A 57212-nucleotide genomic window follows, 5' to 3' on the forward strand; every position below is an offset into this window, starting at 1 on the left:
TCGATCCGCGACTTCGCTCGCGCCAGCATGAATTATGCGCTCGATCGCGGATGGCCGCTGTATCTGTCGACCAAGAACACGATCCTCAAGGCCTATGACGGCCGCTTCAAGGACCTGTTCCAGGAAGTGTTCGACAATGAATTTGCCGATCAGTTCAAGGCGCAGGGCATCGTTTACGAACACCGCCTGATCGACGACATGGTCGCCTCCGCCCTCAAGTGGAGCGGCAAGTTCGTGTGGGCGTGCAAGAATTATGACGGCGACGTGCAGTCCGACACCGTCGCTCAGGGCTTCGGCTCGCTGGGCCTCATGACCTCCGTCCTCCTCTCGCCCGATGGCAAGACCGTCGAAGCGGAAGCCGCGCACGGCACCGTCACCCGGCATTATCGCCAGCACCAGCAGGGCAAGCAGACGTCGACCAACCCGATCGCATCGATCTTCGCCTGGACGCAGGGCCTGGCCTATCGCGGTAAGTTCGACGACACCCCGGAAGTCACGAAGTTCGCCGAAACGCTGGAACGGGTCTGCATCGAAACCGTGGAAAGCGGCGCGATGACCAAGGATCTTGCCTTGCTGATCGGTCCGGATCAGGCATGGATGACAACCGAGCAGTTCTTCGAGGCGATCCGCGCGAACCTCGAAACCGCCATGGGCAATTGGAACTGATCCAGCCTTTTAGGCATTCAGTACGGAAACGGAATAAGGCGGTGCCGTCCAACGGCGCCGCCTTTTCCATGGCGGGAGATCGGCGATGACGACAGCAACACGCAAACGGCTGGAGGTTCGCACCGCGGTGCCCGCCGACGTTCGCGGCATCCAAAGGCTGATCGCCCGCGTCTATCCCGGCATGGCCAACTATTCGCTCGCAACCCTGCGCGGCCAGATCAACAATTTCCCGAACGGCTGCTTCGTCGCCCTCTACGACAACAAGATCGTCGGCTATTGCGCGACCATGCGCGTCAGCCGGTCGATGGCCTTTTCCTTCCATGATTGGGAAGAAATCACCGCGAACGGCTTTGGCACCCGGCACAGTGCCGCCGGTGAATGGCTCTACGGCTATGAAATGGCTGTCGATCCAAAGCTGCGCGGGCTGCGCATCGGCCAGCGGCTCTATGACGAACGCAAGGAACTGGCCGAAGAGCTGGACCTGCACGGCATCGTCATCGCGGGCCGCATGCCCGGATATGCCCGAGCGAAACGCCGGGTCGATGGCCCCGCCGATTACCTCGACAAGGTGGTCCAGGGCAGGCTGCGTGATCAGGTCATCAGCTTCCAGCTCAAGAACCAGTTCGAACCGCTCGGCGTTCTCGAAAACTATCTGCCCGAAGACAAGCAATCCGACGGCCACGCCGCGCATCTGGTGTGGCGCAACCCCTATGTCGATCCCGACGAAGCGCCCGAAATGCGAGTACCGCGCGGCGTCGAGAGCGTTCGCCTCGCCACCTGCCAGCTTCAGGCGCGAGCCGTCGCCGACTTCGATGAATTTATCCGCAACATCGAATATTTCGTTGATGTTGCAGCGGATTATCGTTCCGACTTCATCGTCTTCCCGGAACTGTTTACCCTCCCCCTGCTCTCCTTCGAAACCAAGAAACTGTCTCCACTGGAAGCGATAGACAAGCTCACCGGCTACACCCCGCGCCTGACCAAGGAGCTGACGCGGATGGCGCTGGAATATAATATCAACATCATAGGCGGCTCTCACCCGACGCGCGCCGACGATGGCGACATCCAGAACATCGCCTATGTCGCCCTGCGCGACGGATCGGTGCACACGCAGGAAAAGATCCACCCGACCCCCAACGAAGCTTTCTGGTGGAACATCAAGGGCGGCGATTCGCTGGACGTGATCCAGACCGACTGCGGCCCGATCGGCGTCCTCATCTGCTATGACAGCGAATTTCCCGAACTCGCCCGCCGCTTGGTGGATCAGGGCGCGCGCATCATCTTCGTCCCCTTCTGCACCGACTCGCGCCTTGGCTACATGCGCGTGCGCTACTGCGCGCAGGCGCGGGCCATCGAAAATCAATGCTATGTCGTCATGTCCGGCAATGTCGGCAATCTGCCCAACGTCGACAATATGGACATCCAATATGCGCAAAGCGCCATCCTGACGCCTTGCGACCTACCCTTCGCCCGCGACGGCATAGCGGCGGAATCCACCGAGAATGTCGAGACGCTGACCATGGCGGACGTCAACCTCGCCGACCTCAGCTGGGCGCGAGCCGAAGGCACGGTCCGCAACCTGCGCGACCGGCGGTTCGACCTTTATCATATCGATTGGGACAGCAGCCCGGATCATGCCCATGCGCCGAGCGGCGGTCCGGTGCCCGCTGGCGGCCACAATGCGCCTGGCGGTGGGTAATCGTTCGCATCCCTCCCCTCGCGCGGGGAGTGGGGGATGCTTTGTGGGTGGGTTGTGGACTGTCTGGTTCCGATGCTGAGCCAGCTGAGAAGAGTCCCTTATGATTTCCATTCCATGCCTTTTAACAACGCGGCAGTAATATCCTGCGCATCGAACATCATGGATTTTTGCTCAAGTCGCTCTGCGTTGACATCAGAGAACCAGCCGAAGTAGGCGCCGACTGGCGCGATTTCGAGGCCGGGGCGGACGCCATCTCGCCGCGTCAGCGTTATCACCGATGCCGAATGTCCCTGCCATACCGCATAGTTCAGCGCGTAGGGCTTTCCCTCGCGGTTTTCCGACTTGAAGCCATAGACGTAGATTGTATCAGGTGCTTCGCAATTGCTCTCCCCGGCAATGCCGTTGGTTCGCTCAGGGGATGCACTTTGCTTATGACGCTCCAAAGCATCGTGAAGAACGATGCCATCAAGGTGAAAGCCCTTGCGAAATGAACAGAATTTCGTGGTGGGCCGGATGGTCAGTTTGCCCCGTCGCTGAATATGAAGGCGGTCATCGACAAGAAGCGCGGCTTTTGCCAGCTTCTGGACATGCGAAGGCATGGGGCTTCTCTCGCAACCTGCGCAAGCCAAGCTGATTGCAAGAATGAACGTTTTGCGGGCCATACCTCGGGCTTACCATCGAAAGTGCCGCCATCAAGTTAATGTCCGTAGAGGGCGCACCCCCGCCGATATGCGAATGACCACAAACGGTCGTTAGTCGCCGTTCCCAATCTCGTCATGCCAGCGCAAGCTGGCATCTCGGTCGATGGCGTTCGACCTAGCCTCACAAGATCCCAGCTTGCCGCTGGGATGACGGAGAAAGGACAGCTGCACGTGATCGAAACCATGCCACCCTCGAACATGGAAACATCTTAGGCCATCGATCATTACATAAGCTGTGCCATCGACAGCCATTCGCGAATTTCACTATGATGCCGCCGAACATCGGCTGGACGTCCAGTTCATCAGCGGAAATCGTTACAGCTATTTCGATGTGCCGGAAAATCTGGCCGCAGAGATGACCAAAGCGACCTCGAAGGGCGGCTTTTTCAACCACCACATCCGCGACCGCTTTTCCTTCACTCGACGGTGACGGACTTCGCCAAATTCCTCGGCTGATCGACATCGGTCCCCTTCGCCACGGCGACATGATAGGCGAGTAGCTGCACCGGCACCGCATAGACCATCGGCGCGATCAGCGGGTGGACCTTGGGCATGGTGATCGTAGCGATGCAGCCCTCGCCCGCCGCCTTCACGCCGTCATAGTCGGAAATCAGCACCACCTTGCCGCCGCGCGCCTGCACTTCCTGCATGTTGCTGACGGTCTTTTCGAACAGCGGCCCGCTCGGAGCCAGAACGATTACCGGCACCTTGTCATCAATCAGCGCGATCGGCCCATGCTTCATCTCGCCGGCCGCATAGCCTTCGGCGTGGATATAGCTGATTTCCTTGAGCTTTAGCGCCCCTTCCAGCGCCAGCGGATAGTCCGGCCCCCGGCCCAGATACAGCACGTCGCGCGCGCCCGCGATCAGGTGCGCCATGCCCTCGATCGACTCGTCATAAGCCAGCGCGCCATTGAGCGCGGCGGGCGCTTCGGCAAGGTGACGGACCAGTTCCTTCTCCGCCTTCTCGTCAAGCCGCCCCTTGGCCCGCGCCAGGTTCGCCGCGAATGCCGCCAGCACCGCTAGCTGGCAGGTAAAGGCCTTGGTCGATGCGACACCGATTTCCGGACCCGCATGGGTCGGCAGCAGCAAGTCAGCCTCCCGCGCCATGGTGCTGGTGGGTACGTTGACGACCGCCGCGATCTTCTGCCCCTCGATACGGGCATGGCGGAGCGCGGCCAGCGTGTCGGCCGTTTCGCCCGATTGGCTGATGACGATCATCAACCCACCATCCTCCATTACGGGAGCGCGATAGCGGAACTCGCTCGCCACATCGATGTCGACGGGGACGCGGGCGAACTGCTCCACCCAATATTTGGCGACCATCCCGGCATAATAGCTGGTTCCGCACGCAACGATCGTAACGCGGCGGATCGCGCCCAGGTCAAAATCCGGAATGGGGAGCGATACCCGGTCCTCCATCCGCTGGAGATAGGATTTCAGCGTCTGTGCGACGACCACCGGCTGCTCGTAAATCTCCTTGAGCATATAGTGACGGTGATTGCCCTTGGAGATCAGCTCCCCGGTCACCCCTGAAATGGTGATCGGCCGCTCGACCGGGTTGTTGTCCTTGTCGAAAATCTCCGCACCCTCTGCGGTGATGACGACCCAGTCGCCCTCGTCCAGATAGGAAATGCGCTGCGTCAGCGGCGCCAGCGCCAGCGCGTCGGAACCCAGATAGGTCTCACCCTCGCCATAGCCCACGACCAGCGGCGACCCCAGCCGCGCGCCGATCAGCATGCCGGGATGGCTGCGGAACAGGATGGCCAGCGCAAAGGCACCATGGAGGCGCGGCAGCACCTCGCGCACTGCATCCTTCGGCGAAGCGCCCTGCTCCACCAACTCGCTCACCAGATGCGCGACCACCTCGGTATCCGTTTCGCTATCGAAACGACGCCCCCGGCTGGTCAGTTCCTCCCGCAGCGGCTTGAAATTTTCGATGATCCCATTGTGCACCAGCGCCACTTCATTGGTCGCATGCGGATGCGCGTTGCTCGTCGTCGGCGCCCCATGCGTCGCCCAGCGGGTATGCGCGATCCCGGTCGTCCCCGGCAGCGGATTACTCGCCAGTTCCTTCACGAGATTGGCGAGCTTCCCCTCCGCCCGCCGCCGCTCGATCGCGCCCTCATAAACGGTCGCGACCCCCGCGCTGTCATAGCCGCGATATTCGAGGCGCCTTAGCCCATCGACCAAACGCTCCGCCACATCGTCCTTACCGATGATCCCGATGATACCGCACATGAATCCTGAGCCTCAAAGCTATGCAAACAAACGACCAACCCGTTTCGCGCCCACCTATGCCATGATCGACGGAACTGCGACAGGGTAGACAGTCATTCTGGACGAATTGTAACCAACCAGACATCTGGCGGCGAAAGCAGTCTGATCGGCAGGCCACTGGTGCCGATCCCCGCCGACACGATCATGGATTTCGCATCGTCACGATAGACGCCGCAAGCATAGCGGGTGCCGAAGCGGGACGGCACATAGACAATCCCGGCAAAGGGCAGCGCCACCTGGCCACAATGCGTGTGCCCCACCATCGCCAGCAGCGGCCTGTCGGGCAGGGAGGGGAAAACATCTGGCCCGTGGGAAAGGACTATCTGAGCGCCGCCCATATCCTCCATCTCGTGCAACACGGCAGGGACATCCGGGCGGTCGGTGTAAATATCCCGCAACCCGCCAATCACCAGCGGCCCCCGGCGCACGGCCTGGTCGGTCAAAAGGGTGATCCCGATGCGCCGAAAAAGGGCGCGCCATTGGGTGCGGCTGATCTTCGCGTAACGGCGCGCGTCGTGATTGCCGAGTACCGCCAGCACGCCCATCGGCGCCCGAAGGGCTGAAAAAGGCGCGATACTCGCTTGCGGAGCATAAACCGCACCGCCCTTATGATCGCCGATATAGTCCCCGCCCAGCAGGATAAGATCAGGCTTCAGGCCGTTCACCTGACGTACGATCCGCGCCATCCTATCCGGACTGTTATCCGGTCCCGACAAATGAGAGTCGGTGATCAGGGCGACCGTCACTGGCCGCCGCGGCGCACCTTCCGGAAATGGTAGTACAATCTCCATCCGGCGCACTACCGGCGTGGCCCGCGCATTAGCGATAAGCCAGATGCAACAGCCTGCCGCGATCAGGCCCAGCATCAGCAGCGCCCAAAGGCACCCACCACGACCGGACGGGGACTTCACTTGGCCGCTTTGCGCGCCTGCATTCCAGCGCGGAACCGCGCCGCCCATCCGGGCTTACCCTCCTGCGCGGGCCGGACGAGGCAAAGAGCGTCCGCCTCCACCTCCTTAGTCACCACGCTCCCTGCGCCGACGATCGCGCCTGCCCCGATCTTGACCGGAGCGACCAGCGCACTGTTGGAGCCAATGAACGCCCCCGCGCCGATTTCCGTCTTATATTTGAAAAAGCCATCATAGTTGCAGGTGATCGTACCCGCGCCGACATTGGCGCCTGCCCCGATGGTGGCATCGCCAATATAGGACAGGTGATTGACCTTCGCGCCTTCGCCCAGTTCCGCCTTTTTGACTTCGACGAAATTGCCGACCTTAGCCTTTGCGCCAATTTGGGCTCCGGGACGCAGTCGCGCATAGGGGCCGATCTCGGCACCCTTGGAGATGGTTGCGCCCTCGATGTGCGAGAAAGCGCGGATGACCACATCATCGGCCACCGTCACGCCCGGCCCAAATACGACATTGGGCTCGACCAGGACATCGCGGCCAAGTTCGGTGTCATGCGCGAAGAATACGGTTTCCGGCGCCACCAGCGTCACGCCATCACGCATTGCCTCGCCACGCCTCCGGTCCTGCCAGGCAGCCTCGATCAACGCCTGCTCCGCACGGCTGTTCACGCCAGCCACTTCCCAAGCCTCGGTTTCGATGACGGCACTTTGGGCGCCGGGCAGCATGATGATGTCGGGCAGGTAATATTCGCCCGCCGCATTGTCGTTGCCGATCTTGTCGAGCAGGACGAAAAGATCGGTGGATCGCACAGCCATCAGGCCGGAGTTGCACAGCGTCACGGCTCGTTCCGCCGCGTCGGCATCCTTATATTCGACCATCTTATCGATGAGGCCCTGGCCACTGGTGATGATCCGCCCATAGGCGCCCGCGTCCTCGGGTCTGAAGCCCAGCACCACGGCGCGCAGGTCATCACCCAGGTTCAGCCGGTCCAGCATCGCCCGCATCGTTTCCGCCCGCACCAGCGGCACATCGCCATAGAGGATCAATATGTCACCCGCGAAACCGGCAAGCGCGTCATGGGCCTGAGCAACCGCGTGGCCTGTTCCCAACTGCTGCTCCTGCACGGCGATCACCGCGCCTGTTTCGGCGACAGCGGCTTCCACTTGCTCGCGGCCCGCGCCAACCACGACGACCTGCCGCTCGGGCTGAAGCTCAGCGACACTGGCCAGCAGGTGCAGCAACATTGGCCGACCCGCGACCGGATGGAGCACCTTGTGCTTGGCTGACTTCATACGCGTGCCCTGCCCGGCGGCAAGGATGATGACGGCGAGTGGGCGGGTGGCGGTCACGGCGGAACGCGTCCTCTTTTAGCAGGGAAGGTTATGAATCTGATCGCTCTCTGCCACGTTTGCCTTGCCTTTGCCACCGGAGAGGCCGCATGAGCCGCGCATGATCAGCATTCCCTTCGATATAGTGGGTTTCGACCTCGACGGCACCTTGCTCGACACGAGCGGCGACCTCGCCGCGGCAGTCAATTACGCGATCGCGACGGATGGCCGCCCGCCTTTTCCCGTCGATGCCATCCGCCCGTTCGTGGGCAAGGGCGCGAAAGTCATGCTGGAACGGGCGCTAACCGCATCGGGCGGCTATGATGACGCCCTGCTGGCTCGGATGCTGCCGACATTGCTCGATTATTATGAGCAGAATCTCGCCATCCATTCGGTCCCCTATCCCGGCCTCATGAACGCGATGGAGGCTTTGGACAAAGCGGGCGTCAAGCTTGCGATCTGCACGAACAAGGCTGAACGCTTCACTATTCCCCTGCTCCATCAGATCGGCCTTTCCGAACGTTTCGTCAGCGTCATTGGCGGCGACACCCTTGGCGTAGCGAAGCCGGACCCAGCGCCGATCCACGAGATGATCGCGCGCGCTGGCGGCGGTCGGACGATATTCCTCGGCGACACGATCAACGACATCGCGGGCGCACGTAACGCGGGAGTGCCAAGCATAGCGGTCAGCTTCGGCTTCCTCGACGGCCCCGTCGAACAACTGGAAGCAGACGCGGTCATAGATCATTTCGATGAACTGATGCCGCTTCTGGAAGGTTGGTCAGGCTGATCGTCGGCCGTTTGATCCATAGCGGATGAACATCTCGTCGATTTTGGAAGTATTTTTTAAACAAAGGCTTATACCGCCGCCCCACCGGCGGCTTCGTGCCTGCCGATCTTCCGGGTAACATCAGGTAAAGGCAGTCAGCATGGGAGAAAATTTCGCTTTCTTCCTGCCGATCATGATGGCCAGCTTTGGCATCGCGTTCCTGATCATCTGTAACTGGCATGTGCGGGCCGCTGCCTGGTGGAGCGCGGCCTTCTTCTGCGTCGCCGCGGGATTTGCGGCGCCCGTCGGTTTTGCCGCAATCCCGGATCCTGTCTGGAGCATCATCGCTGATCTGCTGTTCGCCACCGGGTTCCTGCTTTTCGGTCAAGCGCTGTTGCAACGCTGGCGGCCATCCTGGCTTCTGACGGCACGGCTGACGATCTGGGGCGGCTCGATCATGCTGTGCATCCTGGCCTATGCCATGGACAATCTGCCGCTCGAGCTGGTCGCCTCGGACTTTGGCTGCTTTCTCCTGATTGGACTTCCCCTTGTCGCGGCGAAGAATCATTTGCGTACAGGGGCCGATCGGACGTTGTTCGCCGCTGCATCTCTCGTCGCATTGGATAATTTCGTTCGGGGCACCACTGTCCCGCTTACGCTGTCGGAGAATGGCGACTTCCTCACCAGCGAATATGCCTTTCTGATGCAGGCGCTTGCCTGCATATTTGGTTTCTTTCTCGCGTTCGCCGCTCTTGCGACGCAGGTGATCGACATACTGGGTCGCTATCAGCGGGAAGCCATGGTCGATCCGTTATCCGGCCTCTTCAATCGCCGGGGATTCGATGATGCCATCCAGCGCAGGCAATCGGATGGGCTGCCCGCAGGAAGTCTCATTGTCTGTGACATCGACCATTTCAAGACCATCAACGACGAATATGGTCACGCATCCGGCGACCAGGTGATCAGGGCGCTTTCTCGTCTTCTCACCACAATGGCTCCGGATGGCGCAGTCGTGGCCCGCTTCGGTGGAGAGGAATTTGTCCTGTTCCTACCGGGGATCGATGCAGCGCATGCGGCGGAAATCGCGAACAAGCTGCGCGAAGGCTTCACCGCGACGATTGCAACGCAACTACGGCTCAGCCGTCCATTGACTGCTAGCTTTGGCCTATCGACCACTCAGCGCAGCGACACGTCAATCCACGACACCATCGCTCGCGCGGACGAGGCACTCTATGACGCGAAGGCGCGTGGTCGGAACCGCGTCTGCATCCGGCGCGTGCTATCCTCACCAACCATAGCGGCGGCATCCACGCCGCGCATCGCCAGCGCCTGAAAAGCAGAAGGGCCGCACAGCGGCGGCCCTTTCCAACTTCGCCAAAGGCGACGATCACATGTGGATCGGCTTGCCCATGACCGCCATTGCGGCTTCCTTGATCGCTTCGCTATGCGTCGGATGCGCGTGGCAGGTGTAGGCGATATCCTCGCTCGATGCCCCGAATTCCATCGCCTGTGCCGCTTGCGCGATCATCGTGCCAGCCACAGTCGCGATGATCCACACGCCCAGGACCCGGTCGGTTTCCGCATCGGCGATCACCTTCACAAAGCCATCAGGCTCATGATTGGTCTTCGCGCGGCTGTTCGCCATCATCGGGAACTTGCCGACCTTGACCGCACCGCGCTCCTTGGCGGCTTCCTCGGTGAGGCCGACGCCTGCAATCTCTGGCTTCGTGTAGACCACCGACGGGATCACTGCGTGGTTCACGATCCCGGTCAGCCCGGCAATATTCTCCGCAACGGCGATGCCCTCGTCTTCAGCCTTATGCGCGAGCATCGGGCCGGGGATCACATCGCCGATGGCCCAAACACCGGGGACCTTGGTCGCAAAGTCATGATCGGTTTCGATCTGCCCGCGCGCGTTGAGTTCAAGGCCGATCTTGTCAAGGCCCAATCCGTCAGTGTTCGGACGGCGGCCGATCGACACCAGCACGACATCGGCCTCGATCGCCTCCGAAGCCCCGCCTGCGGCAGACTCAACCGTCAGGCTGACGCCCTTCTTATGCGCCTTGGCGCCCGTGACCTTGGTGCCGAGCTTATATTCGAAGCCCTGCTTCTTGAAGATCTTGTTCGCTTCCTTGCGAACCTCGCCATCCATGCCCGGCAGGATTTGGTCGAGAAATTCGACGACCGTCACCTTCGAGCCCAGACGGCGCCAGACCGAACCCAGTTCCAGCCCGATGACGCCCCCGCCGATGACGACGAGGTGATCCGGAACCTTGTCCAGTTCCAGAGCGCCGGTTGAATCGACGATAAGGCCCTTGTCATTTTCCACTTCGACGCCAGGCAACGGCGTCACGGAGGAACCCGTCGCGATGATGATATTCTTCGCGGTCACGGCCTTGCCCGCAACATCGACCGTGTTCGCGCCAGTGAAGCTTGCACGCCCCTTCAACCAGTCGACCTTGTTCTTCTTGAACAGGAATTCGATGCCGCCCGTCAGGCCCTTCACGGCATCCTTGCGTTGACCTTGCATGGTATCCAGATCAAGGCTCATCTTGTCGATCTTGACGCCCAGCTTTGCGAGTGCGCCACCTGCGGCCTCCTCATAAAGCTCAGACGCGTGCAGCAGGGCCTTCGACGGAATGCAGCCGACATTCAAGCAGGTGCCGCCCAGCGTCTCACGGCTCTCGGCGCACGCAGTCTTGAGACCCAGTTGAGCCGCCCGGATGGCGGCGACATAGCCCCCCGGACCCGCGCCGATCACCAGGACGTCATAATCGAAGTCAGCCATCTCAATCTCCGTTCGCCCTTGTTCCGAGCCGCTTGTCTCGTCCCAACCTGTCAAAGGGCATTACTTTTTCTTTCGTCCCCCAGAAAGGACAGGGCTTCGACAGGCTCAGCCCGAACGGAATGAAAGGTTGATCTTACAGGTCGATCAGCAGACGGGTCGGATCCTCGATCGCGTTCTTGACCGCGACGAGGAAGGTCACCGCTTCACGACCATCAATCAGCCGATGGTCGTAGCTGAGCGCCAGATACATCATCGGACGGATGACGATCTGCCCATCGCGGACGACCGGACGGTCCTCGATGCGGTGCAGGCCCAGAACAGCCGACTGGGGCGGGTTGATGATGGGGCTCGACAGCAGCGAACCGAAGACGCCGCCATTGGAGATGGTGAAGGTGCCGCCCTTCATATCTTCCATGGTCAGCGTGCCTTCCTTGGCCTTCTTGCCAAAGCCGCCGATCGTCTTTTCGATGTCGGCGACGCTCAAGGATTCGGCGTTGCGGATCACCGGCACGACCAGGCCGTTCGGGGCCGACACGGCCACCGAGATATCGGCGAAGTCGTTATAGACGATCTCATCGCCTTCGATCTGCGCGTTGACGCCCGGAATGTCGCGCAGCGCCATGCAGACGGCCTTGGTGAAGAAGCCCATGAAGCCCAGACGGACACCATGCTTCTTCTCGAACAGGTCCTTATATTTCGCGCGCGCTTCGATGACATTTGTCATGTCGACGTCATTATAGGTGGTCAGCAGCGCCGCGTTATTCTGCGCTTCCTTCAGGCGTTTGGCGACCGTCTGGCGCAGGCGCGTCATCTTGACGCGCTCCTGACGACGGCTTGGACCTGCGGCAGGCGCCTCGGCAGCAGGCGCGGCAGCCGGTGCCGACGCCGTCGCCTTGGCCGTGCCCGCAGCCACGGCGGCCATCACATCATCCTTGGTCAGGCGGCCGTCCTTGCCGGTGCCCTTGATCTTGCTCGGGTCGAGTCCATGCTCCAGCACCAGGCGGCGAACGGCTGGAGACAGCGTCAAATTGCCGCCCTCATCCTCATCGGCAGGCGCCGAAGCCGCAGGAGCAGGCGCTGCCGTCTCAGCCTTGGCAGCCGGAGCAGAAGCCGGGGAAGCCGAAGGCGCCGCACCAGCAGCCGCGCCTTCGTTGATCATCGCCAGCAGCGCACCGACGTTCACCGTGTCGCCTTCCTTGGCGATGATGTCGCCCAAGGTTCCCGCGACCGGTGCGGGCACGTCCACCGCCACCTTGTCGGTTTCCAGGCTGACGATCGGCTCATCGGCCTTCACCGCCTCGCCGGGCTTCTTCAGCCACTGGCCAACGGTCGCTTCGGTAACGGATTCGCCCAGCGTGGGGACTTTGACTTCAGTTGCCATGAGCTGTGTCAGCCTTTCTTCTGGCGGCGGATTTCTTCACGAACGCTGTGACCCAGCGCATCGGCGACGAGGGCGCCCTGTTCGGCGACATGGCGCTTGGCCAGACCCGTGGCGGGCGAAGCGGCAGCCTTTCGTCCGGCATAGCGAGCGCGCATCGGCGCCTTCCCTGCCTGGGCCAGCGCTTCCTCGACATAGGGTTCAACGAAGAACCAGGCACCGTTATTGCGCGGTTCTTCCTGGCACCAGACCACCTCTTCCAGCTTCGTCATTCGCTTGATTCGCGTGGCCAATGCTTCCGTGGCGAAGGGGTAGATCTGCTCGATGCGCAGGATCTGCACGTCTTTATCACCTGCCGCGTCGCGCGCTTCCATAAGGTCATAGAAGACCTTGCCCGAGCACAGGACCAGCCGCTTCGTGTCAGCGTCTGCCGCTGCATGGGGATCGGACAGGATGCGCTTGAAATGCGTCTCCCCCACAAAGTCTTCGGCCTTGCTCACCGCCAGCTTGTGCCGCAGCAACGACTTCGGCGCCATGATGATAAGCGGCTTGCGGAAGGAACGCAGCATCTGACGACGCAGGACATGGAAATAATTGGCAGGCGTCGTGATGTTGGCGACCTGAATATTCCCTTCCGCGCACAGCTGCAGAAAGCGTTCCAGACGCGCCGAGCTATGCTCCGGCCCCTGCCCCTCATAGCCGTGAGGCAGTAGACAGACCAAACCGTTCGAACGCAGCCACTTCGTCTCCGACGAGGCGATATACTGATCGAACACGATTTGCGCGCCGTTGGCGAAGTCGCCGAATTGCGCTTCCCACAGCACCAGACTTTTGGGGTCAGCCAATGCGAAGCCATATTCAAAGCCAAGCACGCCATATTCGGACAGCGGCGAATCCAGCACCTCGAACCGGCCATGAGGCACGGTTGAAAGCGGGATATACTTCCTCTCGCTATCCTGATCGACCCAGACCGCATGACGCTGACTGAACGTGCCGCGTCCTGAATCCTGGCCCGACAAGCGGACGCCATAGCCTTCGGACAGGAGCGATCCGAAAGCGAGCGCCTCACCAGTAGCCCAGTCGAAATTCTGGCCCGACTTGAACATTTCCGCCTTGGCGTCGATCACGCGCTTGAGCGTCTTGTGGACATTCAAGCCTTCGGGAACGGTGCTCAGCGTTTTGCCCAGGCTGTCGAACAGCTTCTGGCTGATCGCGCTTTCGACATTCTGCCGCGATGTTTCGGCGTCGGCCGGCTTATGCAAGCCCGACCAGCGACCGGCAAACCAGTCGGCCTTATTGGCCTTGTAGCTCTTGGCCGCCTCAAACTCTTCTTCCAGATGATTGACGAAATCGCCCGTCACCTTGTTTACGAAATCATCGTCAACCACGCCTTCCGCCTTCAGCCGCGCCGAATAGACGTCGCTGACGGGGGGATGCTGGCGAATCTTCGCGTACATCTGCGGCTGCGTAAAGCTCGGTTCGTCCCCCTCATTGTGGCCGAAGCGGCGATAGCACCACATGTCGATCACGATGTCGCGATGGAAGGTCTGGCGATATTCGATCGCCAGCTTGCAGGCGAAAGTCACAGCTTCCGGATCATCGCCATTGACATGCAGGATCGGCGCCTGAACGCCCTTTGCCACGTCGCTGGGATAGGGCGAACCACGCGAGAATTGCGGGCTCGTCGTGAAGCCGATCTGATTGTTGACGATGAAATGGATACAGCCGCCAGTATTGTAACCGGACACGCCGGAGAAGCCGAGGCATTCCCAAACGATGCCCTGACCCGCAAAGGCCGCGTCGCCGTGGATCAACACCGGCAGGACCTGCTCATGCTTTTCCAGATCATCGCGGAAGGTCTGCTGCGCGCGGACTTTACCCAAAACCACCGGGTCGACTGTTTCGAGGTGCGAAGGGTTGGGCACCAGCGACATATGCACCTTGATGCCGTCAAATTCGCGGTCGGTGGAGGTGCCGAGATGATATTTCACGTCTCCCGATCCGCCGACATCCTCGGGGTTCGCAGTGCCGCCCGAAAATTCGTGGAAGATGACGCGGAAGCCCTTGGCCATCACATTGGCGAGCACGTTCAGACGGCCGCGATGGGCCATGCCGTATACGATCTCGCGCACGCCCAGCGCGCCGCCATGTTTGATGATGGCTTCGAGCGCGGGAATCATGGACTCGCCGCCATCCAGGCCGAAACGCTTGGTGCCGACATATTTGCGGCCCAGGAACTTTTCGTACTGCTCCCCCTGGATTACCTTGGACAGGATTGCCTTCTTGCCTTCGGGCGTGAAGTGAATCTCCTTGTCCTTGCCTTCCAGCCGGTCCTGAAGGAACACGCGTTCCTCGACATCGGCGATGTGCATATATTCCAGGCCGACATTGCCGCAATAATTGGCACGCAGGATCGCGACGATCTCGCCTACCGTGGCATATTGCAGGCCCAGAGTACCGCCGAGATAGATCTTTTTATCAACGTCGTTAAGGCCGTGATATTCGGGCGTCAGGTCGGCAGGCAGTTCACGTTGGACGAGGCCCAACGGATCGAGATTGGCCGCAAGATGGCCGCGCACGCGATAGGTGCGGATCAGCAACTGGGCACGGATCGCATCGTCAGCGGCGCTGACTGCGTCGGCGTCGGAGACTGACTTGCCCGCAGCCTTGGCGGCAGCCTTCACCGCCACCTGCATCTGTGTCGGATCGAGCGCGCCGGTCAGATCATCAGTGTCCGCCAGAGGCCAATTGGGGCGTGCCCAGCTCGGCCCGCGTTCCGTTTCAAAGTCCTGGTTCTCGTAACCCATGCCTTAAGTCCCATGCCGACCGCGTGCAGTCGCGAAGCGGGGTATCAAAGACGGCCGGGGTGCAGCCCGGCCACCTTGTCTGCCTTTGCTTAGCCCTTCAGGACTTCGACAAGCGTCGAGCCCAGTTCGGACGGGCTGGCGGCAACCTTGATCCCGGCCGCTTCCATCGCCGCGATCTTGCTTTCCGCGTCGCCCTTGCCGCCCGACACGATCGCACCGGCATGGCCCATGCGGCGGCCCGGAGGCGCCGTACGACCAGCGATGAAACCAGCCATCGGCTTCTTGCGGCCCTTCTTGGCTTCGTCGATCAGGAACTGAGCCGCCTGTTCTTCCGCGTCGCCGCCGATTTCGCCGATCATGATGATCGATTCGGTCGCGTCATCGGCCAGGAAGAGCTCCAACACGTCGATGAAGTTGGTGCCGTTGACCGGATCGCCGCCGATGCCGACAGCCGTGGTCTGGCCCAAGCCCGCATTGGTGGTCTGGAACACGGCTTCATAGGTCAGCGTGCCAGAACGCGATACGACGCCGACAGAACCCTTGGAGAAGATCGAACCGGGCATGATGCCGATCTTGCATTCATTGGGGGTCAGGACGCCGGGGCAGTTCGGACCGATCAGACGCGACTTCGAACCCGACAGGGCACGCTTCACGCGAACCATGTCCAGCACCGGAATACCTTCCGTGATGCAGACGATCAGCGGGATTTCCGCATCGATCGCTTCCAGGATCGAATCGGCTGCGAATGGCGGCGGCACGTAGATGACCGAAGCGTCGGCGCCGGTCTTCGTCTTGGCTTCGGCAACCGTATCGAACATGGGCAGGCCGATATGGGTCGTGCCACCCTTGCCCGGCGTAACGCCGCCGACCATTTGCGTGCCGTAGGCCAGCGCCTGTTCGGTGTGGAAGGTGCCGGTAGCGCCGGTCATACCCTGCGTAATGACCTTGGTGTTCTTGTTCACCAGAATGGACATGTCAGTCCCTTTGCATTCTGTGGAGGTGGCACTTCAAGTGAAGGCGTCATACCCCAGGCTGCTCACTCACCTGGGGTATGTCGGTGCAGCTTGTCAGATCAGGCGAGCGAAGGGTCGATGCCCTTGCAGGCTTCCAGCAGTTCCTTGACCGCGTCCACCGATACCTGAAGGTTCGCCTTGGCTTCCTCGTCCAATTCGATCTCGATGACCTGCTCGACGCCGTCCTTGCCGATGATTACGGGCACGCCGACGTAGAGGTTATCGACGCCATACTGGCCGGTCAGGTTCGCGGCGCAGGGCAGCAGGCGCTTCTGATCGAACAGATAGGCCTCAGCCATCGCGATGCCGCTGGTAGCGGGCGCGTAGAAAGCGGAACCAGTCTTGAGCAGGCCGACGATCTCACCGCCACCCGAACGGGTACGCTGAACGATGGCGTCGATGCGCTCCTTGGTCGAACGGCCCTGCTTGATGAGGTCGGGGATCGGAATACCGGCGACGGTCGAATATTCGACGACCGGAACCATGGTGTCGCCATGACCGCCGAGAACGAAGCTGGTCACTTCCTTCACCGATACCTGGAATTCTTCGGCCAGGAAGTGGCTGAAGCGCGCGGAGTCGAGAACGCCCGCCATGCCGACGACCTTGTTGTGCGGCAGGCCGGAGAATTCGCGCAGCGCCCAAACCATCGCGTCGAGCGGGTTTGTGATGCAGATGACAAAGGCGTTGGGGGCATTGTTCTTGATGCCCTCGCCCACGGACTTCATGACCTTTAGGTTGATGCCCAGAAGATCGTCGCGGCTCATGCCCGGCTTGCGGGCGACACCGGCGGTAACGATGATGACGTCGGCGTCCTTGATGTCGGCATAGTCGTTCGTGCCGATGATCTTCGAGTCGAAACCTTCGACCGGGCCGCACTGCGACAGGTCGAGCGCCTTGCCCTGAGGAACGCCTTCGACCACGTCGAAGAGGACGATGTCGCCCAGGCCCTTGAGAGCGGCGAGATGCGCGAGCGTACCACCGATATTGCCAGCGCCGATCAGCGCGATCTTCTTACGGGCCATATGCAATCATCCTCCAAGCACGGAAATTGGGATTGCCCGCCCGCTTAAGCCGATCTCATTAATGATTCAACCAACTAAACGGAGTTTGGGACATTTATCTTTGCAATTCATTCGCAGTTGCATTAATCGCCTTTTCGCCTCTGTTTGTTACGCGCTTCTACCCTGGCGCTGACTTGTCCCGCAGCGGCCACCTGCCGGGCGCTTCCTCTCAGAAGGAAGCGTCCGGGCCATTTTCAATAGGATGAATGAGTGCCCCACCGCGCCGAACGGCGCTATTTCGGGCCGTGCCCGAGGGCGAGATAGTCGTCCGACTGCATTTCCATCAGGCGGGACACCGTGCGTTCGAATTCAAACGCTCCGTCGCCGCGAGGATAGAGCTGCGCGGGCTCCGCATCGGCCGAGGCGAGCAGCTTGACCTTATATTCGTACAAGGCGTCGATCAGCGTGACGAAGCGGGCGGCTTCGTTGCGGTTCTCAGGCCCCAGCACCGGGATGCCGACGAGGATGACGGTATGAAAGCGCCGCGCGATCGCCAGATAGTCAGGCGCGCCGCGCGCCTCAGCGCACAGGCGCTTGAAGGAAAAGACTGCCACGCCCTTCAGGCTCTTCGGCACGTGCAAGGTCCGCCCACCCTGCACCTTTATGTCCTCCACAGGAACCTTTGCCCGATCTTCCACCGGATAGTCGGTGAGGCGGAAGAACGCCTCGGACAGCGCCTTGGTCGCCTCCGGCCCGTTGGGCGAATGCCAAAGCTGCGCGTCACCCAAACGGTCGAGCCGGTAGTCGGTCGGTCCATCCAGGGTCAGGACGTCCAGACGATCCTTGATGAGGTCGATGAACGGCAGGAAAAGCTGACGATTGAGGCCGTCCTTATAGAGTTCATCCGGCGCGCGGTTGGAGGTCGTGACGATCGTCACCCGCTTGTCCAGCAGCCCGGTGAACAGACGCGACATGATGGCAGCGTCCGCCATATTATTCACGACCGTTTCGTCAAAGCAGAGCAGCCGCGCCTCTTCGGCGAGCGAGTCCACGACCGGAGGGATAGGATCGCCCTTCTCCGCTTTGCGAACCTCGGCAAGCCGTGCATGGACGTCGAGCATGAATTCATGGAAATGGGCGCGCTTCTTGCGCTTGACCTGCACGGTGTCGAAGAACAGGTCCATCAACATCGACTTGCCCCGGCCGACACCCCCCCACATGTAGAGGCCGCGTGGCGGCTCAGGCGCCTTTCGCAGCAATTTCCACAAGGTCGACCCGCGAGGAGGAGCCGCTTCCAATTCCAGCTGAAGCGCGTTCAACCGTGCTGCGGCGGCCTGCTGATCCGGATCGGGACGCAATTCCCCGGCCGCGACGAGCGCGCGATAACGCTCGATAACGCTGGTCATTTGGGAACCGGGACCTTTCGCACCGTGGCGGTCGAGGACGCGACCAGCCCGTCATCCTGATGCAGGGTCAGCCGCATGAAGAACAAGCGCCCGGTTTCCTGCAAGACCTCGACATCGGCGCGCAGCGGCTGGCCCACTTTGCCGGAGCCGCAATATTGCATGGAAAGATCGACAGTGACGGCAGCAGCCTGCTCGGGACGTCCCATGGCCGCCAGCGCCGCAAAATAAGCATGGTCGGCAAAGGCCGCGAGAAAACCGCCATGCAGCGCGCCGTTGCGATTGGCGTGCGACGGACGGGTTTCCAGCATCACAGTGGCGCGGCGATCACCGGCACCTTGCGAATAGCTGGGGCCAACGGATGTGCCAAGGAAGGTCTCCGGAGCTGGATCCCTCCAACGCAACCAGTCAGCCCACGGACCTTCCAGCACCAGGCTTACAGGACCAGCATTATCGCCCACTGGATTAAAGCTGCCGTTCGACCATCATCTTCTTGGTCTCCGCGATCGCCTTGGCAGGGCTGAGGCCCTTGGGGCAGACATTCGCGCAGTTCATGATGGTGTGGCAGCGATAGAGGCGGAAGGGATCTTCCAGCTCATCAAGGCGCTCGCCGGTATATTCGTCACGGCTGTCAGCCAGCCAGCGATAGGCCTGGAGCAGGATCGCCGGGCCAAGGAACTTGTCGGAGTTCCACCAGTAGCTCGGGCAGCTGGTCGAGCAGCAGGCGCACAGGATGCACTCATACAGACCGTCGAGCTTTTCGCGGTCGGCGGGCGACTGGAGCCGCTCCTTGCCGCTCGGCGCGGGGCTGACGGTTTGCAGCCACGGCTTGATCGAATTGTACTGCGCATAGAAATGCGTGAAATCGGGGACGAGATCCTTGATCACGTCCATGTGGGGCAGCGGCGTGACGCGCACTTCCTTGCCCGCGCACTCCTCGATCGAGGTGGTGCAGGCGAGGCCGTTCTTGCCATTCATGTTCATCGAACAGGAACCGCAAATGCCTTCGCGGCAGGAACGGCGGAAGGTCAGCGTCGGATCATATTCATTCTTGATCTTCAGCAATGCGTCCAAAACCATCGGACCGCAATTGTCGAGGTCAATCTCAAACGTGTCATAGCGCGGATTCTGACCCGAGTCGGGATCGTAGCGATAGACCTTGAAGCTCTTGACGTTGCTCGCACCGTCAGGGGCCTTGTGGGTCACGCCCTTACCGGAAATCTTGCTGTTCTTGGGCAGGGTGAATTCGGCCATGGTTTAAGATGTCCTCCGTCCGCGCCGATAATTATATGGGGGCGCGCGCCAGAGGCCCTTAGCGCCTCGTTTCGCCATTTGCTACCCATCAAAGCAGCAAAAGCATGAAGCGAGTTTTAGTGGTTAGAGCAGAGAGTGGTACATCTGAATCCCTCGACCCGTTCGGGCTGAGCTTGTCGAAGCCTCGTCCTTCCTCTCTGAAAAAGTAGAGCCCTTCGACAGGCTCAGGGCGAACGGTGTTCGAGGTGGTGCAGATTTGCAGAGCCAAGCTTTACGCTTCGCCGCTCAATATCTGTTCGATAAGCACGACATCCTCAACCTTGTCCGCGTCGATGCAGGCTTCCGCTTTGCGCATGGGCACCAGCCGGGCGACGAGGCCAAAGCGACGGCCGATGCGCGCTATGCCGCCATGGAGTGTCGAGAGGCGCAGCACAGCGCCGAGCAAGGCGATCGGCCCGAATGCCGAAAGGATCTTCCAACCCTTTTTGCGGTCCTGCTCCACCTCTTGCCAGAGGGCGATGACGGCGCGCGCCTTGGCGCTGCCGAACCAGAAGAGGTTGGCGCCGGACCACCAGCCGTCCCTGAATTTGAGCCAGGTCCGCCGCGACGAGGGATAGCGGGCGAGCAAGGTCGCCCGTTCGACCATCGCCACCGCAATGTCGGCCCCTTCTGCCTCGGCCACAAATTGGTCGAGCATGTCGGCGTCGAGCAGAACATGATCCGCCGTGGTGACGAGCAGCGGAAAAGGGAGGTCTGGCCGTTCCAGGAGGCCCAGCAATGTGGACGCTATTCCGCTGCCGCTCTGTTCGAAGCGGACGCGCGGGTCTTCGCCGAGCCAGGCTGTGGCGGGGTCGGCGCGATATAGCTCCGGCGTCTGGGTGAGAATGACGACTTGTCCGACCGACGGATGCGCGAGCAGCGCCCGCGCGGGATAATTGATCATCGGATCGCCCCCCACCGGCGCGAGAGGCTTGACCGCGACCCCGGCCGCCTGCGCCAGAGGATCGGAACCGGGGCGCGATCCGGCGAGTAGCAGGGCGGTGATTTGGGTCATGGAGGCGGGTTAGCGAAGCAGCCCAATTACGGGAAGCAGCTAAATGCTCTACAGGTTGGGCGCCGCAGCCTGCGGCTTGTTTTGCGCGACGGTGACCGGCACGCCGACACGCAGGCTCTTCAACTGCCTCAGCCGGTTCCGGAAGGCCGCCAGTTCTCCCCCGGCAAGCTGAGCCGTCGTGGTGAATTTGACCGAAAGCGGGTTCACCGTTCGGCCGCTACGGTACAGTTCGTAATGGAGATGCGGGCCAGTCGAAAGGCCGCTTGAACCGACATAGCCGATGACCTGTCCCTGACGGACGCGCTGTCCATAGCGCGCGGCGATGCGGCTCATATGGGCATAGCCGGTGGCAAGGCCGTTGCCATGTTCCAGCCGGACATAATTGCCATGACCGCCATGACGTCCCGAATAGGACACGACGCCATCGGTCGCCGCATAGATGGGCGAGCCATAGGCCGCGGCAAAGTCAATGCCCGCATGCATGCGCGTATAGCCGAGGATGGGGTGGCGGCGCATACCAAAGCCAGAGGACATGCGGCCCTGCACCGGCGCGGACAGCACCCCGCGCCGTTCCCCGACGCCGGATGCCTCGAACCATTGGCTGCGGCCGTCGGTGGTCCATTTGAGCATGTCGATGCCCCGGCCGCTGGCACGGTGCAGGCCGGCGAACAGCAGGTCGCCTACTTCGACATCCCCGGTCGCTGCCCGGCGATATTCGGTGATGATGTCGTAGCGGTCTCCGCTGTGGATCGAACCCAGATCGACCTGCTGTGCAATGACACGCAGGAAGCTCTGAATCGCTTTGGGCGGTGCGCCAGCCGCACGCGCGGATTGATAGATGCTGTCGCCGATTACGCCCTGAATACGGAGCGGCGTGTCATCGACATGGATAGCCGTACGCTGCACTTGCAGCAGCCCGCCCACGCGATTGATCTCCAGCGCGAGGTCGAGCCGTGCGCGGAAGGCGAGATGGTCGAGCGGCCGGGGCATGTCGCGGCTGGCGCGGCGGCCAAGCACGATGTCGAGCGGCGTGCCCGGCTTCAGGCCCTTGGCTATATCGCCGCTGGCGAGCGCCATGACCTGAGCGGCGTCCGCATTGCTGACCCCTGCCCTCGCCAAGGCCCGGCCAAGCGAATCACTTCCACCTATCTGTGCGCGCAATTCGATCTGCGGACGTTCGGGCGTTTCGCGCAGGGGCTGGACGGCATCGGTCGGCCCCATGCGCCGTCCGCTGTCCGCGCCCATGGCGAGCGGCGTGATCATCTGGCTGCGCACTTCCTCGAACTGCGGCTGAGCGAGCAACGGCTCCGGCGCGCCGGGCAGAGGCTGAAAGCCGGGGGAGAGATACAGCGCCGATGCGCAAAGCCCAAAACAGGTAGCAAGGCCGCGGAACCACGTACGGCTGCCCACTCGCTGGCCAAGATCGGGAACCAGTTCGACCTCATCCGCCCAGTCACGCAGGCGGGTGCGCCAGTCACGCGCATCGGCGGTCGTAAACGACCCCTTGCCGATGGCGTCAGTCACCCAAAGGGAAGCGGATGCGCCCCCCTGCTGAGGACTGAACTGGCTACCGTGAAACACTTGAAAAGCCCCCCACGGGCTAAAAATTCGCCCGACCCCCGCCGCGCGTTCATGGGCATTGTTGTGAACGCATAGGGTTAAAGTCAAATAAAGACGGATTTTTTAACCATATTCACGCGACGAAACGTGCCCTTCAGCCGTTGAACAACTGAAGTTGCATAGCCCACAGGAGAATCGCCCCACTTCCCCTTGCTCTCGCTGCGCTCATCCCCGACATAGAGAGGATCATGGCTCAATTTGCCCGATCGCCCGTCACAGCCGTGCTGGGTCCCACCAATACCGGCAAGACGCATTTGGCCGTCGAGCGCATGTGCGGTCATTCCAGCGGGATGATGGGCTTTCCGCTTCGATTGCTGGCGCGCGAAGTGTACGACCGGGTTGTCGCCATCAAAGGTCCGGGTCAGGTCGCGTTGATCACGGGGGAAGAGAAGATCATCCCTCCGGGCGCGCTTTATTATCTCTGCACGGCCGAATCGATGCCGATCGGCGTAGGCCGGGAGGCCGGAGCCGCAACCAACGGCCTTGGCGACTATGCCTTTGTCGCGCTGGACGAGGCGCAGCTGGGTTCCGATCCGGAGCGCGGGCACATCTTTACCGACCGATTGCTGCGGGCGCGTGGTCGGGAGGAGACCATGATCCTGGGGTCGGCCAGCATCGGCCGGGTGGTGAAAGCACTGGTGCCGGGCGTGGAAATCGTCAGCCGCCCGCGCTTTTCCACGCTGTCCTATGGCGGGGCAAAGAAGCTGTCGCGCCTGCCGAAGCGATCGGCTGTCGTCGCCTTCTCGGCGGAGGAAGTCTATGCCGTGGCGGAGATGCTGCGGCGTTTCAGGGGCGGCGCTGCCGTCGTGATGGGCGCGCTGTCCCCTCGCACCCGCAATGCGCAGGTACAGATGTTCCTGAACGGCGAGGTCGATTATCTGGTCGCTACCGATGCGATTGGCATGGGACTCAATCTGGACGTGGCGCATGTCGCCTTCGCTTCGTTGCGCAAGTTCGACGGACGGCGGACGCGGCGGCTGACCGTGTCGGAAATGGCCCAGATCGCCGGTCGGGCCGGGCGGCATCATAAGGACGGCACCTTCGGTAGCCTTGGTCATGAAGATGGCGACGCTGCCTTCACGCCCGAAGAAATAGAGGCGATCGAAGCGCATCGCTTCCCGCCAGTCGAGCAACTCTTCTGGCGCGAAGGCCAGCCGCGCATGGACAGCATCAGTCGGCTCATCATGGAGCTGGAGACGCGGCCCGACCGTGACGAATTGCGCGCGGCACCCGAAGCGGTGGACCTGGCGGTGCTCCGGCGGCTGTCCGACGATCCGCTGGTCATCGACCGGGTAAAGGGGGAGAAGGCCGTCGAAAGGCTGTGGGCCGCATGCGGACTGCCCGATTTTCAGAAGCTGGGCGCGGAACATCATGCGCGCACCGTGGGCCGTATCTGGCGGTTCCTGTCCGAAGGTAACGGCCATATCCCGCGCGACTGGTTCGCTCAACAGCTGGTACGGCTCGATTCGGTTCAGGGCGATATCGACACATTATCGGGCCGGATCGCCGCCGCCCGCACCTGGTCCTATATCGCGCACCGTCCCGACTGGCTGGCGCATCCTGCGGAGATGGCGGAGCGGACGCGCGCGCTGGAAGAAAGGCTTTCCGACGCCCTGCATACCGCGCTGACGCAGCGTTTTGTCGATCGCCGCACCGCTGTACTGTTGCGCGACATGGGGCAGGAAGCCAGCAATCTTCCGGTCGATGTGGAGCCGGACGGGACGGTCTGCGTCGATGGTGAGACGATCGGGCGACTTGACGGATTTCGTTTCTCGGTCGATCCGGCTACGCGGCATCAGGATAGAAAGATGCTGCTGGCGGCTGCGGAACGCCGTCTTGGAAGGATATTACGAGTGAAGGCTGACGAATTGCTGGGCGCGCCCGACACTGATTTCGTGCTGATGGACGAGCCGGGACAGGCGCCGGGTATCGGTTGGCAGGGCAATGCCGTGGCGGCGTTGCTCATCGGCCCATCGCTGCTGGCGCCGGAAATCCGGCTTGATCGCGGCCTTCTGGCGCTTGGCCAGGATGTGCAGAAGCAGGTGCTCACGCGCCTCACAAGCTGGGTTGAGGCGCAAAAGGAAAAGCATCTTCTGCCCCTCGTGAAGATGGCAGCCAGCGCAGCCGATCCGGCAGTTCCTGCGGTCGCACGAGCCGTGTTCGCTCAACTGGCCGACGCTGGCGGAGTGATGACAAGGATCGATCTCGATTCGGCGCTGAACCATCTGGACAAGGACCAACGCCACCTTCTGCGTCGTGCGGGCATCGATATCGGGGTGCTCGACATCTATCATCCAGGACTTCTGAAGCCCGGAGCGGCACGATGGCGCGCGGCGCTGCTGGCGGCGCGCATCGCCAAACCATGCCTTCCCCTGCCCCTGCCCGGCCTGACGCTCATCCCCACGGGCGAAAAGACGGAACAGATGGGTGCCCGGATCGCTGGCTTCCGCGGCTTCGACGATCAGATGCTGCGAATCGACATGGCGGAGCGCATGGCCCGCGCCGCCCATGAAGCGATCGCGAAGGGCGAGGCCTTCACCGCCCAAAGCCCGCAGATCGTCTCGCTTGGCCTCAACGAACCCGCTTTCCTGCAATTGATGCGCCTCGCTGGATTCCGCCCTGTCGAGGCAGCCACAGAAGGCGGCGCGAACTGGACCTTCCGCGGTCGGCAGAAGGCACGGCCGGATCAGCAGCACGCCCGTGGACCTAACCGGCACAGCGCTCCTGCGCGTGGCGCACCTTCCCGCCCCGCTTCGACCGGCGCGTCGGCGCCAGTGAGCAACAATGCCTTTGCAGGCCTGGCGGAGCTTCTTGGCCGCAATGGCTGAAGGCGCGCCCCTCGGTAATCATGGACCGAGCCTGCGCATCGACAAATTCCTGTGGTTCGCCCGGCTCGCCAAAAGCCGGTCGGTGGCGCAGAAATTAGCTGAAGAGGGTCATATCCGTCTGAATGGCCGCCGCATCGAGCGCGCCCATTCGCCCGTGCGCGCGGGCGATCTCATCACATTTCCCCACCCCAGCGGGGTACGCGTGGTCCGCGTCGTGGAACTTCCGGGACGCAGGGGACCAGCGCCAGAAGCTCAGACATGCTATGAGGAACTGAAGCTGGGCGATTAGGGAGACAAAAATATCCTCATTGACCTTCGCGCCCACCGAGCATAGCAGGGCCGCCGCTGTCGAACCCCTATTGAGTGCTGATCCATGACCTATGTCGTGACCGACAACTGCATCCGCTGCAAATATATGGATTGCGTCGAGGTCTGCCCCGTCGATTGTTTCTACGAGGGTGAGAACATGCTGGTCATCAATCCCAATGAATGCATCGATTGCGGCGTGTGCGAACCTGAATGCCCTGCCGAAGCCATTCTGCCCGATACGGAAAATGGTTTGGAGAAGTGGCTGGAGCTCAACACCAAATTCTCGGCTGAATGGCCCAACATCACCGTCAAGGGCGACGCCCCTGCCGACGCTGACGAGATGAAGGGCGTCGAGAACAAGCTGGAGAAATTCTTCTCACCCGAACCCGGCTCTGGCAGCTGATCGGGCGCTTTGGCAACGAGCCGGACGGTGTGTCCAAAGGCTGAAGGTCCATCGTTTCCGATCATCATATTGATGCCAGATCGTCACTGACGAACTACCCCTAGAGTCTTTCCGATGTTGAATGAATCGTTGGGGATTTCCAGACGGTTGGAAGTGTGATTCAAGGTGGCCACTGGTGAGGAGGCCAGCATGGATGAGGCCATTATCACAGGATTTGCGGGTTCGGTTTTGTCGGGCTCTGGATCGAGGCATGTCGGCGCGGGGGGCTGCGCGGTTGCTGGAGGTGAGCCCGGCCACGGGGGTTCGCTGGGCGCAGTCATGGCGAACGCGCGGGTCTGTTGAGCCGGGCAAGGTCGGCGGTCACATGCTCCCGTTGCTGGCGCGTGAGCGCGAGTGGTTGCTTGCGCGGATCGAGCAGAAGAAGGACCTGACGCTGCACGAGTTGCTGGCCCAGCTGCGTGAAGAGCGTGGTGTGGTGGTCTGCTGCGACACGCTGTGGCGGTTCATGGGCCGCTTGGGCAAGACGTTTAAAAAAAGACGCTCTTCGCCAAGGAACAGGACCGGCCCGACGTCATCCGACGCCGCAACCGCTGGCGCTGGGTCCAGCGCTGGGTAGATCCCAAGCGCATGGTCTTCATCGACGAGACCTGGGCGAAGACCAACATGACCCGCACCCATGGCTGGCATCACCGGGGCGAGCCGCTGATCGACAAGGTGCCGCATGGCCACTGGAAGACGCTGACCTTCATCGCTGGCCTCAGGCATGATGGCATCGTGGCCCCTTGCGTCCTCGATGGCCCGATAAACGGCGAGAGCTTCACCGCGTGGGTCGAGCAGTTCCTGATCCCCGCGCTGGAACCCGGCAGCATCATCGTGGTCGACAATCTCGGCAGCCACAAAGGCAGCCGCGTGCGCAAATTGCTCAAGGCGGCGGGCATCAGGCTGTTCTTCCTGCCGCCCTACTCGCCCGACCTGAACCCCATCGAGGAGATGTTCTCCAAGCTCAAGCGTCTGCTCCGCAAGGCCAACGAACGCACCGTCGAGGCAACATGGCGACGCATCGGAAAACTGCTCGACCACTTCCCGCCCGCAGAATGCGCCAATTACATCCGTGGAGCCGGATATGCCTCAATCTAAGTCAGAAAGACTCTAGCGTTTCGGCATGAGGCTCACTCCCGGATTTTGCGTCTGGGGGTGGCAATTTTGTTACGAATCTGCTAAATAAGGGTCAAGAGGCGGAAACGGTCGCATTCCGTCCTGGAGTATTTGCTCATGTCCTGACGGTGGCGCCGTGGAATCCTCGGCTTGTGCTACTCTGCGCATCTGTGACGCGGCGATATCCGTCTCCGGTAGAATTAGAAAGGTTTCAAATGGCTGCCAAGGCGCTGTCCTTTGACGTTGGTGATTATGTTGTTTACCCCAAGCACGGTGTTGGCCGGGTGGTCGAGCTGCAAAAGGAGCAGATCGCGGGCATGGAATTGGAGCTTTATGTGCTCCGGTTCGAAAAGGAGCGCATGACGCTCCGCGTGCCGACCAACAAGGCCGAAGGAGTCGGCATGCGCAAGCTGTCGTCGAACAAGACCCTGGAAGAGGCGATCGAAACGCTGAAGGGCAAGCCGAAGGTCAAGCGCACCATGTGGTCGCGCCGCGCGCAGGAATATGAAGCGAAGATCAACTCCGGCGACTTGGTGTCGATCGCCGAGGTGACCCGCGACCTGTTCCGCGCCGACGACCAGCCGGAGCAGAGCTATTCCGAACGGCAGATTTTCGAAGCTGCTTCCAGCCGTCTCGCTCGCGAACTCGCCGCGATGGAAGAAACGGATGAGCCCAGCGCTCTCAAGAAGATCCTGCGCATCCTGAACGAAGCCGCACCAAAATATGTCAAGGTGGAAGGCTGATCTGAATTCAACCGAGCCGACAACGGCAGGTGAATATAGTTAGAGGGCGTCCCGACCGGGGCGCCCTTTCTTTTGCCCGCTGAAGCTTCGAGCTTTAAATCTGCCCCACCTTGTTTTACCGTTCGCCCTGAGCCTGTCGAAGGGCTCTACTTCTTTTTAGAAAGTAGAGGGCTTCGACAAGCTCAGCCCGAACGGGGTTGAGGGATTCGGATAAAAGGCACGCCGCTCTAATAGAGCTGTTCGGCTTATTCACCCTTCGCGCTGTCGGCTGCATCCTTGGCGGCGCTACCTACATCACTCGCTGCCTGACCGACCTGGGTAGCAGCGCCTTCCACGGCGCTATCCTTGCGCGTCTGGCTACTGATCAGGAAAAAGGCGGCAATCGCCACCACCACTACCAGCAGCAGCACCGCAATCGCCGTGCCGCCACCGCCGCGCCGTTCAACTATAGTAGTCGTCGTCGCTGGACGCTCCTGATAATCGGCCATGAATATCCTCCTCATCGTTACGCCACCCGCACGAATAATGCGCGATGGCGGAGGCGGTTCCTGCATCACGCTCGGCCTGCGCGACGACAATCTATTTTTCTCGCGCAGAGGCCGCAGAAGGCGCAGAGAAAATCTGCATTCACGCGGAGGCTGTGCCGCCGCCGCTCGAACCACGGAACCAACTCGGATCGCTTCCACGACACTGGCTGAAGGCACCAAAAAAGCTGATGCGGATGTCGACGCCTATCGCGGGACAAACGCGCCTTTTGCTCGATCCTTGACGACCTGATCCGCCCGAAACACCGATCCGCTCATGCTGATGTAGATACCAGGATCGGCAATTTGAGCCGTCGCGAACGCCATGCCGAGGTTGAAGCTGGCGTCGCTCTCGCCGAAGCGTGCAGGGGCGAGCGCACCGACAAGGACGATCGTCTTGCCCGTTACATCCTCAAGAGCCTTGGCCGTGTCCGTCATGGTATCCGTGCCATGGGTGATGACAATATGGCTTTCCGGTGCTGTAATCACCCGCTCGCGGATCAGCGCCCGGTCGGCAGCATCCAGTTCCAGACTATCCTTGCGCGTCACCTCTTCTATGCGAAAGGGACGCTTCACCCCGCCAATCTGCAACAATTTCGCTACGACGCTTTCACCAACCTTATAGTCCGACAAGGCATCGAAATAGATTTTGTCGATCGTCCCGCCCGTGGTGAGAACCAGGATCGGCGTATTCACAGCCAGCATGGCGAACTCCCAACTTAGGCACGTGCATTCAGTCTAAACGCCCTGCCATCGCATCGGAACCGCGGATCAGCGCGCGCGGGCGATTTCCTCGCCCCGATCACGGGCGGCAGCCAAGGTGTCGGTAAGGAGTTTCAACAGCCGATCGTCCGCGTCGAGGACGTTCAACCCTTCGCGCGTCATCCCGCCGGGGCTAGCCACGCGGTCGGCCAATATCGCCGGGCTTTCGCTTGCCTGCGCGGCAAGGCTCGCAGAACCTTGCACGGTCGCGAGCGCCATCCGTGCGGCCTGATCGGCTGAAAGTCCGATCGCTTCTCCGGCACGCGCGAATGCGTCGATGAAGCGGAACAAAAAGGCCGGCCCACAGCCTGACAGGGCGGTCAGCGCGTTGAATTGCCCTTCGTCGTCGATCCACTCGGCTGCACCTAATGGTGTAATGAGCGCGTCCACTTCGCTGCGGGCTGAGTGGGATACCGCGCTGTCGGCGTACAGTCCTGTGACGCCCAGCCCCAAGGCGACGGGCAGGTTAGGCATCGCCCGGACGATGTCCTGGGCCAGCGGGAAACGCTTGCGCAGGTCCGCAACCGGCGTCCCCGCCAATATCGAGACGATGCGCGTATCAGCCGCGCAAAGAGGCCCAAGCGAGGCTGCTACATCGTCAAGCTGATAGGGCTTCATTCCCAACAGCACTGTCACATGCGCGGGCAGAGATGCTGGATAGTCTGTCACCACCCGCACCCCGTCCGCGACAGCACGGCCGCTTGGCCGCAACACCGTTACGCTCGCGGGATCAAGGCCGCATGCCAGCCATCGGGCGAGCATTTGCCCAGCCATATTGCCGCAGCCGACCATGAACAGGTGTGTGGGCCAAGCTTGCGTCATGGACAATCCTCAGGCTTCGCCGCGCGTCTCGATCAAGCTGGCGGAAATCGCCTCCGTCGGGCTCTTGCCGCCCCACAGGACGAACTGGAACACCGGGTAGAAGCGCTCGCATTCGTCGATCGCGGTTTCGACCAGTATCTGCGCCTGATCCAGCGTCAGCACGCCTCCCGCGCCCAGCAGAGCGCCGTGCCGGAACAATACGATGCCACTGGAAGACCAAAGCTCGAAATGGCCAAGCCAAAGCTGCTCGTTGATCAGGCCCAGCGTTTCGTAGATCGTCGCCCGCTTCTCTTCCGTGACGCGGATGTCGGGCAAGGCCAGCAGTTGGAGCACCTGATCTTCGTCGCGCCAGATGCCGCGCAGCTCATATTGCGCCCAGCTACCCTGCGTGCTGGCGACGATTTCATCTTCGCCGACCTGATCGAAACTCCACCCGTTCGCTTCGAAATAGGCGGCCAGCATATCGATCGGCGCGGCCTCCTGGCCGCCATTTTCAAATTCGTCGCTGTCCATCATTGGCTGGCCATAGAGCATTTCCCGGCGGCAAGGAAACCACCGACTGAGGGAAACACATGAAAATAGGCGATCGTTGCAGAAAACCAACGGACAGGCGGCAAAGCCTGCTTATTCTGCGTCGCCCGCCTTGGGCTTTGGCGAGCGGACCGTCTTTGTCACCGGCTCACCCGATCGGCCTTCCAGCGCGTCGATCCGGGCCTTCAGCAATTCAACCTCTTCACGGGCTGCCGCCGCCAACGCCTTCAGGGCATCGAATTCGTCGCGGCTCACGAAATCCACCCCGCCGATCCACTGTTTGGCCTTTTCCCGAGCGTTGGTTTCAAACTCCCGGCTCATGCCAGCGACTGTTCCCGCAGCGCCGTTCACCAGCTTGGCGAGGTCATCGAAAAAGCGGTTTTCGCTCTGCATGATCTGAATATCCTTGTTTGCTGGCGCGCGAATGTGCGCCACGATGATGTTATATCTGGGTCTTGAGCGCGGGCGCGACAAGGGTCTCAGCATCCGGATTGAGGCGCCCGATCTCATAATTCAGCGCCGATGCAAAGCCCAGCCACGCCAGATAAAACAGCAGCAACAATCCCGCGACCCGCCTGATGCGCCAGAACAGCCATGCCGTCACAGCCACGGCGACGAAAAGGACGACGATCAGCGCAAGCGCATTATCGACCTGATGCGCGCGGAAGAAAAGCGGCGACCAGACGAGGTTTAGCGCCAGCTGGATGAGGAACAGGATGATGGCCACCGCCCTGCCCCGCGCTCCCCGCGCATGAATGACGATGGCAAGAGCAAGACCCATCAGGACATAAAGGATCGTCCAGGCGACGCCAAAAGCCCAGCCGGGCGGCATGAAGTCGGGCTTCACCAGCGCGTCGAACCAGCGGTTGCCATATCCGCTATTGGCCAGCTTGCCCGACAGGAAGCCCAGGAACACGATCGCCGGAACCGTGACCAGCGCCCATCGCAGATAGGCCAAACGCAACTGACCGGGGGACGCGATTTCATTCATCGTCGGCGCAGCTCCACTAATCCTCACTCGGCGGCCTCGGGCGAATCCTTCAGACCCTTGTCAAGCCGACAGTGACCGGTTTGCGGTGAAACACTTCATCCCGCAACCGCGAATAGCGGTTGAAGACCGGCATCTGTCACAAAATCAAACGCCTGCCGGACCATGAGCAAGCCCGCGCCTAACCGTCCAGCCGCGCGCCGATCAGAAACTCGACATTGCCCTGGGGGCCGGTGATGGGGCTTGGCGTCACGCCCAGCACTGTCCAGCCCTTCGCCGTCAGCCATTGGCTGACTTCCTCGCAGACGCGGGCATGTATAGCGGGATCGCGCACGACGCCGCCCTTCCCAACCTCTTCCCGACCAGCCTCGAACTGCGGCTTGATGAGGGCAACGAGATGCGCCCCGGCCCGGGCGAAATCCAGCGGCCGGTCCAGCACCTTCGCGAGCGAAATGAAGCTGGCGTCACACACGATGATATCGACCGGCTCCGGCACATGGTCGGCCGTCAATATGCGCGCGCTCGTCTGTTCATGCACGACCACGCGCTGGTCGGATCGCAGCTTCCAGGCAAGCTGGTTGGTCCCACTGTCCACCGCATAGACCCGCGCCGCGCCGTTGGTCAGCAGCACATCGGTAAAGCCGCCTGTCGAGCTTCCGACATCGATCGCGACCATGCCAGTCACGTCCAGCGCGAAATGATCAATGCCGTGGGCCAGCTTTATGCCTCCCCGCGACACCCACGGATGATCGCGGCCCTTCACCTCCAGCGCGGCATCCTCCGCGACCTGCTGCCCCGCCTTTTCGATCTTTCTGTCGCCCAGGAAGACGAGGCCCGCAAGGATGAGGGCCTGCGCACGTGCCCGGCTCTCCGCCAGACCACGATCGACGAGCAACTGATCCGCGCGCAACTTCGCCATCAGCGCACCAGCGCCGTCAGCGTGGACACCGTCAGCAGCTGCGGCAGCACCTCGGCGGACTTTCCGGGAGCATACCATAGGTAGAGCGGCACGCCCGATCGTCCCTGCGCCTCCAGAAAGCGAGTGATCGCCGGGTCCGCACTCGTCCAGTCACCGACCATCACCGTCACGCCAGCCTTGGCAAAGGCCTCCCGCGTGTCGGCCCGGTCGATGGCCGCAGCCTCATTGGCCTTGCAGGTTAGGCACCAATCGGCGGTGAAATAAAGGAATACCGGCTTTCCAGCGGCGCGCAGCCCGGCCAGCCGCGCTTCGTCAAAAGCCACAACGCCAGCCTGAAGCTGCGCAGCGCCAGCCATACGCGCAGGCAGCATTATCATACCTCCGCCAAGCAGCAGCACAGCACCCAGCATGACGATCAGCCCGCCCCGCTTGCCGCGATGCTGACGCCCCCCCAGCCACCACAACAGCAGCGCCAACAGCAAAACCGCACCCAGACCGATCGTCATACCCTGCACGCCGCGCTGCTGCCCCAGCAGCCAGCCAAGGCCCAGCGCGGTCAGGAACATCGGGATCGACAATATCCTCTGGAAAGTCCCCATCCACGCGCCCGGCCGTGGCAAGCGCCCCCGAAGCGCCGGTATATAGGCGAGCAACAAAAAGGGCAGAGCAAGGCCAAAGCCCAACCCGGCAAACACCGCAAGCGCCGCCACGACCGGCAGCACCAGCGCCGCACCCATCGCCACGCCCATGAACGGCCCGGTGCAAGGCGTGGCGACGAAAGCGACCAGCGCGCCGGTCCAGAAGGAACCCGCAATGCCCTTCTTCCCCGCCAGCTTCTCACCGCCTCCAAAGGCGCTCAGTTCAAACAACCCCGCAAGGTTGAAGGCGACCGCCGTGACCAGCAGCAGCAGCAGCAGAATGACGCGCGGATCCTGCAACTGAAACGCCCAGCCCACGGCTACGCCCGCCGATCGGATCGCCAGCAGCAACCCGCCGAGCAGCAGGCAGGTGAGGATGACCCCCACGCCATAGGCCAGCGCCTCCCGCCGCACCGTCGCTTCGTCACCGCCAGCGCGCGCCAGCTTGAGCGCCTTCAGCCCCAGGATCGGAAACACGCACGGCATGATATTGAGCAGCAGCCCGCCCAATATCGCCCCGCCAAGCGCGATCAGCGCCGTGCGCAGCAGACCTGAACTCGCCCCCGCAACCACGCCGGGGCGAGCCGTCACCAGAAAGCCTACATGGTCCCCGGTGCGGAGGACTGCCTGAACGGCATCACCCTTGATTCCCCGCCCGGCCTCGGTTTCAATCAGCAGCCGGTCCCCCTGACGTTGGACCGATTGAGGCGCGGCATAGCGAACGACACCTTCTTCCAACGGAAAGAGATGCACGTCAGACGCCGCAGCTTCCCCCGGAAAAGGGATCGACATCCGCAGCTTGCCGTCGGCGACGGCGTAGCTCGCCTCGCTCCCGAGCGGACGTGGCAAGCGCGCGCGCCAGCCATCGAACCGGGCCTGCGTCGCGGGCGCCACCGCGCCATCGCCCGCGACCAAATCCAGCGCGATATCGGCACTCTCGGGCACGCAAATCTTGTCGGTGCAGGCAAGCCATTCCGCCTTCCCGCGGATCGGCAAACGCGTGCCTTTCGCCACCTCAGGCGCAACATTGACAGGCGCGAGGAGCGCATAAGGCCCCTCATAAACATGGTTCATCAGGCCGGAAATGAGCAGCGTCTCGGGCACCGGATAGCGCAACGCCCCAATGCTCACGCCTTTGGGCAGCACCCATTTCACGGTCATGCCCAGACCCGCATCACCCGGATTTTGCCAATAGCCGTGCCAGCCAGCCTCCGGCGTCATGGCGAAGGCGATGTTGCTGGTCCGGCCCGGAGCAGGTGCGTCGCTTTCGGCAACCAACTGCGCGGCGATATGCGGCGCGCCCGATCCGAATGCGCCCTGGGCGCTGGCAGCAGGCGCGACAAACAGCGCCAGCGTCATCAGGAGGACATGGAAAATCCGCATCGGGCCTCTGTTCGCGTGGATCACAGCGGGCTAGGTCGGCATGGTTGCGCCGTCAAGGCACAGAAGGGATCGTAAAAAGATGTTCAGGAAAACGCTTCACACCCTCCTGCTGCTGACGCCCCTGCCTGCGCTGGCCCAGCCTCCGGCAAGCCCCACCCCGTCCGACCCGCCACCCCGGCTCATCATCGCGATCTCGGTCGATCAGTTTTCGGCCGATCTCTTCAGCGAATATCGTCCTTATTATAGCGGCGGCCTCAAGCGCTTGAGCGAAGGCGCAGTGTTCCCGCGCGGATATCAAAGCCACGCCGCAACCGAAACCTGCCCCGGCCACAGCACCATCCTGACCGGCAGCCGCCCGTCACGCACTGGCATCATCGCCAATAGCTGGATCGATCAGAGTGCTGCCCGGCCCGACAAGACGATCTACTGCGCAGAGGATGAGAAACAGCCGGATAGCAGCAGTTCCAAATATATCCCCTCCCCTGTCCATCTGCGCGTGCCCACACTTGGCGAACGCATGAAGGCCATCAATCCTGCCGTCCGCAATGTGGCCATCGCCGGTAAGGATCGTGCGGCCATCATGATGGCGGGCGCAAAGGCGGATCAAGTCTGGTGGCTAGGGTCAAAGGGCTATTTCAGCTATCCCGGCACGCCAACGCCGCCGCTGGTCGCACGGGTGAATGAAGTGTTCGCACAACGGCTGGCTGAGCCCAATCCCGGCTTTGATCTCCCCCCTCAATGCGCCGCCAAGGATTTTCCCGTGAGTGCAGGCGCACGGATTGTCGGCACCGGCCGCTTCGCAAGGCCCGCCGGTCAATTCGGCGCATTCCGTGCGTCGCCTGAGCAGGATGCCATGACCCTGGCGTTCGCCGCCGCCGCCATCGAAAGCATGGACCTTGGCAAGCAGGCTCAGACCGACCTCATTTCCATCGGCCTTTCGGCGACTGACGTCATCGGCCACGCTTATGGCACGGAAGGAACCGAAAGCTGCATCCAGATCGATCGGCTTGACCGCGAACTGGGCGCCTTCTTTGACCGTCTCGACAAGCAGGGCATCGATTATGTTGTTATGCTCACCGCAGATCATGGCGGCCACGACCTGCCGGAGCGCCATCAGCAAAATGCGATGCCGATGGAACAGCGCGTCGATCCGGCGCTCATGCCCCGAGCGCTTTCAGAAGCAGTGGCCGCCCGCACCGGCATAGGTGGCAAGGGCTTGGTTCAGGGCGACGGCCCATCTGGCGATCTCTATTTCGACCGCAATCTCACCAGCGCCCAGCGCGCCAAGGTGGAAGCCGCCACGCTCGCCCTGTTGCGCGCCCATCCCCAGGTTGAAACCGTCTTTACCAAGGCGCAGATCGCCGCCGCGCCGTCTCCTTCAGGCCCGCCGGAAAGCTGGAGCCTGCTTCAGGAAGTCCGGGCCAGCTTCGATCCCGAACGCTCGGGCGACCTTGTCCTGCTGCTGAAACCACGCGTGACGCCCATTGCCGATCCTTCGCATGGCTCCGTGGCCACGCACGGCTCCCCCTGGGACACGGATAGGCGCGTTCCGATCCTCTTCTGGCGCAAGGCCATGCGGCATTTCGAACAGCCGCTCGGCGTCGAAACGGCTGACATCATGCCGACGCTGGCGGCCCTCATCCATCTGCCCGTCCCCCGTAATGAGATAGACGGAAGGTGCCTCGACCTGCTGGCAGGCCAAGGCGACAGCTGCGCGGCAAACTGAGGTCAAATATTCTCCGCGAAACCGTCCCGCTCCGCGTCCATCAGGGAGTGAACGCGGTGCGGCGCGGATACTTCGACCCGGCTGGTCACCTCATATTGCGCCTTCGCCTGACGCACATTGCTGTTCGCCGGAACGCTGTCGGTCAGCCAGACATTGCCGCCGATCACAGACCGGCTGCCGATGATGATGCGGCCCAAAATGGTGGCGCCCGCATATATCACCACATCATCCTCGATGATCGGGTGCCGGGGGATCGCCTTGGCCAACGCGCCCCTCTCATCGGCGGGAAAGCTGCGCGCGCCCAGCGTCACGCCCTGATACAGCCGTACCCTGTCACCCACTATGGCCGTCTCGCCGATGACGACACCGGTGCCATGATCGACGAAGAAGCTGCGCCCGATGGTCGCGCCCGGGTGAATGTCGATACCCGTGCGCGAATGGGCAATCTCGGAGATGATGCGGGCGACCAGTGGCGCGCCCAGATCATAGAGGCGATGGGCAAGCCGATGATGGATGATCGCCAGCATCGATGGATAGCAGATCAGCACCTCATCGACGCTGCGCGCGGCGGGATCGCCCAGGAACGCCGCTTCCACATCGGAATCGAGCAAGTCGCGCAAGCCCGGCAGGCTTTGGGCGAAATTGCCGATGATGCGCGCGGCCTCTCCATCGATTTCGGCAGGCGGCCTGCCATGCATGTTGTAGAGAAGCTCAAGGCGTATCTGGCCGTAGAGGCGGCTGAGCGCCGTCTGCAAGGTCTGCGCTACGAAGGCATCTTCATTGTGGATGCGAATGAAGCTCGGGCCAAGGCGCAACGGAAATAGCGCGCCGCATAGCGACGTCATGATCTTGGCAAGATTGGCCCGTGACGGAAAACCCTCCGCGCCATATTCGGCGTGATGCTGCTGCGCCGCGCGCCAGCCTGTGCGAACCTTCCCAAGATCGCTCACCAGCCGATCCAGGTCCCAATAGCCTTCCAGAAGCCGATCTTCGCTTTCGCCGTCTGCGGTCATATGCGCCTCTTGTTCAACGGAAGCTGGCATAGACCGCCACCAGCCGATCCGGTAAACGAGTTTTGCTTGTCCCCGCGATGTTTCTTTTTAACCCGAAACGTCGGCCCGGTTTCAGCGGGCGAGACTGGCACCAGCCATATGCAGGCGGATTTCCACGCTCAGCCCGCCTTCGGGCCGGTTTTTCAGAACCAGGCTGCCACCTTCCTGATCGACCGCCTTCGCCACAATCGCGAGGCCCAGCCCTAAACCCCGAGTATAACGCCCCCGCGCCTCATCAAGTCTGAAAAAGGGCTTCAGCACCTCCTCCAACTTGTCCTCCGGGATGCCCGGACCATCGTCCTCCACCCGGATCAGCGCCTCGCCATCGCGGCGCTCGACGCTGACATAGGCCCGCTGACCATAATGGAGCGCGTTCTCGACCAGATTGATGACCGCCCGGCGCAACAGCATCGGCCGAACATCCATTTCCAGATGATCCGGCCCCTCATAGCTGACATCGGCGCCCTGGTCCTGAAAGGCGTCCACCACCGTCGCCACCGTGACAGCCACGTCCGCGCGCACAGGTGGCTCGCCATTCTTCTCCCCGCCGAGGAAGGCCAGCAGCGATTCGATCATCGCCCCCATTTCCTCAAGGTCACCGGCCATCGCGTCGCGCGCTTCCGCATCGCGAATTCCCTCGAGCCGTAGCTGCAAGCGCGCCAACGGCGTGCGCAAGTCGTGCCCGACAGCGGCCAGCGTTTCGGTGCGTTCGGTGATCAGGCGATGTATGCGCGTCTGCATCGCATTGAACGCGCGGATCAGGTCCCGCACATCGCTGGTCCCGCTTTCCGCTACCACCACCTCGTCGCTCAGGCCGATATGCTCGGTCGCCTTGGTAAGGTCCTTGAGCGGCGCCAGCGTCCGCCGGATCAGCATGCCCCCCGCCACCATCAGCGCCACCAGCGGGATAAGCGCCAGCCCCATTCGCCCGATGGTAAAGGTCCACTGCCCCCCGCTATGGCGCATCCCGAAATAGAGCCAACTGCGATCAGGCAACTGCAAGCCGCCATTGATCTGCGACACCCGCCCCCCCGGCGACGCGAGCCGCAGCCACAGCCTCGACTGTTCCAGGCTCGGCTCCCAGGCAATGATCTGCCGCCGCATCCGCTGCAATTCCGGCGCCAGCGTGGGCGGAGGTGGCGACGCAGGTGTCCAGTGGATGTCATATCTATCGGTGGTAAGCTGGATCGCCATCGCATGCCGGTCGTTCGCTGGTTGCTCCGTCACCAGCTTGCGCGCGATCACCAGATGCTCGGCCAGACGCCGCGCCTCGTCATCCTGTAAGGAAAGATGGCCCGCCCGCTCGTAAATCAGCGTGCCGACCGCAAATTCCAGCGTAAGCGCCAGCAGCAGGATCGCCAACAGCCGTCCGACCAGACCCAGCGACCGGCTCATATGCAGGGTCAAGCCCGGCTGACTTCCGCGTTGAACATATAGCCCACGCCGCGCACGGTCGTGATGGGCGCCGCCGCGCCTTCGGTCGATAGCTTCCGCCGCAACCGGCTGACCAGCACATCGATGCTGCGGTCGGAGCTGTCGCCCATGCGCGTGCGCGACAATTCTATCAGCCGCTCGCGCGCGATGACCCGCTGCGGATGGCTGAGGAAGGAACCCAGCAGGTCGAACTCCGCGCCCGTCAGGTCCACGATCGCGCCAGTGGGCGAACGCAGTTCCCGGCGCGGGAAGTTGACGACCCAGCCGTCAAAGCGCGCCTCATTCTCGCGATGTTCGTCAGGCCCCCGCTCCACGCCGACGCGGCGCAGGATCGCCCGGATGCGCGCGATCAGTTCGCGCGTGCCGAACGGCTTGGGCAGATAATCGTCCGCCCCCAGCTCCAGCCCCACGATGCGATCGGTTTCACTGCCCTTCGCGCTAATGAAGATGATCGGGACGTCGCTCTTGCGGCGGATCTGGCGGCAAAGGTCGATGCCGTTGGTGCCCGGCAGCATCACGTCCAGCACGACAAGGTCGACCGGCCCGGCGTCAAAGGCGACCCACATTTCCGGCCCCGAAGAGGCAGGACGCACCTGATAGCCATGTTCTTGAAGGGCGCGCGCGGTCAGCGTGCGCAGCGGCGGATCGTCCTCGACAAGTATGATCGTGGGGGCGGTCATGCCGGAAATGTTGCGCAACTAAAACGGCTCATGGCTCGTGAAATAGGGACCACCACCAACAGGGTCAACCGGACGTTGCCCCGGAAACCCTTGGAAACAGGTTCAGCAATGATTTGTCATGCAAGGGACAATTTAGCCCCCATGACGAGCAAGAATGCCATGCCGGGCCTCGTGAAAGGCCCGGCATGATTTCATCAGAATGCGGCCGACAGGGAGAAGACCACCTGGCTGCGGGCGATCGACTTGCCGAAATTGTCACCGTCCTGAACCATGAAGTTCGGCCGGATGTACGTTTCTTCCGAGCGCTTGATGTCGGTATCGACATAGGCGACGCCCAGAGTCAGCGGCGTACCGGGGATCGCGACGTCCGCGCCGACCAGCCAGTCGAGATACTTGCCCGTGGGCGCGATCGACGTGCCGTTGGGGCCAAGGCCGGGGTTGCCGTCCGAATAGCCCAGATGCGCCTTCAGCGTAACCGGCGTGCCCGGCACTGCGCCGCTCACGTCACCCCAGATGTACAGATTGTCATCCTTGTCGCCCGGATCAGCAACCGTGCATGCCGCGTCGCTGCACCAGTTGCCCAGAGCCTGCTGCTTGGGCGCATAGGCGACACCGAGCAGACCCTTGACGGGGCCGAGCTGGCTCGAAAGCTTCACATAGGGTTCGGCGAAGTCGGTCTTGTCCGCGCCCGACGGGTACATGTACCAGGTCAGGCCGACGTCCAGCGTCGCGCCGCCCAGCGGGATGGCGTAGCCAGCGAACAGGTCCAGTTCCATGTTGGAACCGCCGAACTGACCCCATCCGGAAAGGTTCGAAGCCCAGGTGCCGACATAGGCGCCGCTTTCGTGCGTGGCAGTGATGCCGCCCTGAATGGCCATGCCCTTGTCGCTCTGCGACACGCCACGGAAACGATAGTCGGAAACCAGCGCGACGCTGCCCGAAACGGTGACGGGACCTTCAGCTTCTTCCTGAGCGAAGGCCGGAGCGCTCGACAACAGGGCAACAGCCGCACAGGCCATCTGCAACTTAGCGATTTTCATGAACATTCCCCTTTTTCGGTAAGAATGTTCCATCCTGCGTCCGCTCTGGCCCAAAGGTCTGAATGCCCCGGATCCCGGCGGATTGACAGCAGGCTAAGGCGCGCCCGGATGAAGGGGAATGGACTTTTACCGCAAGTGCGAAGGTGACATTCAGGTAGTGCCCTCAAAGGCACGGTTATTTGCTGATGGCGTTCCAAACATGTCTATTTGATTTCCTGATCACATCCACACATGAAAAAGCCGCCGCACCTGGAAGGGATGCGGCGGCTAAAGACACCTGATGGGGGTGAGGTTCAGGCGGCCAGGTTACGCAGGCGTCCTGCTGCACCCGCCAGTTCGACGCTGGCTCCGGTGCCGCGGCGGCGATCCATCCATTCCCGCACCATCTCGGCGCAGGTATGGTCGATATGGAGCAGCCGCTCGACGTTCAGGATGACTGGACGTTCGGCGGGAACCGACTCCAGCTTTGCGGACAATTTGGGAAGTGTCAGGAAGGTGGCTGTGCCATGCAGCGCCAATTCATGCGCATCATCCCGCTGGTCCTCGTCCAGACCCAGCCGCAAACGGCGTGCATGGGGCAGCAGCTCAAGCAGCGACAGACCAATACCCACCAGCACGCCCGTCAGCAGGTCCATCGTGACCACCATGATCAGCGTAACCGCCCACACGACGGCGGGCAGCGGGCCGTAACGATGAAGCAGGTGCTTCACATGGTCCAGACTGACCAATCGAACGCCGGTCACGACCAGAATGCCTGCCAGCGCCGCCATCGGGATCTCACGTAGCAACCAGGGCAGCAGCGCGACGAAGCCGAGTATCCAGATGCCGTGCAGGACAGCGGACATGCGGGTCTTGGCCCCAGCCTGAACGTTCGCGGAACTGCGGACGATAACGCCGGTCATTGGCAAAGCGCCCGCAACGCCACACAGCAGATTGCCTACGCCCTGCGCGCTCAATTCGCGATTATAGTTGGTCCGCACGCCATCATGCATCCGGTCCACCGCAGCGGCCGACAGCAATGTTTCGGCGCTGGCGATGAAGGCGATCGCGATTGCCGTCGTGATGACCGTCGGGTTCATCAACTGCTGAAACAGCCCCTCGCCCGGCAATGTCACCGCTGCGACGATCGATTCCGGGACCGCCACGCGGGCCACCGGCAGGCTGAACAGAAACGCCACCAGCGTCGCCAGAACCACGCCGACTAGGGCGCCGGGCAGCAGCTTCATCGACGCCGGGCGGATCTTTTCCCAACCCAGCATGCCGCCGATGGTAACAAGACCCACGGCAAAGGCGGTTGCGGCATCCTGATTGCTGAGGCCGAAAAGCTGGCCCGGCATCGCGATCAGGTTCGCAAGGCCGCTGGACAGTGGCTTGTCATCGAACAGGACATGGAACTGCCCTACAACGATCAGCACACCGATGCCGGCGAGCATGCCGTGAACGACGGCGGGCGAAATGGCGCGAAACCATCCTCCGACCCTCATCAATCCGGCAATGACCTGAATCGCACCGGCAAGGATCAGGATCGGTCCGAGTGCGGACAGGCCCTGCTCGCGCACGATTTCAAAGACGATGACGGCAAGGCCCGCCGCCGGGCCGCTGACCTGCAAGGGAGAACCGGCCAGCAGGCCGACGACGATGCCGCCGATGATACCGGTGATCAGCCCCTTCTCCGGCGGCACGCCGGATGCGACCGCGATGCCCATACAAAGGGGCATCGCGACCAGGAACACGACGATGGATGCGGTGAAGTCGCGGCTGAACGTGCCGCCGGAAAGAGCCTTCAGCATGAGGCTTACTCCGCGGCCATGGCGATGCTGGTTTCACCAGCAAGGCGCCGCGCTTGCGCCTGTGCGACAGGAAGCGGATCGCCTTCGCGCATGGGCATGAAGCGACCGGTTTCCCCGTCGAGCCCAAGAACCTGGCCCGCATGAATATCGACATACCAGCCGTGCAGCGCGATTTCCCCACGCGCCACGCCCGACGCCACCGACGGATGGGTGCGCAGGTGGTTCAACTGCACCACGACATTTTCCAGCGCCATGTTGCGCAGCTTTTCTGCGTCGCTCAGATCGGACGGGTAATTCTCGCGACACACCTTCTGCGCGGCATGCGAGTGACGCAGCCATGCGGCAACATTGGGCATCGACGTCAGGTCGGCATCCGTCGCCAGCGCCTTCATCGCCCCGCAGTCGCTGTGCCCGCATACGATAATGTCGCGCACGCCCAGAACCATGACTGCATATTCGACCGTCGCGGTGACGCCGCCCAGTTGGCTGGCGTGCGGGGGCACGATGTTGCCCGCGTTGCGACACACGAACAGATCGCCCGGATCGGCCTGCATGATATGTTCCGGCACGATGCGGGAATCCGCGCAGGAAATCATCAGCGCCTTGGGGTTCTGCCCGTGATTGGCAAGCTGGTTGTAAAGCGTGCTCTTGTCCGGAAAGACCTTGCTCTCGAAACTGAAGACGCGACCGATAAGCTCGTTCATGGCTTCTATCCTTCTTTTTGGTTGCCGATCAGGGGGCGGATCGGCTCTATTTGAAGGATAGGTACGTGCCTTTGCTGCGTCGCAGCGGCTTTGTTAAATAGTGTGTCTGACTGGATTTTCTGCCGTCACTGCCTCTCGACAGCAGCGCTCAGCATATATCCCGCCCCCCGAACGGTGACGATCGGCGCCGCCCTGCCTCCAACGCTTAGCTTCCGCCGGACCCGGCTGACCAGCACGTCGATGCTGCGATCGGATGATGGCGCGTCGCGCACACCGGCCAATTCCATGAACCTGGCGCGTGGGATGACCGTCTGCGGATTTTCCAGCATGACCTGGAGCAGTGCGAATTCTGCGGCAGTAAGCTCGATCGGCTGGTCCCGCTCGTCCTTCACTTCGCGCCGCGCGAAATCGACCTGCCACCCGTCAAACCGGGCCAGCGTGCTGGCGCGCAGGCCGATCAGCCGCTCCTTTTTGCTGCGACGCAGCACCGCGCGCAGCCGGGCGGCCAGTTCGCGGGTCGAATAGGGCTTGGACATATAATCGTCGGCGCCCAGCTCCAATCCCACCACCCGGTCGACCTCGCTGCCGCCAGCACCGACCAAAATGATCGGCACGTCGCTCCGTTCCCGGACGTCACGGCACAGGTCCATGCCATCGGGACCGCGCAGCGCCGCATCCAGCACCAGCACGCCCACAGGCACGGTCTTGATCGCGTTCCAGATGTCGGATGCCGACGCCGCGGGCAGCGCGCGAAAGCCGCTCTGCTCCAGATATTCGCGCACCTGCTGGCGCTGTTCGGGCTTTTCCTCGGCAATCAGGATCAGCGGTGAACTCATCCGCCCTTCACTGACAGGCTGCGAAGGCCGTCAAGCTCACCCTGGATAACCGCGCTGTCGCCCTGCGCCGCCGCCAGCGCCTCGCCAGCGCGCGCCTGTGCGTAGCGCCCGATTTCCGCGTCGATCTGACCCCGCGCACTTGCGCAGTTCCCGGCGTAGCTGCCCGATAGCGGAGCGAAGCGATGGATGGCCTTACCCATTGCGGCAATCGCATTGCCCTCTGCCGTCACCGAGCGGTTCACGCCCAGTTCGGCCTGCCAGCGGCAGACGGGCGTGGCCGGACGGCTGGCGAAACGCGGCTCGACCTGCTGGACATGAACAATCGATACCGTTTCATAGCTCGTCCGATAGGCTGTGGACGCATGGTTGATGTCCGCACTGTGGACCGGAGCGACGACGGCCATGACGGCAGCGGAAGCGAAAATGGAAAGCATGCGAAGAAACTCCTTGGCGCAGGAAGCACTCGCCAAGGCATAGGCGGGGCAAATGTCTCTGAAATTTTCCGAATGTGACAAATTGTTGCTGCACACACGGAAACGCTTCGGCGCAGCAAAGCATTTTTACGGGCTAAAAACCCTTATGGTTTGAACAGCGCATGCAACCCGCCCGGCGCTCAGGCTTTTAACCCTCGTCAACGGCCCTCCGCGCCTTTGGCGCCTTCATGGCCAATGATGAGGATTGCTGAATGAAAATCGCTCAAATCGCTCCCTTGGCCGAAAGCGTGCCGCCAAAGCTGTACGGCGGAACCGAGCGCATCGTCTCTTACCTCACCGAAGCATTGGTCGATCAAGGACATGACGTGACATTGTTCGCCAGCGGCGATTCCGTCACGCGCGCGGAACTGGTGCCCGTCACAGACATGGCGCTTCGCCTCAATCCCCATGTTCGCGACGCCATTCCCTATCACATGATGCTGCTGGAAGCGGTGCGCCAGCGCGCCCATGAGTTCGATGCGCTACATTTCCACATCGATCTTGTTCACATGCCGCTGGTGCAGGACATCGTCGGCCGATGCGTCACGACGCTCCACGGCCGTCTGGACCTGCCGGACCTGCGTCCTTTCTACCAGACCTTCCCTGATCACAGCCTGGTTTCCATTTCCGACCACCAACGGCTGCCTATGCCGCCCGTGAACTGGGCGGGCACCGTCTATCACGGCCTACCCGCCGGTCTGCTGCCGCCGAAAATCGACAGCGACGATGGTTATCTCGCCTTCCTCGGCCGGATATCGCCGGAAAAACGCCCCGACCGCGCCATCCGCATAGCAGCCCGTTCCGGCAAGCCGCTCAAGATCGCCGCCAAGATCGACAATGTGGACAAGGCATATTGGGAGGCGGAGATCGCGCCGCTCATAAACCTTCATCCCAACATTCATTTCGTCGGCGAAATCAACGAAGCGCAGAAGGCTGACTTCCTCGGCGGGGCCAGTGCCCTTCTGTTTCCGATCGACTGGCCCGAACCTTTTGGCCTCGTGATGATCGAGGCGATGGCCTGCGCGACCCCTGTCATCGCCTTCCGCTGCGGATCGGTTCCGGAGATTATCGACCATGGCGTGTCGGGCTTTATCGTCGATACGGAGGATCAGGCCGTCGAAGCCGTTTCGCGGCTTGGCGAACTTGACCGTCGCGGGGTACGCGCCGCCTTTGACGCACGTTTCACGGCAGACCGGATGGCGATCGACTATGTCTCGCTTTATCACGGCCTGCCCGGCGCGCGCACCGATGCCGCACGGCTTCGTCGCGAGCGCGGCGATGAAGCTGCGCTTCACCTTCAAATCGTCGGTTAAGGAGAGTCGCATGACGGCGAGCCAGTTGCAGCCAGAAGCCTTGGCCACGGAACCGGCAAAGTCCCTGTCCCAGCAACAGACCCAGTTCTTTATCCCGGCCACCGCTTCGCTCCACGAACGACGTCCGCGAACGCTGAAGCATGGCGACAGCTTCGCGGTCTTCGATCATAGCGGCGATGCGATCGCAGGACCTGGGAGCCCCGAGGGGCTTTACCATCGCGACACCCGGCATCTGTCGCACCTCTATATGACGATCAACGGACTCCGGCCCATATTGCTGAGTTCGGCGCTGCGTGACGACAACGCCATGCTGACCTGCGACCTTACAAATCCCGATTTTTCAGGGGACGATGGCAGGGTTGCGGTGGAACATGACCTCATCCACTTGCGCCGCACGAGGTTCCTATGGGACTCCGCCGTCCACGAACGGATCACGATCCGCAACTTCGACACCGAAGCCCGAACGGTGAAGGTGGAGATGAGCTTCGCTGCCGATTTTGCCGATCTGTTCGAAATTCGCGGCATGACGCGCTTGCGCAAGGGAGTCATGAAGCCCCCGGTCGTGGGAAGCGCCGACGTTCTCCTCGTCTATGAAGGCCGCGACGCCAAGACGCGCGAAACCCACTTCTGCTTTGATCCGGCGCCTCAAGAGCTCACCGAAAGCGACGCCATGTTCGAGGTCATGGTCCCGCCCGGTGAACGGCGCACCCTATACATGCGCATTGCCTGCGAGCGAGTGGAATTGACGCAGGAACCCTTCTCCCGCCAATTCCTCAAGGCTCTTCGCGAATCCATGCAGTCGCTGAAACAGGCAAGGGCGCGCGGCGCGACCGTTCGTTCATCAAATGCTCTGTTCGATGAGGTTACGCGAAGGTCCGTGGCCGATATCACCATGCTGTCCACGGACACAGAATTTGGCCCCTATCCTTATGCGGGCATCCCCTGGTTCAGCACCGTGTTCGGTCGCGACGCCATCATCACCGCGCTGGAGACGCTTTGGTGTGATCCCGCGATCAGCCGGGGCGTGCTGGGCTATCTAGCGAAGCATCAGGCCACCGCGTTCGACCCGGCGGCGGACGCGGAGCCGGGAAAAATCCTGCACGAAGTCCGCCATGGTGAAATGGCGGAACTGGGCGAAGTGCCGTTCCGCCATTATTATGGCAGCATCGATTCAACGCCGTTGTTCATCATGCTGGCTGGCGCCTATCTGGAACGAACAGGGGACCAGCCCTTCGTCACCAGCCTGCTGCCGCATCTGGATGCAGCCCTCGACTGGATCGATCAGCATGGCGACCGCGATGGGGACGGCTTCGTGGAATATGGGCGGCTCACCGATCAGGGCCTGACCAATCAGGGCTGGAAGGACAGCCATGACTCGATCTTCCACGAAGATGGTTCGATCGCGCGCGGCCCCATCGCGCTCGCGGAGGTTCAGGCCTATGTCTACGGCGCCTGGAGAGCCGCCGAAGCGATCCACAGGGCAATTGGCGATGCTCAGCGCGGGGCGGACTACGCCTTACGCGCCGACCGTTTGCGTGACCATTTCGATGCGGCCTTCTTCGACCCGCAACTTGGCACTTATGTGCTGGCGCTGGATGGCGAAAAGAAGCCTTGCCGCGTTCGTTCCTCCAATGCCGGGCATGTGCTGTTTACCGGCCTCGCGCGGGAAGAGCGCGTTGAATCGGTGGTGCGCACGCTGATGGCGCCAGCCTCCTTTTCCGGCTGGGGCGTCCGCACCATCGCATCGACGGAAGCGCGCTACAATCCGATGAGCTATCATAACGGCTCGATCTGGCCGCATGACAATGCCCTCATCGCGGCAGGCTTCTCCCGCTATGGCTATAAGCGTGAGGCAGCGCAGATATTCGAAGGTCTCTTCGCGGCCGCCACCTATGTGGATCTCATGCGCCTGCCGGAACTTTTCTGCGGATTTCCCCGCCGCCGCGCGCAAGGACCGACCTTCTATCCCGTGGCCTGTAGCCCCCAGGCATGGTCCGCCGCAGCGCCTCTGTCACTGATCCAGTCGAGCCTGGGTATCGGCTTCGATGTAGCAGGCCCTGAAATCTCCCTACGAGAACCAGCCCTTCCGAGATTCCTCGACGAACTGCGGCTCTATGGCCTGCGCATTGGCGAAGCATCGATCGACATCGCCTTTGACCGAATGGGTGACAAGGTCGTGGTAAAGCCGCTCGACCGGAAAGGCTCGGCGCGGGTGGTGACGATCGCTTGAGGCTTTTGCCTGGCTGCTAGGCCTTGAAAAGGTGGTGCGGCTAAGCGGAGCGAAGTCGAACCGGCGATGGGTTGGTGGGCGGCAGCGCGCAAGCAAAAGTGGTGCCCCGCGCTGGATAAAAATAACGAATATGAGTCGCCGTTCTTACTACCCTAGCGCCGCTTCCTAGCGTCGGCTACCGACCTGTGCCGCACCACAGCGCCGCTGAGTCTATGAAGGGTACGCTAGTTGGACCAACTCGCCAGCGATGAATCTAGCGTTGACGGTCCAACCGGACGTCACAGGTGCCGTCGGCGGGTAACATTCGCATAAGGACAGGCGAGAACATATAGAAAACAGACAGGGTGTTCACCCCCGATTGATAAGTGCGTGTTCCCCGGCTATCAGAGTGTATGCGTTACACCCAAAGCCAAGTTCGTGGACTGATTTCGATTTCGGTCGATGACTTCAAGACGTGGCGTAAGCTCATCTCGGCCTTGGCGGCGCATAAGGGGCACGGCCCGACGTTCACGCCGGGCGACGTCGTGGCCCTGGCGATCGTCGCCGAGTTAGTGCGGAATTTTGGAATCCGAGTCGGGACGATAGCAGCTCAACTCGATCGCCTTTTTGCCGGCTGTCATGGTCGGTCCTGGGTTTCGTTGGAAAGCTGCGTGGTGCTTCTCAAAGCTGACGAGGTTCAGCTGACAGATGAAACCGCGGCGCAGGGCCGGCTGAGCGAGCAGACCACGATCGCCGTTCCCTGCGCTCGCATCATTGCGCGCCTTCAATCCGCGCTGACGGACTCAGAGGCCGATACAGCACAGGGCTATCTGCATTTTCCACCCACGTCGCTCACCGGCGCGCTTGAACGCAGCGGTAAGCGGGCATGACGACGGTGACGCCTCAGCCCCTAGACCAGGGTTGGAAGGACCGCCTTGGCCTAACCCACCGGCGCTCACCCGAACTCTACGAGTCCGTTGAAGCCGTCCGGGATGTCCCGCACGCCGCAGCGATCCGGGCGGCATTGGAAGAGATGGGCGTATCCGCGGTCTTCTGCGTCCAAGGCGTCCCGACCGTCGCGATCCTCGCGGCCGATCAATACGATCGCGCCGCCGTCGTCGACCTTCACGGCGAGCTGTGGAATCAGGGCTTGGCGAGCCTGCTCCTCGTTATCGCCAACGATACGCTGCGTGTTTTTTCACTCGCTCGCACACCGATCAAGGATCCCGGCGACGTCTTCGAAACCCGGTGTCTCATCGAGACACTGAGCCTTACGGCGGAAGTCCTCCAGTTCCAGAACCTGATCTATGGCGCAGAATCTGGCCGCCTTTGGCGCGACTACGGCGACTTCTTCAAGCCGAAGGAGCGCATCGATCAGGTACTGCTCGATAATCTCAATGCATCCCATACGCTGTTGCAGGCTGAGGGACTGTCTTCGGATTCCGCGCAGGCGCTTCTCATCCAAGCGATGTTCATTGCCTACCTCGAAGACCGGGAAATCGTCACACCGGCCTATTTCGCCACCGTTTCCGAAAAGGCTTCGAACAGCTTCCTGGAATTGCTCGCTTCAAACGACGTTGCAGCGTTTCGAGCCTTTTTCCAAACGCTTCGCAATGATTTCAATGGCGACCTGTTTGTCGCGCCCTGTTCGTTCGAACCCGATTCCGAAGCACCTGAGATCACTATCGCGCAGTTGGCGATCCTCGCTCGGTTTCGATCTGGCCGCGAGGAGATGGGCCAAGGCGGCCAGCAGCGCTTTTGGGGCTATGACTTCCGTTACATACCAATCGAACTGATAAGCGCCGTCTACGATCGCTTCCTCGGCGAGAGGGAAGAAGAGCGGCGGGCGAAGGGTGCCTACTACACGCCGATGTTTTTGGCCGATACGGTCGTGTCCCAAGTTTGGGACATGCTGTCGGATAAGGTCCGGACAAAAGGTCAATTTCTCGACCCGGCGTGCGGATCGGGGGTCTTTCTCGTCCGTTCGTTCCAGCGTCTTTGCGAACACTGGCGCCTGAATCATCAGAAGCGCACGATCCCCTGGAAGACACTGCAAGGACTCCTTAGCCAAATTCACGGCTGGGATCTGAATGGCGGCGCGATCCGAGTGGCCGTATTCTCGCTCTATGTGGCTTTGCTGGAGGAGGTTTCACCTCGGGATATTCGGGAACTCATCACCCGAGGAAAGATCCTGCCCGAGCTGTGGGACAAGACGCTGGTCTGCCGTGATTTCTTCGACGTAGAGCCCGACGTCACCCAATTCGACGTTATCATCGGTAATCCACCCTGGACCAGCCGACGTGGACCAGACCGGTCGTCGATCAAGTGGAGCAAGGCAACCTCACACCCGATGCCGGGTAAGGAAGACGCATGGGCGTTCAGTTGGAAGGCGCTCATCCACCTGGCAGATGAAGGAGTCATCGCCTTCCTCCTCCCTTCGATGGGGTTCCTGCACAATCACGCCCAGAACACGGTCGATGCTCGTCAAGCCTTCTTCAGAAAGGCATTGGTTCGTCGTGTCATTAACTTCGCCGACTTGCGCTTCCAACTCTTCGAAAAGGCGCATCGCCCTACCGCTCTTATTATTTTCGGCAAGATTAAGGCGGACGAATTTCCCTACCGTTTCGACTATTGGGCGCCGAAGGCCGATCTCAATCTGCGGATAAAGCGGGTCATTACCCTCAGCAGTGCGGACAGGGTCGAACTCGATGTTGAGTCAGTCTTCGACAACTCGCTGATCTTCAAACAGCGGCTCTGGATGCGCGAACCCGACGCAAAGCTTTTCGGATATTTTGCAAGGTTTCCCAAGCTCGGCGCGGTCGTGACGGACTTTGGAAGCCTGAGCCGCAAGCGGACACCGCCAACCGGGCAATGGGTCATCGGTCAAGGTTATCAGCCTTACACCGGCGGTGACGACGAAGCTGAAGCTGAAGAAAATGCGACGAAAGCCAAACCCCTGCAGAGCGACTATGTCGGCAAACTGCCCGATCTGCCGGTAAGCGCCTTCTCTCGCCTGTTCCAATCTTCGCGTGACCTCCTACCCGCGCCGTCCACCGTTGTGCGCCGCCGCGGCTTCGAAGCCGGCTTCAACGGCAACCGCGTTTTGGTCCCTCGCGGTGTGGAGAAAAACCGACTGCGCGCCGCATATTGCACAGATCCCCTTACGTTCGAGGACATCCTTCAGGCGATCGTCGTGCCGGAAGGCGGCGACGACCGCGCCAAGGTGTTGACCGCGCTTTTGAACAGCCGCGTGGTGATCTGGTATGCTTTCCACGGGACGGCGTCGTTCGGCTCGGATCGACCGGAGGTAAAACAAGCCGACCTGCGCAGGTTGCCGTTCCCAGCGGCGTCGGACCTCCCTGACCCGAAGGCCGCGACCCGCGCTGCTGAGGCGATGGTCACGATCATCGACGCCGCCCAGGCCCGTGACCAAGGAGCTTTTTCGCTCGATGCTGACGCTGGTGACGTCCTCGGCGAAATCGACAAGTTGGCCTACGCCTATTTCGGGCTTTCGGGCGATGAAATTGCGATCATCGAGGATACGGTCACCGCGATCCTTCCCGCCCTTCAGCCCCACGAAGGCCACTTCCCGAAGCTTTGGAACGCGCCCGATGCCGACGATCGCGCGCGATACGCCCAAACACTTTCGACCAGCTTGGTCGACTGGTTTTCCGGAGAAGGGATCGACACTCGTCTCGTCGCCAAGGGAGCCGATCTGGCAGTCCTGCGGCTTCGTCTAGGCGGAGACGAAGACTACGCCGAAGACCAAAACGGCGAACTAGGAGCCGTGCTTGAGGAACTCTCGAAGCACATCCATCGCCCGCTCGATGGAAATTTCCAGCTGATGCCGGATCTCCGCGTTTTCGCGGGCAACTGCCTTTATCTGATTAAGCCGATGCAACTGCGCTTCTGGCTGCGCTCAGCGGCGCTCGCGGATGCTGATGAGATCGCCCTCGATCTTCAGCAAGCGATTAACCCCAGCCCTTCCCGCTGGAGTCAGCATTGATGGTGGTCGGCGATGCGCAGGCCTGGGCCGACAAATTTGTAACCTTCGACAACCGCTTCCTACAGCGGATCATCGCCGTATGGCCGTCCTGCACGGCGCTCCTGCCAGGGCAACCTCACGAAGACACGATCACTATCAACCTTGTCGACTTGCTATGGAAGGACGCGACTGTCCGTCGCCTTTGCCATTGGATCGAGTATCAGTACGAGCCCTTTGGGCTGGCACCGGATGGCTCAAAATTCAGCAAGGGCAAGATCGACATCGGCGTCCTGCTCACTTGGAACCGCGATCTCTACTTAGCCTATGAATGCAAGCGGCTGAACGTTGTCGGACCAAGCGGACGCAGTTCTCTTGCGACGGCCTACGTAACTCAGGGGATGATGCGCTTCTTGACAGAGCAATATGCCGAAGGCCTGCCGGTCGGTTGTGTGCTCGGCTATGTGATGGACGGCGATGTGGCGTTTGCCAGCACAGCTGTGAACGCCGCGATCACGGCTCATGCGCCCTTGCTGCTCCTGGCAGGTCCGGACCCAATGCCGCCGGTGGCCGGAACCTCAAGATTTGCTACGCTTCACAATCGGTCGCCGGCCGCTAACATCAGCCTTCGGCACGCGCTCTTGCCGCGCTGACGTCGAATATCCGATGCCCTCATAGGTCGACTGCGCAAAACGACCGCGCGGGGAGATGGTTCGAACTCCCGCTCCGCCATTAGCCGCCCTGCCTACTATGCCGAAGTAGTCGGTGCGGCGTTAGAGCAGGAAACGGCGGTTAACGGCGGTATTTGGCGCCCCCCGCAGGACAAACATAACGAATATGTGTCGCCGTTCGCGCTATTATAGAGCCGCCGCAGGGCGCAAGTTGCGTAAGCGCCGACGGAAGGCGGCCTTGTTGCTGGCACCGGAATAGGAAAGCTCGCGCTTTTGAGGAGGCGTGAGCATGGACATCGAGCAGTCAAACGAGGCTCATATGAGCGGTCGCGGTGATGGCGGAGCGCTCGTGCGGGTGGAGCGGCGTCGGAACTGGAGCGACGAGGAAAAGCTGGCGATCTTGAAGGAGACGACGGTACCTGGCGTCGTCATATCGGCCGTGGCCCGGCGGCATGGGATAGGGACCGGCCAGCTTTACACCTGGCGCAAACAACTGCTCCGCGGAGCGATGGCAGGCTTCGTGCCGGTCGAACTGACATCGTCTTCGCCGTCGGCCAAAGCCGGGGAACCAGGGCGGATTGAGGTTCGCGGACGATGCGGCCTGACGGTGTTGGTTGATAGCGAGGTTGATCGGGCCGCCCTGAAACAGGTACTCGATGTCCTGCGGGAGCTGGATCATTGAGCCTGGCTTTCCCGCCTTCGACGAAGATTTACCTGTCGCTGGCGCCCTGCGACATGCGCAAGGGTTTTGACGGGCTGTCGGCGCAAGTGCGCAATATCCTTCAGCTCGATCCATTCTCGGGGGCGGTCTTCCTGTTCCGCGGTAAGCGGGGCGACAGGTTGAAGGCCCTGGTCTGGGACGGCTCAGGGCTATGCATGTATGCGAAGCGTCTCGAGCGCGGAAAGTTCGTGTGGCCCCGTGCCCATGAGGGCGCGCTCCGGCTTTCGGCAGCCCAGCTTGCGATGCTGATTGAAGGGCTGAACTGGAAGCAGGCGATAGTCCATGACGAGGTCGTCACGCCGCGGTTGGCATAGGCAAAAAGATCAGGAAACCGCCATTTTCTGTAGGTTTTACCATGGGCTTCCGCTATCATCGGCAGCATGCGGTTCGCCCTTGATCGCCTTCCCACAGACCCAGTCCTCCTGCAGAAAATGCTGCTGGAGATGGCCGATGCCATGGAACAGGAACGGGCCGAACGGAGAGCCGCGGAAGCCACGGTCAAAGCCCAGACCTTGCGGATCGAAAAGCTCGAGCATCGTGTCGCGCGGCTGCTGCGCGTCCAGTTCGGCCGCAGCTCCGAGAAAATGGATATCGCTCAACTGCGGCTGATGTTCGAAGAGGTCGAGGCGCCGGAACCCGCCAATGATGAGGTGCCAGCGGTGCCCGTGGCGATGTCGGCTCGCAAACCCGGCAACCGCGTTCCGCTTCCTGCGCACTTCCCGCGTCAGACCGTCGATCATCAGCCCAGCCCATGCAGTGGCGGTTGTAACGGACCGTCAGTCCAGATCGACGAGGCCGTCACTGAGGTCCTCGATTATGTCCCGGCGCGCTTCCGCGTCATCCGCCATGTCCGGCCCAGGCTGGTGTGCCGGTCCTGCGAGCAGATCCGCCAGGCGCCCGCCGTCGATCTGCCGCTGCCCAAGGTCATGGCGAGCAGCGCCTTGCTGGCCAATCTCGTCGTCAGCCGCTTTGTCGATCATCAGCCCTGGCATCGGCAGTCGGTGATCTTCCGCCGGGTGGGGCTGCATATCGATCGGGATGTGATGAGCCGGTGGGCCCGGAAACTGGCATGGCTGCTGGCGCCACTGGGCGAGCGGCTGTTCGCCTATATCCGGGAAGCCGCCAAGATCCACGGTGACGACACGCCGGTCACCTTGCTGGGCAATGGCGACGGTAGCCGGACCGGACACTTCTGGGTGTATCTGCGTGATGATCGCTCCAGCGGTGACATGAGCCCGCCCGCCGTGGCCTTCCGCTTCAGCGCCGATCGTGGTGGCGCGCATCCGGCGGAACATCTTGCCGACTATCAGGGATATCTGCAGGCGGACGGTTTTGCGGGATATAACGCGCTTTACCGCGACCCCAAAACCAAAGCGCCCAGGGACATCGTCGAAGTAGGATGCTGGAGTCACAGTCGCAGGAAATTTACCGACATACTGGAAAAGAGCCCGTCGCCGATCGCGGCGGAGGCGGTCGTGCGGATCGCCGAACTCTTCGCCATTGAGCGCGACATCAAGGGTGCGCCACCCGATGAGCGGAGACGCATCCGCCAGAGCAAGGCGGTGCCGAAGCTGGAAGCTTTACGCGTCTGGCTTGAAACCCAGAACCGTGGCCTGTCTTCCGACAGTAATCTGGCACGTGCATGTCGCTATCCGCTCAACCGCTGGCAGGCCATGATCCGCTACTGCGATGATGGTCGGCTCGAGATCAGCAACAATCTGGTGGAGAACGCCCTGCGCGGTGTCGCGCTCGGGCGCCGGAACTGGATGTTCGTCGGCTCCATGAAGGGGGGAGAGGCCGCCGCGCTCTTCTACTCCCTGGCCGGTACATGCCGCCTCAACGGCGTCGAGCCTGAAGCGTGATTCACCGACGTCATCGAGCGCATCGGCAACTACCCGATCAATCGGATCGATGACTTTTTACCTTGGAGATGGCAGGCATCAAAGCTGAGCAACGATCTGGAGAAGGCTGCGTGAGCAACGGCACTGTGGTGCGGATGAAGATTACGCTGGACGATGTCACACCGGCCGTCAGCCGAACGCTGGAGGTGCCGCTCAATATCCGCCTCGACCGCTTGCACACCGTCATCCAGACCGCCTTCTCGTGGACGGACTCTCACCTGTGGGAAATGAGCTTCGGGCAGACCGGCTTCGGCATCCCTGATCCTGAATATGGCTTCGACGGGCCGCTCGACGCCCGTAAGGCCACTCTCGCCCAGGTCCTGGCGGATACGAGGCGCAAGACCTTCCGATATCTCTACGACTTTGGCGACGCCTGGGAGCATAGCGTCAAGATCGAGCGCGTCAGCGCGGCCAGCCCGCACCAGACATATCCGCTCATCCTCGATGCAGTAGGCATGCGCCCGCCGGAGGACTGTGGCGGGCCATGGGGCTATGCCGAAAAGCTCGAAGCGCTCGGCGATCCCCAGCATGAATATCATGAAGAGGCGCTGGAGACCCTCGGCGACGACCATGATCCCAACGCCAAGCCCGATATCCCCCTGATCGAGGCAAGGCTGGAAGCGCTCGCGAAAAAATGGGCGCCACGGACACGCCGGAAAGCCTGACAGGCCGCGTCAACGCCACCTTCCGTCGGCGCTTACCAAGTTGCCGTCGCGCGCTGAGTTGTGCCGCCGCTGATGCTTCTAGAGTCTTTCCGATGTTGAATGAATCGTTGGGGATTTCCAGACGGTTGGAAGTGTGATTCAAGGTGGCCACTGGTGAGGAGGCCAGCATGGATGAGGCCATTATCACAGGATTTGCGGGTTCGGTTTTGTCGGGCTCTGGATCGAGGCATGTCGGCGCGGGGGGCTGCGCGGTTGCTGGAGGTGAGCCCGGCCACGGGGGTTCGCTGGGCGCAGTCATGGCGAACGCGCGGGTCTGTTGAGCCGGGCAAGGTCGGCGGTCACATGCTCCCGTTGCTGGCGCGTGAGCGCGAGTGGTTGCTTGCGCGGATCGAGCAGAAGAAGGACCTGACGCTGCACGAGTTGCTGGCCCAGCTGCGTGAAGAGCGTGGTGTGGTGGTCTGCTGCGACACGCTGTGGCGGTTCATGGGCCGCTTGGGCAAGACGTTTAAAAAAAGACGCTCTTCGCCAAGGAACAGGACCGGCCCGACGTCATCCGACGCCGCAACCGCTGGCGCTGGGTCCAGCGCTGGGTAGATCCCAAGCGCATGGTCTTCATCGACGAGACCTGGGCGAAGACCAACATGACCCGCACCCATGGCTGGCATCACCGGGGCGAGCCGCTGATCGACAAGGTGCCGCATGGCCACTGGAAGACGCTGACCTTCATCGCTGGCCTCAGGCATGATGGCATCGTGGCCCCTTGCGTCCTCGATGGCCCGATAAACGGCGAGAGCTTCACCGCGTGGGTCGAGCAGTTCCTGATCCCCGCGCTGGAACCCGGCAGCATCATCGTGGTCGACAATCTCGGCAGCCACAAAGGCAGCCGCGTGCGCAAATTGCTCAAGGCGGCGGGCATCAGGCTGTTCTTCCTGCCGCCCTACTCGCCCGACCTGAACCCCATCGAGGAGATGTTCTCCAAGCTCAAGCGTCTGCTCCGCAAGGCCAACGAACGCACCGTCGAGGCAACATGGCGACGCATCGGAAAACTGCTCGACCACTTCCCGCCCGCAGAATGCGCCAATTACATCCGTGGAGCCGGATATGCCTCAATCTAAGTCAGAAAGACTCTAAGGAAATAGCTGCCCCGCTCGCCAGCAGGCATCATATCGCCCCCAAAGCTACTATTCCCTCGATCGGGCGTCGGCACAGCCGAAGGTCGGCCGTCAACTTGTGAGAAACAGCCTGACTGCTAAGTCCCAAGGGCAGCCCATTCCCCTGGCGACATGCGCTAGCAGCGATCAGAGGTAAACGGCGGATTGACGTGCCGCGCCATAGTGCCCGC

General features: G+C 61.8%; 51 protein-coding genes (1 of these 51 cut by a window edge). 21 read left to right on the top strand and 30 right to left on the bottom strand.

The window, feature by feature from the left end:
- A protein-coding gene (locus ACZ5YV_RS06515; RefSeq protein ID WP_449471758.1) for an NADP-dependent isocitrate dehydrogenase crosses the window boundary here: on the top strand, window positions 1-666 show its 3' portion. 555 nt of this gene lie to the left of the window's left edge; 666 of the gene's 1221 nt are visible here — the last part of the coding sequence; its start codon lies beyond the left edge, outside the window; the stop codon is at window positions 664-666.
- 85 nt (window positions 667-751) lie between these two features.
- Window positions 752-2365, top strand: a complete 1614-nt coding sequence (locus ACZ5YV_RS06520; RefSeq protein ID WP_464789081.1) for a GNAT family N-acetyltransferase — start codon at window positions 752-754, stop codon at window positions 2363-2365.
- Between the two features lie 98 nt (window positions 2366-2463).
- Here ACZ5YV_RS06520 and ACZ5YV_RS06525 read toward each other — a convergent pair whose 3' ends face one another.
- Window positions 2464-2964: a hypothetical protein gene (locus tag ACZ5YV_RS06525; RefSeq protein WP_464789082.1), complete on the bottom strand. Its 501-nt coding sequence runs from the start codon at window positions 2962-2964 to the stop codon at window positions 2464-2466.
- A gap of 337 nt (window positions 2965-3301) precedes the next feature.
- Here ACZ5YV_RS06525 and ACZ5YV_RS06530 point away from each other — a divergent pair, with 337 nt between their 5' ends.
- Window positions 3302-3496 carry a KTSC domain-containing protein gene (locus ACZ5YV_RS06530; protein ID WP_464789083.1) on the top strand — a complete coding sequence of 65 codons (195 nt, stop codon included), beginning with the start codon at window positions 3302-3304 and terminating at the stop codon, window positions 3494-3496.
- Here ACZ5YV_RS06530 and glmS read toward each other — a convergent pair.
- From glmS to glmU, 3 genes are all read right to left on the bottom strand, one after another.
- Complete coding sequence (gene glmS / locus ACZ5YV_RS06535; protein WP_464789084.1) at window positions 3483-5306, bottom strand: glutamine--fructose-6-phosphate transaminase (isomerizing); 1824 nt, start codon at window positions 5304-5306, stop codon at window positions 3483-3485. The two genes, ACZ5YV_RS06530 and glmS, sit on opposite strands and share 14 nt — an antisense overlap.
- Before the next feature lie 92 nt (window positions 5307-5398).
- The gene (locus ACZ5YV_RS06540; protein ID WP_464789167.1) at window positions 5399-6211 is read right to left on the bottom strand and encodes a metallophosphoesterase; all 813 of its coding nucleotides are present in this window, start codon (window positions 6209-6211) and stop codon (window positions 5399-5401) included.
- Between the two features lie 41 nt (window positions 6212-6252).
- Window positions 6253-7545: a bifunctional UDP-N-acetylglucosamine diphosphorylase/glucosamine-1-phosphate N-acetyltransferase GlmU gene (gene glmU, locus ACZ5YV_RS06545; protein ID WP_464789168.1), complete on the bottom strand. Its 1293-nt coding sequence runs from the start codon at window positions 7543-7545 to the stop codon at window positions 6253-6255.
- A gap of 157 nt (window positions 7546-7702) precedes the next feature.
- Between glmU and ACZ5YV_RS06550 the strand changes: the two genes are divergently transcribed.
- Together ACZ5YV_RS06550 and ACZ5YV_RS06555 are read left to right on the top strand one after the other, a co-directional pair.
- Entirely contained in the window at window positions 7703-8371 is a 669-nt protein-coding gene (locus tag ACZ5YV_RS06550; RefSeq protein WP_464789085.1) for an HAD family hydrolase, read from the top strand.
- A gap of 139 nt (window positions 8372-8510) precedes the next feature.
- The gene (locus ACZ5YV_RS06555) at window positions 8511-9683 is read left to right on the top strand and encodes a GGDEF domain-containing protein (protein ID WP_464789086.1); all 1173 of its coding nucleotides are present in this window, start codon (window positions 8511-8513) and stop codon (window positions 9681-9683) included.
- 54 nt (window positions 9684-9737) lie between these two features.
- Here the strand turns inward: ACZ5YV_RS06555 and lpdA are convergent, their stop codons facing one another.
- The 10 genes from lpdA to ACZ5YV_RS06605 all read right to left on the bottom strand — a co-directional run bounded on the left by lpdA (window position 9738) and on the right by ACZ5YV_RS06605 (window position 22629).
- A complete protein-coding gene (gene lpdA, locus ACZ5YV_RS06560; protein ID WP_464789087.1) occupies window positions 9738-11138 on the bottom strand; it encodes a dihydrolipoyl dehydrogenase in 1401 nt (466 codons plus the stop codon).
- 133 nt (window positions 11139-11271) lie between these two features.
- Window positions 11272-12519 (bottom strand): 2-oxoglutarate dehydrogenase complex dihydrolipoyllysine-residue succinyltransferase, encoded by a 1248-nt coding sequence (gene odhB, locus ACZ5YV_RS06565; protein WP_464789088.1) that lies wholly within the window; start codon window positions 12517-12519, stop codon window positions 11272-11274.
- Window positions 12520-12527: 8 nt separating this feature from the next.
- On the bottom strand, window positions 12528-15323 hold the full coding sequence (locus tag ACZ5YV_RS06570) for a 2-oxoglutarate dehydrogenase E1 component (protein ID WP_464789089.1): 2796 nt from the start codon (window positions 15321-15323) through the stop codon (window positions 12528-12530).
- A gap of 89 nt (window positions 15324-15412) precedes the next feature.
- Window positions 15413-16297: a succinate--CoA ligase subunit alpha gene (gene sucD / locus ACZ5YV_RS06575; protein WP_464772547.1), complete on the bottom strand. Its 885-nt coding sequence runs from the start codon at window positions 16295-16297 to the stop codon at window positions 15413-15415.
- A gap of 98 nt (window positions 16298-16395) precedes the next feature.
- The gene (gene mdh / locus ACZ5YV_RS06580; protein WP_464789090.1) at window positions 16396-17358 is read right to left on the bottom strand and encodes a malate dehydrogenase; all 963 of its coding nucleotides are present in this window, start codon (window positions 17356-17358) and stop codon (window positions 16396-16398) included.
- Between the two features lie 272 nt (window positions 17359-17630).
- Window positions 17631-18743 (bottom strand): cell division protein ZapE, encoded by a 1113-nt coding sequence (gene zapE, locus ACZ5YV_RS06585; protein WP_464789091.1) that lies wholly within the window; start codon window positions 18741-18743, stop codon window positions 17631-17633.
- Complete coding sequence (locus ACZ5YV_RS06590; RefSeq protein ID WP_464789092.1) at window positions 18740-19201, bottom strand: PaaI family thioesterase; 462 nt, start codon at window positions 19199-19201, stop codon at window positions 18740-18742. The genes zapE and ACZ5YV_RS06590 overlap by 4 nt, the downstream gene beginning before the upstream one ends.
- A gap of 4 nt (window positions 19202-19205) precedes the next feature.
- Window positions 19206-19994: a succinate dehydrogenase iron-sulfur subunit gene (locus ACZ5YV_RS06595; RefSeq protein ID WP_449473346.1), complete on the bottom strand. Its 789-nt coding sequence runs from the start codon at window positions 19992-19994 to the stop codon at window positions 19206-19208.
- 271 nt (window positions 19995-20265) lie between these two features.
- On the bottom strand, window positions 20266-21048 hold the full coding sequence (locus ACZ5YV_RS06600; protein WP_464789093.1) for a nucleotidyltransferase family protein: 783 nt from the start codon (window positions 21046-21048) through the stop codon (window positions 20266-20268).
- A gap of 48 nt (window positions 21049-21096) precedes the next feature.
- The gene (locus tag ACZ5YV_RS06605; protein WP_464789094.1) at window positions 21097-22629 is read right to left on the bottom strand and encodes a peptidoglycan DD-metalloendopeptidase family protein; all 1533 of its coding nucleotides are present in this window, start codon (window positions 22627-22629) and stop codon (window positions 21097-21099) included.
- A 227-nt stretch (window positions 22630-22856) separates the two neighbouring features.
- On the opposite strand from ACZ5YV_RS06605, the gene ACZ5YV_RS06610 reads away from it, so the two are divergent.
- The 5 genes from ACZ5YV_RS06610 to ACZ5YV_RS06630 all read left to right on the top strand — a co-directional run bounded on the left by ACZ5YV_RS06610 (window position 22857) and on the right by ACZ5YV_RS06630 (window position 28106).
- Window positions 22857-25496: a helicase-related protein gene (locus ACZ5YV_RS06610; RefSeq protein WP_464789095.1), complete on the top strand. Its 2640-nt coding sequence runs from the start codon at window positions 22857-22859 to the stop codon at window positions 25494-25496.
- Window positions 25489-25785, top strand: coding sequence for an RNA-binding S4 domain-containing protein (locus ACZ5YV_RS06615; protein WP_449473352.1), 297 nt, complete (start codon window positions 25489-25491; stop codon window positions 25783-25785). Before ACZ5YV_RS06610 ends, ACZ5YV_RS06615 begins: the two co-directional genes overlap by 8 nt.
- 84 nt (window positions 25786-25869) lie before the next feature.
- Window positions 25870-26208, top strand: a complete 339-nt coding sequence (gene fdxA, locus ACZ5YV_RS06620) for a ferredoxin FdxA (RefSeq protein WP_196224094.1) — start codon at window positions 25870-25872, stop codon at window positions 26206-26208.
- Window positions 26209-26401: 193 nt separating this feature from the next.
- Window positions 26402-27345, top strand: a protein-coding gene (locus ACZ5YV_RS06625) for an IS630 family transposase (RefSeq protein ID WP_464786945.1) whose coding sequence is annotated in 2 segments (ribosomal slippage) — window positions 26402-26737 and window positions 26740-27345 — 942 coding nt in all. Because the reading frame shifts where the segments join, the coding sequence is not laid out codon by codon here.
- Window positions 27346-27578: 233 nt separating this feature from the next.
- Window positions 27579-28106 carry a CarD family transcriptional regulator gene (locus ACZ5YV_RS06630; RefSeq protein ID WP_464789096.1) on the top strand — a complete coding sequence of 176 codons (528 nt, stop codon included), beginning with the start codon at window positions 27579-27581 and terminating at the stop codon, window positions 28104-28106.
- A 245-nt stretch (window positions 28107-28351) separates the two neighbouring features.
- Here ACZ5YV_RS06630 and ACZ5YV_RS06635 read toward each other — a convergent pair whose 3' ends face one another.
- The 8 genes from ACZ5YV_RS06635 to ACZ5YV_RS06670 form a co-directional block, all read right to left on the bottom strand.
- The gene (locus ACZ5YV_RS06635; protein WP_464789097.1) at window positions 28352-28594 is read right to left on the bottom strand and encodes a hypothetical protein; all 243 of its coding nucleotides are present in this window, start codon (window positions 28592-28594) and stop codon (window positions 28352-28354) included.
- A gap of 243 nt (window positions 28595-28837) precedes the next feature.
- Window positions 28838-29335: an asparaginase domain-containing protein gene (locus ACZ5YV_RS06640; protein WP_464789098.1), complete on the bottom strand. Its 498-nt coding sequence runs from the start codon at window positions 29333-29335 to the stop codon at window positions 28838-28840.
- Between the two features lie 66 nt (window positions 29336-29401).
- The gene (proC, locus tag ACZ5YV_RS06645) at window positions 29402-30214 is read right to left on the bottom strand and encodes a pyrroline-5-carboxylate reductase (RefSeq protein ID WP_464789099.1); all 813 of its coding nucleotides are present in this window, start codon (window positions 30212-30214) and stop codon (window positions 29402-29404) included.
- Window positions 30215-30223: 9 nt separating this feature from the next.
- Complete coding sequence (locus ACZ5YV_RS06650; RefSeq protein ID WP_196224098.1) at window positions 30224-30730, bottom strand: type III secretion system chaperone family protein; 507 nt, start codon at window positions 30728-30730, stop codon at window positions 30224-30226.
- Between the two features lie 108 nt (window positions 30731-30838).
- Window positions 30839-31138 carry an accessory factor UbiK family protein gene (locus tag ACZ5YV_RS06655; RefSeq protein ID WP_460988092.1) on the bottom strand — a complete coding sequence of 100 codons (300 nt, stop codon included), beginning with the start codon at window positions 31136-31138 and terminating at the stop codon, window positions 30839-30841.
- Window positions 31139-31187: 49 nt separating this feature from the next.
- Window positions 31188-31736 (bottom strand): TspO/MBR family protein, encoded by a 549-nt coding sequence (locus ACZ5YV_RS06660; RefSeq protein WP_464789100.1) that lies wholly within the window; start codon window positions 31734-31736, stop codon window positions 31188-31190.
- 178 nt (window positions 31737-31914) lie between these two features.
- The gene (locus tag ACZ5YV_RS06665) at window positions 31915-32652 is read right to left on the bottom strand and encodes a TlyA family RNA methyltransferase (protein WP_464789101.1); all 738 of its coding nucleotides are present in this window, start codon (window positions 32650-32652) and stop codon (window positions 31915-31917) included.
- A complete protein-coding gene (locus ACZ5YV_RS06670) occupies window positions 32652-34673 on the bottom strand; it encodes a protein-disulfide reductase DsbD family protein (RefSeq protein WP_464789102.1) in 2022 nt (673 codons plus the stop codon). Before ACZ5YV_RS06670 ends, ACZ5YV_RS06665 begins: the two co-directional genes overlap by 1 nt.
- A 79-nt stretch (window positions 34674-34752) precedes the next feature.
- Between ACZ5YV_RS06670 and ACZ5YV_RS06675 the strand changes: the two genes are divergently transcribed.
- Window positions 34753-36399, top strand: coding sequence for an alkaline phosphatase family protein (locus ACZ5YV_RS06675; protein WP_464789103.1), 1647 nt, complete (start codon window positions 34753-34755; stop codon window positions 36397-36399).
- A 2-nt stretch (window positions 36400-36401) separates the two neighbouring features.
- Here ACZ5YV_RS06675 and epsC read toward each other — a convergent pair whose 3' ends face one another.
- The 8 genes from epsC to ACZ5YV_RS06715 form a co-directional block, all read right to left on the bottom strand.
- Entirely contained in the window at window positions 36402-37412 is a 1011-nt protein-coding gene (gene epsC, locus ACZ5YV_RS06680; RefSeq protein ID WP_464789104.1) for a serine O-acetyltransferase EpsC, read from the bottom strand.
- Between the two features lie 111 nt (window positions 37413-37523).
- Window positions 37524-38846, bottom strand: a complete 1323-nt coding sequence (locus ACZ5YV_RS06685) for an ATP-binding protein (RefSeq protein ID WP_464789169.1) — start codon at window positions 38844-38846, stop codon at window positions 37524-37526.
- 8 nt (window positions 38847-38854) lie between these two features.
- Window positions 38855-39565, bottom strand: a complete 711-nt coding sequence (locus ACZ5YV_RS06690; RefSeq protein ID WP_449474649.1) for a response regulator — start codon at window positions 39563-39565, stop codon at window positions 38855-38857.
- Window positions 39566-39759: 194 nt separating this feature from the next.
- Window positions 39760-40611: a TorF family putative porin gene (locus tag ACZ5YV_RS06695; protein WP_464789105.1), complete on the bottom strand. Its 852-nt coding sequence runs from the start codon at window positions 40609-40611 to the stop codon at window positions 39760-39762.
- Window positions 40612-40898: 287 nt separating this feature from the next.
- Window positions 40899-42395, bottom strand: coding sequence for a SulP family inorganic anion transporter (locus ACZ5YV_RS06700; RefSeq protein WP_464789106.1), 1497 nt, complete (start codon window positions 42393-42395; stop codon window positions 40899-40901).
- A gap of 5 nt (window positions 42396-42400) precedes the next feature.
- Window positions 42401-43099, bottom strand: coding sequence for a carbonic anhydrase (locus tag ACZ5YV_RS06705; protein WP_464789107.1), 699 nt, complete (start codon window positions 43097-43099; stop codon window positions 42401-42403).
- A 125-nt stretch (window positions 43100-43224) separates the two neighbouring features.
- Window positions 43225-43935 carry a response regulator transcription factor gene (locus ACZ5YV_RS06710; protein ID WP_464789108.1) on the bottom strand — a complete coding sequence of 237 codons (711 nt, stop codon included), beginning with the start codon at window positions 43933-43935 and terminating at the stop codon, window positions 43225-43227.
- Window positions 43932-44369, bottom strand: coding sequence for a hypothetical protein (locus ACZ5YV_RS06715; RefSeq protein ID WP_464789109.1), 438 nt, complete (start codon window positions 44367-44369; stop codon window positions 43932-43934). The genes ACZ5YV_RS06710 and ACZ5YV_RS06715 overlap by 4 nt, the downstream gene beginning before the upstream one ends.
- A 251-nt stretch (window positions 44370-44620) precedes the next feature.
- Between ACZ5YV_RS06715 and ACZ5YV_RS06720 the strand changes: the two genes are divergently transcribed.
- The 10 genes from ACZ5YV_RS06720 (at window position 44621) to ACZ5YV_RS06765 (ending at window position 56985) form a co-directional block, all read left to right on the top strand.
- Window positions 44621-45721, top strand: a complete 1101-nt coding sequence (locus ACZ5YV_RS06720) for a glycosyltransferase family 4 protein (RefSeq protein WP_464789110.1) — start codon at window positions 44621-44623, stop codon at window positions 45719-45721.
- A gap of 10 nt (window positions 45722-45731) precedes the next feature.
- Window positions 45732-47951: an amylo-alpha-1,6-glucosidase gene (locus ACZ5YV_RS06725; RefSeq protein WP_464789170.1), complete on the top strand. Its 2220-nt coding sequence runs from the start codon at window positions 45732-45734 to the stop codon at window positions 47949-47951.
- Window positions 47952-48343: 392 nt separating this feature from the next.
- Complete coding sequence (locus ACZ5YV_RS06730; protein ID WP_464789111.1) at window positions 48344-48820, top strand: hypothetical protein; 477 nt, start codon at window positions 48344-48346, stop codon at window positions 48818-48820.
- Window positions 48817-51936 carry an HsdM family class I SAM-dependent methyltransferase gene (locus tag ACZ5YV_RS06735; RefSeq protein WP_464789112.1) on the top strand — a complete coding sequence of 1040 codons (3120 nt, stop codon included), beginning with the start codon at window positions 48817-48819 and terminating at the stop codon, window positions 51934-51936. The genes ACZ5YV_RS06730 and ACZ5YV_RS06735 overlap by 4 nt, the downstream gene beginning before the upstream one ends.
- The gene (locus ACZ5YV_RS06740; RefSeq protein WP_464786940.1) at window positions 51936-52565 is read left to right on the top strand and encodes a hypothetical protein; all 630 of its coding nucleotides are present in this window, start codon (window positions 51936-51938) and stop codon (window positions 52563-52565) included. Before ACZ5YV_RS06735 ends, ACZ5YV_RS06740 begins: the two co-directional genes overlap by 1 nt.
- Window positions 52566-52872: 307 nt before the next feature.
- On the top strand, window positions 52873-53265 hold the full coding sequence (tnpA, locus tag ACZ5YV_RS06745; RefSeq protein WP_464786941.1) for an IS66-like element accessory protein TnpA: 393 nt from the start codon (window positions 52873-52875) through the stop codon (window positions 53263-53265).
- On the top strand, window positions 53262-53618 hold the full coding sequence (gene tnpB, locus ACZ5YV_RS06750; protein ID WP_464786942.1) for an IS66 family insertion sequence element accessory protein TnpB: 357 nt from the start codon (window positions 53262-53264) through the stop codon (window positions 53616-53618). Before tnpA ends, tnpB begins: the two co-directional genes overlap by 4 nt.
- A gap of 66 nt (window positions 53619-53684) precedes the next feature.
- Entirely contained in the window at window positions 53685-55166 is a 1482-nt protein-coding gene (tnpC, locus tag ACZ5YV_RS06755; RefSeq protein WP_464786943.1) for an IS66 family transposase, read from the top strand.
- A gap of 110 nt (window positions 55167-55276) precedes the next feature.
- Window positions 55277-55870: a plasmid pRiA4b ORF-3 family protein gene (locus ACZ5YV_RS06760; protein ID WP_464786944.1), complete on the top strand. Its 594-nt coding sequence runs from the start codon at window positions 55277-55279 to the stop codon at window positions 55868-55870.
- Window positions 55871-56041: 171 nt separating this feature from the next.
- A protein-coding gene (locus ACZ5YV_RS06765; RefSeq protein ID WP_464786945.1) for an IS630 family transposase occupies window positions 56042-56985 on the top strand; the annotation gives its coding sequence in 2 pieces (ribosomal slippage) (window positions 56042-56377 and window positions 56380-56985; 942 coding nt in all).
- Window positions 56986-57212: the final 227 nt, after the last annotated feature.

This window comes from Sphingobium sp. TomTYG46 (genome assembly GCF_055396345.1).

Bases quoted from the DNA above. Each gene is read 5' to 3' on its own strand.
- ACZ5YV_RS06540 (WP_464789167.1), bottom strand. From the start codon at position 6,211: ATGCTGGGCCTGATCGCGGCAGGCTGTTGCATCTGGCTTATCGCTAAT.
- ACZ5YV_RS06615 (WP_449473352.1), top strand. From the start codon at position 25,489: ATGGCTGAAGGCGCGCCCCTCGGTAATCATGGACCGAGCCTGCGCATC.
- glmU (WP_464789168.1), bottom strand. From the start codon at position 7,545: ATGAAGTCAGCCAAGCACAAGGTGCTCCATCCGGTCGCGGGTCGGCCA.
- ACZ5YV_RS06665 (WP_464789101.1), bottom strand. From the start codon at position 32,652: ATGGCGAAGTTGCGCGCGGATCAGTTGCTCGTCGATCGTGGTCTGGCG.
- ACZ5YV_RS06635 (WP_464789097.1), bottom strand. From the start codon at position 28,594: ATGGCCGATTATCAGGAGCGTCCAGCGACGACGACTACTATAGTTGAA.
- ACZ5YV_RS06555 (WP_464789086.1), top strand. From the start codon at position 8,511: ATGGGAGAAAATTTCGCTTTCTTCCTGCCGATCATGATGGCCAGCTTT.
- ACZ5YV_RS06600 (WP_464789093.1), bottom strand. From the start codon at position 21,048: ATGACCCAAATCACCGCCCTGCTACTCGCCGGATCGCGCCCCGGTTCC.
- ACZ5YV_RS06725 (WP_464789170.1), top strand. From the start codon at position 45,732: ATGACGGCGAGCCAGTTGCAGCCAGAAGCCTTGGCCACGGAACCGGCA.
- fdxA (WP_196224094.1), top strand. From the start codon at position 25,870: ATGACCTATGTCGTGACCGACAACTGCATCCGCTGCAAATATATGGAT.
- ACZ5YV_RS06700 (WP_464789106.1), bottom strand. From the start codon at position 42,395: ATGCTGAAGGCTCTTTCCGGCGGCACGTTCAGCCGCGACTTCACCGCA.
- ACZ5YV_RS06685 (WP_464789169.1), bottom strand. From the start codon at position 38,846: ATGAGCCGGTCGCTGGGTCTGGTCGGACGGCTGTTGGCGATCCTGCTG.
- ACZ5YV_RS06655 (WP_460988092.1), bottom strand. From the start codon at position 31,138: ATGCAGAGCGAAAACCGCTTTTTCGATGACCTCGCCAAGCTGGTGAAC.
- ACZ5YV_RS06670 (WP_464789102.1), bottom strand. From the start codon at position 34,673: ATGCGGATTTTCCATGTCCTCCTGATGACGCTGGCGCTGTTTGTCGCG.
- ACZ5YV_RS06570 (WP_464789089.1), bottom strand. From the start codon at position 15,323: ATGGGTTACGAGAACCAGGACTTTGAAACGGAACGCGGGCCGAGCTGG.
- ACZ5YV_RS06520 (WP_464789081.1), top strand. From the start codon at position 752: ATGACGACAGCAACACGCAAACGGCTGGAGGTTCGCACCGCGGTGCCC.
- lpdA (WP_464789087.1), bottom strand. From the start codon at position 11,138: ATGGCTGACTTCGATTATGACGTCCTGGTGATCGGCGCGGGTCCGGGG.
- mdh (WP_464789090.1), bottom strand. From the start codon at position 17,358: ATGGCCCGTAAGAAGATCGCGCTGATCGGCGCTGGCAATATCGGTGGT.
- ACZ5YV_RS06525 (WP_464789082.1), bottom strand. From the start codon at position 2,964: ATGCCTTCGCATGTCCAGAAGCTGGCAAAAGCCGCGCTTCTTGTCGAT.
- ACZ5YV_RS06660 (WP_464789100.1), bottom strand. From the start codon at position 31,736: ATGAATGAAATCGCGTCCCCCGGTCAGTTGCGTTTGGCCTATCTGCGA.
- odhB (WP_464789088.1), bottom strand. From the start codon at position 12,519: ATGGCAACTGAAGTCAAAGTCCCCACGCTGGGCGAATCCGTTACCGAA.
- ACZ5YV_RS06715 (WP_464789109.1), bottom strand. From the start codon at position 44,369: ATGCTTTCCATTTTCGCTTCCGCTGCCGTCATGGCCGTCGTCGCTCCG.
- ACZ5YV_RS06730 (WP_464789111.1), top strand. From the start codon at position 48,344: ATGCGTTACACCCAAAGCCAAGTTCGTGGACTGATTTCGATTTCGGTC.
- zapE (WP_464789091.1), bottom strand. From the start codon at position 18,743: ATGACCAGCGTTATCGAGCGTTATCGCGCGCTCGTCGCGGCCGGGGAA.
- ACZ5YV_RS06640 (WP_464789098.1), bottom strand. From the start codon at position 29,335: ATGCTGGCTGTGAATACGCCGATCCTGGTTCTCACCACGGGCGGGACG.
- ACZ5YV_RS06705 (WP_464789107.1), bottom strand. From the start codon at position 43,099: ATGAACGAGCTTATCGGTCGCGTCTTCAGTTTCGAGAGCAAGGTCTTT.
- glmS (WP_464789084.1), bottom strand. From the start codon at position 5,306: ATGTGCGGTATCATCGGGATCATCGGTAAGGACGATGTGGCGGAGCGT.
- ACZ5YV_RS06630 (WP_464789096.1), top strand. From the start codon at position 27,579: ATGGCTGCCAAGGCGCTGTCCTTTGACGTTGGTGATTATGTTGTTTAC.
- tnpC (WP_464786943.1), top strand. From the start codon at position 53,685: ATGCGGTTCGCCCTTGATCGCCTTCCCACAGACCCAGTCCTCCTGCAG.
- tnpA (WP_464786941.1), top strand. From the start codon at position 52,873: ATGGACATCGAGCAGTCAAACGAGGCTCATATGAGCGGTCGCGGTGAT.
- ACZ5YV_RS06735 (WP_464789112.1), top strand. From the start codon at position 48,817: ATGACGACGGTGACGCCTCAGCCCCTAGACCAGGGTTGGAAGGACCGC.
- ACZ5YV_RS06740 (WP_464786940.1), top strand. From the start codon at position 51,936: ATGGTGGTCGGCGATGCGCAGGCCTGGGCCGACAAATTTGTAACCTTC.
- ACZ5YV_RS06610 (WP_464789095.1), top strand. From the start codon at position 22,857: ATGGCTCAATTTGCCCGATCGCCCGTCACAGCCGTGCTGGGTCCCACC.
- ACZ5YV_RS06595 (WP_449473346.1), bottom strand. From the start codon at position 19,994: ATGGCCGAATTCACCCTGCCCAAGAACAGCAAGATTTCCGGTAAGGGC.
- ACZ5YV_RS06690 (WP_449474649.1), bottom strand. From the start codon at position 39,565: ATGACCGCCCCCACGATCATACTTGTCGAGGACGATCCGCCGCTGCGC.
- ACZ5YV_RS06710 (WP_464789108.1), bottom strand. From the start codon at position 43,935: ATGAGTTCACCGCTGATCCTGATTGCCGAGGAAAAGCCCGAACAGCGC.
- ACZ5YV_RS06650 (WP_196224098.1), bottom strand. From the start codon at position 30,730: ATGATGGACAGCGACGAATTTGAAAATGGCGGCCAGGAGGCCGCGCCG.
- proC (WP_464789099.1), bottom strand. From the start codon at position 30,214: ATGACGCAAGCTTGGCCCACACACCTGTTCATGGTCGGCTGCGGCAAT.
- ACZ5YV_RS06695 (WP_464789105.1), bottom strand. From the start codon at position 40,611: ATGTTCATGAAAATCGCTAAGTTGCAGATGGCCTGTGCGGCTGTTGCC.
- sucD (WP_464772547.1), bottom strand. From the start codon at position 16,297: ATGTCCATTCTGGTGAACAAGAACACCAAGGTCATTACGCAGGGTATG.
- ACZ5YV_RS06675 (WP_464789103.1), top strand. From the start codon at position 34,753: ATGTTCAGGAAAACGCTTCACACCCTCCTGCTGCTGACGCCCCTGCCT.
- epsC (WP_464789104.1), bottom strand. From the start codon at position 37,412: ATGACCGCAGACGGCGAAAGCGAAGATCGGCTTCTGGAAGGCTATTGG.
- ACZ5YV_RS06720 (WP_464789110.1), top strand. From the start codon at position 44,621: ATGAAAATCGCTCAAATCGCTCCCTTGGCCGAAAGCGTGCCGCCAAAG.
- ACZ5YV_RS06550 (WP_464789085.1), top strand. From the start codon at position 7,703: ATGATCAGCATTCCCTTCGATATAGTGGGTTTCGACCTCGACGGCACC.